This window comes from Paenibacillus sp. TY11, from assembly GCF_059772165.1.
The window spans coordinates 1-57,671 of sequence record NZ_JCBAIQ010000020.1 but is presented as its reverse complement, the minus strand read 5'-3'; the positions used below and the strand labels follow the sequence as shown (position 1 = coordinate 57,671).

The 57,671-nt window shown below is 44.9% G+C and carries 56 protein-coding genes (1 of these 56 running past the window's edge); 6 read left to right on the top strand and 50 right to left on the bottom strand.

The window, feature by feature from the left end:
* The 12 genes from AC6EJC_RS20495 to ftsE all read right to left on the bottom strand — a co-directional run.
* Nucleotides 1-756, bottom strand: partial view of a glycosyl hydrolase gene (locus AC6EJC_RS20495; RefSeq protein ID WP_444955550.1) — the beginning only. Its footprint begins 3,312 nt before the window's first position; only the first 756 of its 4,068 coding nucleotides appear in the window; it begins with the start codon at nucleotides 754-756; its stop codon lies off the left edge, out of view.
* Nucleotides 757-884: 128 nt separating this feature from the next.
* Nucleotides 885-1,076 carry a cellulose binding domain-containing protein gene (locus tag AC6EJC_RS20490; protein WP_498475312.1) on the bottom strand — a complete coding sequence of 64 codons (192 nt, stop codon included), beginning with the start codon at nucleotides 1,074-1,076 and terminating at the stop codon, nucleotides 885-887.
* Between the two features lie 17 nt (nucleotides 1,077-1,093).
* Complete coding sequence (locus AC6EJC_RS20485) at nucleotides 1,094-1,177, bottom strand: hypothetical protein (RefSeq protein ID WP_237171640.1); 84 nt, start codon at nucleotides 1,175-1,177, stop codon at nucleotides 1,094-1,096.
* Nucleotides 1,178-1,606: 429 nt separating this feature from the next.
* Nucleotides 1,607-1,990 carry a hypothetical protein gene (locus tag AC6EJC_RS20480; RefSeq protein WP_444955548.1) on the bottom strand — a complete coding sequence of 128 codons (384 nt, stop codon included), beginning with the start codon at nucleotides 1,988-1,990 and terminating at the stop codon, nucleotides 1,607-1,609.
* 211 nt (nucleotides 1,991-2,201) lie between these two features.
* A complete protein-coding gene (locus AC6EJC_RS20475) occupies nucleotides 2,202-3,407 on the bottom strand; it encodes a DUF4179 domain-containing protein (RefSeq protein ID WP_444955547.1) in 1,206 nt (401 codons plus the stop codon).
* A complete protein-coding gene (locus AC6EJC_RS20470; RefSeq protein WP_444955546.1) occupies nucleotides 3,394-3,930 on the bottom strand; it encodes an RNA polymerase sigma factor in 537 nt (178 codons plus the stop codon). Before AC6EJC_RS20470 ends, AC6EJC_RS20475 begins: the two co-directional genes overlap by 14 nt.
* A gap of 187 nt (nucleotides 3,931-4,117) precedes the next feature.
* The gene (locus AC6EJC_RS20465) at nucleotides 4,118-4,675 is read right to left on the bottom strand and encodes a class I SAM-dependent methyltransferase (protein ID WP_444955545.1); all 558 of its coding nucleotides are present in this window, start codon (nucleotides 4,673-4,675) and stop codon (nucleotides 4,118-4,120) included.
* 178 nt (nucleotides 4,676-4,853) lie between these two features.
* On the bottom strand, nucleotides 4,854-6,170 hold the full coding sequence (locus tag AC6EJC_RS20460) for a serine protease (RefSeq protein ID WP_444955544.1): 1,317 nt from the start codon (nucleotides 6,168-6,170) through the stop codon (nucleotides 4,854-4,856).
* A 164-nt stretch (nucleotides 6,171-6,334) separates the two neighbouring features.
* The gene (locus AC6EJC_RS20455; RefSeq protein ID WP_444955543.1) at nucleotides 6,335-7,801 is read right to left on the bottom strand and encodes a S41 family peptidase; all 1,467 of its coding nucleotides are present in this window, start codon (nucleotides 7,799-7,801) and stop codon (nucleotides 6,335-6,337) included.
* A 206-nt stretch (nucleotides 7,802-8,007) separates the two neighbouring features.
* Nucleotides 8,008-9,291, bottom strand: a complete 1,284-nt coding sequence (locus AC6EJC_RS20450) for a murein hydrolase activator EnvC family protein (RefSeq protein ID WP_444955542.1) — start codon at nucleotides 9,289-9,291, stop codon at nucleotides 8,008-8,010.
* 86 nt (nucleotides 9,292-9,377) lie between these two features.
* The gene (ftsX, locus tag AC6EJC_RS20445; RefSeq protein ID WP_190298089.1) at nucleotides 9,378-10,295 is read right to left on the bottom strand and encodes a permease-like cell division protein FtsX; all 918 of its coding nucleotides are present in this window, start codon (nucleotides 10,293-10,295) and stop codon (nucleotides 9,378-9,380) included.
* Nucleotides 10,285-10,971, bottom strand: coding sequence for a cell division ATP-binding protein FtsE (gene ftsE / locus AC6EJC_RS20440; RefSeq protein WP_444955541.1), 687 nt, complete (start codon nucleotides 10,969-10,971; stop codon nucleotides 10,285-10,287). The genes ftsX and ftsE overlap by 11 nt, the downstream gene beginning before the upstream one ends.
* 224 nt (nucleotides 10,972-11,195) lie before the next feature.
* On the opposite strand from ftsE, the gene AC6EJC_RS20435 reads away from it, so the two are divergent.
* Nucleotides 11,196-12,614: a VanW family protein gene (locus tag AC6EJC_RS20435; protein WP_444955540.1), complete on the top strand. Its 1,419-nt coding sequence runs from the start codon at nucleotides 11,196-11,198 to the stop codon at nucleotides 12,612-12,614.
* 72 nt (nucleotides 12,615-12,686) lie between these two features.
* Here AC6EJC_RS20435 and AC6EJC_RS20430 read toward each other — a convergent pair whose 3' ends face one another.
* Nucleotides 12,687-13,847: an S-layer homology domain-containing protein gene (locus tag AC6EJC_RS20430; protein WP_444955539.1), complete on the bottom strand. Its 1,161-nt coding sequence runs from the start codon at nucleotides 13,845-13,847 to the stop codon at nucleotides 12,687-12,689.
* 266 nt (nucleotides 13,848-14,113) lie between these two features.
* On the opposite strand from AC6EJC_RS20430, the gene AC6EJC_RS20425 reads away from it, so the two are divergent.
* Nucleotides 14,114-14,902, top strand: coding sequence for an alpha/beta hydrolase (locus tag AC6EJC_RS20425; protein WP_444955538.1), 789 nt, complete (start codon nucleotides 14,114-14,116; stop codon nucleotides 14,900-14,902).
* A gap of 112 nt (nucleotides 14,903-15,014) precedes the next feature.
* Here the strand turns inward: AC6EJC_RS20425 and AC6EJC_RS20420 are convergent, their stop codons facing one another.
* The 13 genes from AC6EJC_RS20420 to argC all read right to left on the bottom strand — a co-directional run bounded on the left by AC6EJC_RS20420 (nucleotide 15,015) and on the right by argC (nucleotide 31,435).
* A complete protein-coding gene (locus AC6EJC_RS20420) occupies nucleotides 15,015-16,649 on the bottom strand; it encodes a glycosyltransferase family 39 protein (protein WP_444955537.1) in 1,635 nt (544 codons plus the stop codon).
* 108 nt (nucleotides 16,650-16,757) lie between these two features.
* Nucleotides 16,758-18,356, bottom strand: coding sequence for an ArnT family glycosyltransferase (locus tag AC6EJC_RS20415; protein WP_444955536.1), 1,599 nt, complete (start codon nucleotides 18,354-18,356; stop codon nucleotides 16,758-16,760).
* Nucleotides 18,353-18,772, bottom strand: coding sequence for a GtrA family protein (locus tag AC6EJC_RS20410; RefSeq protein WP_444955535.1), 420 nt, complete (start codon nucleotides 18,770-18,772; stop codon nucleotides 18,353-18,355). The genes AC6EJC_RS20415 and AC6EJC_RS20410 overlap by 4 nt, the downstream gene beginning before the upstream one ends.
* A complete protein-coding gene (locus AC6EJC_RS20405) occupies nucleotides 18,735-19,742 on the bottom strand; it encodes a glycosyltransferase family 2 protein (RefSeq protein WP_444955534.1) in 1,008 nt (335 codons plus the stop codon). Before AC6EJC_RS20405 ends, AC6EJC_RS20410 begins: the two co-directional genes overlap by 38 nt.
* 23 nt (nucleotides 19,743-19,765) lie before the next feature.
* Nucleotides 19,766-22,225, bottom strand: a complete 2,460-nt coding sequence (locus tag AC6EJC_RS20400) for a cyclic di-GMP-binding domain-containing protein, MshE-related (protein WP_444955585.1) — start codon at nucleotides 22,223-22,225, stop codon at nucleotides 19,766-19,768.
* Nucleotides 22,218-22,469 (bottom strand): hypothetical protein, encoded by a 252-nt coding sequence (locus AC6EJC_RS20395; RefSeq protein WP_444955533.1) that lies wholly within the window; start codon nucleotides 22,467-22,469, stop codon nucleotides 22,218-22,220. Before AC6EJC_RS20395 ends, AC6EJC_RS20400 begins: the two co-directional genes overlap by 8 nt.
* Before the next feature lie 516 nt (nucleotides 22,470-22,985).
* A complete protein-coding gene (gene argH, locus AC6EJC_RS20390; protein WP_444955532.1) occupies nucleotides 22,986-24,398 on the bottom strand; it encodes an argininosuccinate lyase in 1,413 nt (470 codons plus the stop codon).
* Between the two features lie 85 nt (nucleotides 24,399-24,483).
* The gene (locus tag AC6EJC_RS20385) at nucleotides 24,484-25,719 is read right to left on the bottom strand and encodes an argininosuccinate synthase (RefSeq protein WP_103047455.1); all 1,236 of its coding nucleotides are present in this window, start codon (nucleotides 25,717-25,719) and stop codon (nucleotides 24,484-24,486) included.
* Between the two features lie 53 nt (nucleotides 25,720-25,772).
* On the bottom strand, nucleotides 25,773-26,729 hold the full coding sequence (gene argF, locus AC6EJC_RS20380; RefSeq protein WP_444955531.1) for an ornithine carbamoyltransferase: 957 nt from the start codon (nucleotides 26,727-26,729) through the stop codon (nucleotides 25,773-25,775).
* Nucleotides 26,730-26,777: 48 nt separating this feature from the next.
* Complete coding sequence (argD, locus tag AC6EJC_RS20375; RefSeq protein ID WP_444955530.1) at nucleotides 26,778-28,040, bottom strand: acetylornithine transaminase; 1,263 nt, start codon at nucleotides 28,038-28,040, stop codon at nucleotides 26,778-26,780.
* Nucleotides 28,041-28,093: 53 nt separating this feature from the next.
* Entirely contained in the window at nucleotides 28,094-28,933 is an 840-nt protein-coding gene (gene argB / locus AC6EJC_RS20370; protein ID WP_444955529.1) for an acetylglutamate kinase, read from the bottom strand.
* Between the two features lie 119 nt (nucleotides 28,934-29,052).
* Nucleotides 29,053-30,279, bottom strand: coding sequence for a bifunctional glutamate N-acetyltransferase/amino-acid acetyltransferase ArgJ (gene argJ, locus AC6EJC_RS20365; protein WP_444955528.1), 1,227 nt, complete (start codon nucleotides 30,277-30,279; stop codon nucleotides 29,053-29,055).
* A gap of 106 nt (nucleotides 30,280-30,385) precedes the next feature.
* A complete protein-coding gene (gene argC, locus AC6EJC_RS20360) occupies nucleotides 30,386-31,435 on the bottom strand; it encodes an N-acetyl-gamma-glutamyl-phosphate reductase (protein ID WP_444955527.1) in 1,050 nt (349 codons plus the stop codon).
* Between the two features lie 472 nt (nucleotides 31,436-31,907).
* On the opposite strand from argC, the gene AC6EJC_RS20355 reads away from it, so the two are divergent.
* Nucleotides 31,908-32,837, top strand: a complete 930-nt coding sequence (locus AC6EJC_RS20355) for an SMP-30/gluconolactonase/LRE family protein (RefSeq protein WP_444955526.1) — start codon at nucleotides 31,908-31,910, stop codon at nucleotides 32,835-32,837.
* A 94-nt stretch (nucleotides 32,838-32,931) separates the two neighbouring features.
* Here AC6EJC_RS20355 and AC6EJC_RS20350 read toward each other — a convergent pair whose 3' ends face one another.
* From AC6EJC_RS20350 to hpf, 4 genes are all read right to left on the bottom strand, one after another.
* Nucleotides 32,932-33,831, bottom strand: a complete 900-nt coding sequence (locus AC6EJC_RS20350) for a YitT family protein (protein WP_444955584.1) — start codon at nucleotides 33,829-33,831, stop codon at nucleotides 32,932-32,934.
* Nucleotides 33,832-33,929: 98 nt separating this feature from the next.
* Nucleotides 33,930-35,043 (bottom strand): peptide chain release factor 2 gene (gene prfB, locus AC6EJC_RS20345; RefSeq protein WP_444955525.1). Its coding sequence is split into 2 segments (ribosomal slippage): nucleotides 33,930-34,970 and nucleotides 34,972-35,043, totalling 1,113 coding nucleotides; the frame shifts between segments, so codons are not numbered across the junction.
* Between the two features lie 513 nt (nucleotides 35,044-35,556).
* Complete coding sequence (gene secA / locus AC6EJC_RS20340) at nucleotides 35,557-38,007, bottom strand: preprotein translocase subunit SecA (RefSeq protein WP_444955524.1); 2,451 nt, start codon at nucleotides 38,005-38,007, stop codon at nucleotides 35,557-35,559.
* A 411-nt stretch (nucleotides 38,008-38,418) separates the two neighbouring features.
* Nucleotides 38,419-38,979 carry a ribosome hibernation-promoting factor, HPF/YfiA family gene (hpf, locus tag AC6EJC_RS20335; protein WP_444955523.1) on the bottom strand — a complete coding sequence of 187 codons (561 nt, stop codon included), beginning with the start codon at nucleotides 38,977-38,979 and terminating at the stop codon, nucleotides 38,419-38,421.
* Between the two features lie 293 nt (nucleotides 38,980-39,272).
* Between hpf and AC6EJC_RS20330 the strand changes: the two genes are divergently transcribed.
* Complete coding sequence (locus AC6EJC_RS20330; RefSeq protein ID WP_444955522.1) at nucleotides 39,273-39,557, top strand: hypothetical protein; 285 nt, start codon at nucleotides 39,273-39,275, stop codon at nucleotides 39,555-39,557.
* On the opposite strand, the gene AC6EJC_RS20325 is transcribed toward AC6EJC_RS20330, so the two are convergent.
* The gene (locus tag AC6EJC_RS20325; protein WP_444955521.1) at nucleotides 39,554-39,733 is read right to left on the bottom strand and encodes a hypothetical protein; all 180 of its coding nucleotides are present in this window, start codon (nucleotides 39,731-39,733) and stop codon (nucleotides 39,554-39,556) included. The two genes, AC6EJC_RS20330 and AC6EJC_RS20325, sit on opposite strands and share 4 nt — an antisense overlap.
* 63 nt (nucleotides 39,734-39,796) lie before the next feature.
* On the opposite strand from AC6EJC_RS20325, the gene AC6EJC_RS20320 reads away from it, so the two are divergent.
* The gene (locus AC6EJC_RS20320) at nucleotides 39,797-40,048 is read left to right on the top strand and encodes a hypothetical protein (RefSeq protein ID WP_444955520.1); all 252 of its coding nucleotides are present in this window, start codon (nucleotides 39,797-39,799) and stop codon (nucleotides 40,046-40,048) included.
* Nucleotides 40,049-40,205: 157 nt separating this feature from the next.
* Here AC6EJC_RS20320 and AC6EJC_RS20315 read toward each other — a convergent pair whose 3' ends face one another.
* The 7 genes from AC6EJC_RS20315 to AC6EJC_RS20285 form a co-directional block, all read right to left on the bottom strand.
* A complete protein-coding gene (locus tag AC6EJC_RS20315) occupies nucleotides 40,206-40,403 on the bottom strand; it encodes a cold shock domain-containing protein (protein WP_013373372.1) in 198 nt (65 codons plus the stop codon).
* 352 nt (nucleotides 40,404-40,755) lie between these two features.
* Nucleotides 40,756-41,094 (bottom strand): flagellar protein FliT, encoded by a 339-nt coding sequence (gene fliT, locus AC6EJC_RS20310; RefSeq protein ID WP_444955519.1) that lies wholly within the window; start codon nucleotides 41,092-41,094, stop codon nucleotides 40,756-40,758.
* 3 nt (nucleotides 41,095-41,097) lie between these two features.
* Nucleotides 41,098-41,490: a flagellar export chaperone FliS gene (gene fliS / locus AC6EJC_RS20305; RefSeq protein ID WP_348620772.1), complete on the bottom strand. Its 393-nt coding sequence runs from the start codon at nucleotides 41,488-41,490 to the stop codon at nucleotides 41,098-41,100.
* 20 nt (nucleotides 41,491-41,510) lie between these two features.
* Nucleotides 41,511-43,010: a flagellar filament capping protein FliD gene (gene fliD / locus AC6EJC_RS20300; RefSeq protein WP_444955518.1), complete on the bottom strand. Its 1,500-nt coding sequence runs from the start codon at nucleotides 43,008-43,010 to the stop codon at nucleotides 41,511-41,513.
* 12 nt (nucleotides 43,011-43,022) lie between these two features.
* Nucleotides 43,023-43,412, bottom strand: a complete 390-nt coding sequence (locus AC6EJC_RS20295) for a flagellar protein FlaG (RefSeq protein ID WP_340886575.1) — start codon at nucleotides 43,410-43,412, stop codon at nucleotides 43,023-43,025.
* Between the two features lie 136 nt (nucleotides 43,413-43,548).
* Nucleotides 43,549-45,048: an SGNH/GDSL hydrolase family protein gene (locus tag AC6EJC_RS20290; protein ID WP_444955517.1), complete on the bottom strand. Its 1,500-nt coding sequence runs from the start codon at nucleotides 45,046-45,048 to the stop codon at nucleotides 43,549-43,551.
* A gap of 33 nt (nucleotides 45,049-45,081) precedes the next feature.
* Complete coding sequence (locus AC6EJC_RS20285; protein ID WP_444955516.1) at nucleotides 45,082-46,959, bottom strand: glycosyltransferase; 1,878 nt, start codon at nucleotides 46,957-46,959, stop codon at nucleotides 45,082-45,084.
* Nucleotides 46,960-47,401: 442 nt separating this feature from the next.
* Here AC6EJC_RS20285 and AC6EJC_RS20280 point away from each other — a divergent pair, with 442 nt between their 5' ends.
* On the top strand, nucleotides 47,402-47,530 hold the full coding sequence (locus AC6EJC_RS20280) for a hypothetical protein (RefSeq protein WP_444955515.1): 129 nt from the start codon (nucleotides 47,402-47,404) through the stop codon (nucleotides 47,528-47,530).
* 140 nt (nucleotides 47,531-47,670) lie between these two features.
* Here AC6EJC_RS20280 and AC6EJC_RS20275 read toward each other — a convergent pair whose 3' ends face one another.
* The 12 genes from AC6EJC_RS20275 to AC6EJC_RS20220 all read right to left on the bottom strand — a co-directional run.
* Entirely contained in the window at nucleotides 47,671-48,486 is an 816-nt protein-coding gene (locus tag AC6EJC_RS20275; RefSeq protein WP_444955514.1) for a flagellin N-terminal helical domain-containing protein, read from the bottom strand.
* 151 nt (nucleotides 48,487-48,637) lie between these two features.
* Nucleotides 48,638-48,877 carry a carbon storage regulator CsrA gene (csrA, locus tag AC6EJC_RS20270; protein ID WP_029514583.1) on the bottom strand — a complete coding sequence of 80 codons (240 nt, stop codon included), beginning with the start codon at nucleotides 48,875-48,877 and terminating at the stop codon, nucleotides 48,638-48,640.
* A 2-nt stretch (nucleotides 48,878-48,879) separates the two neighbouring features.
* Entirely contained in the window at nucleotides 48,880-49,332 is a 453-nt protein-coding gene (fliW, locus tag AC6EJC_RS20265) for a flagellar assembly protein FliW (protein ID WP_444955513.1), read from the bottom strand.
* A gap of 95 nt (nucleotides 49,333-49,427) precedes the next feature.
* Nucleotides 49,428-49,997, bottom strand: coding sequence for a DUF6470 family protein (locus AC6EJC_RS20260; RefSeq protein WP_444955512.1), 570 nt, complete (start codon nucleotides 49,995-49,997; stop codon nucleotides 49,428-49,430).
* Nucleotides 49,998-50,014: 17 nt separating this feature from the next.
* Nucleotides 50,015-50,935 (bottom strand): flagellar hook-associated protein FlgL, encoded by a 921-nt coding sequence (gene flgL / locus AC6EJC_RS20255; protein ID WP_444955511.1) that lies wholly within the window; start codon nucleotides 50,933-50,935, stop codon nucleotides 50,015-50,017.
* A gap of 64 nt (nucleotides 50,936-50,999) precedes the next feature.
* The gene (gene flgK / locus AC6EJC_RS20250) at nucleotides 51,000-52,568 is read right to left on the bottom strand and encodes a flagellar hook-associated protein FlgK (protein ID WP_444955510.1); all 1,569 of its coding nucleotides are present in this window, start codon (nucleotides 52,566-52,568) and stop codon (nucleotides 51,000-51,002) included.
* 18 nt (nucleotides 52,569-52,586) lie between these two features.
* Entirely contained in the window at nucleotides 52,587-53,087 is a 501-nt protein-coding gene (locus AC6EJC_RS20245; RefSeq protein ID WP_190298111.1) for a flagellar protein FlgN, read from the bottom strand.
* Between the two features lie 10 nt (nucleotides 53,088-53,097).
* Nucleotides 53,098-53,373, bottom strand: a complete 276-nt coding sequence (flgM, locus tag AC6EJC_RS20240) for a flagellar biosynthesis anti-sigma factor FlgM (RefSeq protein WP_013312286.1) — start codon at nucleotides 53,371-53,373, stop codon at nucleotides 53,098-53,100.
* Between the two features lie 197 nt (nucleotides 53,374-53,570).
* On the bottom strand, nucleotides 53,571-53,981 hold the full coding sequence (locus AC6EJC_RS20235; protein ID WP_444955509.1) for a TIGR03826 family flagellar region protein: 411 nt from the start codon (nucleotides 53,979-53,981) through the stop codon (nucleotides 53,571-53,573).
* Nucleotides 53,982-54,729: 748 nt separating this feature from the next.
* Nucleotides 54,730-55,188, bottom strand: a complete 459-nt coding sequence (locus AC6EJC_RS20230; protein ID WP_444955508.1) for a LysM peptidoglycan-binding domain-containing protein — start codon at nucleotides 55,186-55,188, stop codon at nucleotides 54,730-54,732.
* Between the two features lie 381 nt (nucleotides 55,189-55,569).
* Entirely contained in the window at nucleotides 55,570-56,064 is a 495-nt protein-coding gene (locus AC6EJC_RS20225; protein ID WP_444955507.1) for a ComF family protein, read from the bottom strand.
* 419 nt (nucleotides 56,065-56,483) lie between these two features.
* Nucleotides 56,484-57,671 (bottom strand): helicase-related protein (locus AC6EJC_RS20220; protein ID WP_444955506.1); only part of this gene is annotated, 1,188 nt, incomplete at its 5' end.

Genomic DNA, 57,671 nt, shown 5'->3' with positions numbered 1-57,671 from the left:
GGATAAACTTACTGACCGGTCTACCAACTCTTTCGCTCCGACCTTTTCACCATGAATGCGCGGATGCGTATGCGACCAGAGAGCGGGTTCATTGTCGAGCGAGTATCCTTTCACACCCGACTTTGTTGAAGCAGTGCCGTACTTTTTCACCAAAAAGTTGACGAATTCATCCGCATAAACCTGATTGTCATTCAGATCAGGCTGCAGTTGGAACGGAGCATTTTTGGCGTTTACGACCTGATTCCAACGAGCGGAAGGGGCCTTTTCGCTTTCCTGCACACTTCCGTTTCCATCCTTGGCCACATAACCGGCCATCGGCAGCGTGACTAAAGAATAAGCGCCAAGCTTCAGCGATTGATCATGAAACGAAGTCGTCACCGCTCCCGGCTTTTCGCATTCAGCTTTTGTCAGGCCGCCATTATTGCATAAATAGTTATCGCTGGATTGCTGCCAATCGCTTCCTGCATTGGACATATTGTTTTCCCAGTTATATCCGGTCATTCGATTGCCACCAAGTCGCCTGGCAGCCAAATTTTCATCGCCTGCCAACTCCTGATTCGTACCGTATATATAAGGGCTAATAGGCTTACGATCCTTGGATGTATCGACTTTAATGGTAACGGTCTTTGCCGTTTGACCGTGAACTACAGTTGGAGCCGGTAGAGCCCCCCCTACTATAATCGTGCATGCCATGACGACAGGCAGCCATTTGGAACGTTTGGACAAAATACTACTGCTACTATTTTTCACCTTCATGCCGCTTTCCTCCTTTACATTTGAAAAGAGCGGCACCCATACGAGTGCCGCTCCGTCAGGCTTTAAGGCTCCTGACCCCAAACGATTTTATCGTTCTAGTACAGCGTCACCTTACTCTAATCTGCAAATTAATTTTTTGTAGGATCGTAGGAGTATTCATCTGCCACATTGTAGTTCGTCCACTCGTTTTTGTTGATACGCGCTTGAATTTCGCCAGTCGAAGCTCCAAGTATCCGGTTGACTACACTCTCCTCTCCGTCCGAAATCCAGAATTGGCCCGGATCTTCAAGTGTTGCAACAGCCCTATTCACATCGCACATGATGGGTTTGCCGTTTGTCAAGGTAGTACCGTTACCGGCTTCTTGTTGACAAATGTGTAATAGTACAGCTCTGCTATACGTTCTACCGACCAAGCCTGCATATCGAACCATTTGTTGGACGGAAGGTCCATATACATAGATTATTCCATATAGCCATATAGTAGAACATGAATTCGCCGCAAAGTTGTTCTAGCTATTTTATCAGCAGCAGCTATTTACTGGAGAAAAATGGAACGAAGGGTATGGAGAACGGGGATTCATATCAAACTAATTCTAGAGAAATTACAGAATAAAGAGTCCCCAGCATTTAAATCATGGTAGTGTAAGAATGCTGCATTGCCTTCCAACGCTTTTACGAATACTTAAAAGTCATATTGTTTTATGTAGCTTTTATCATCTCAAAATAAGAAAAGAATGGTTGAGTAAACACAGAGCCTGCTAAACCATTCCTCAGACGCAACAGTTTTTCAATATTTAATCATTCTTCTTCAATCTATTAAGTAGCTCTTGTTGATCCACACTCATTTCCCCTACCGTACTTTATCCTTTTGAATAAGCTTATAATAGATGCGTGCAGGCTCTGACTCTCCAGTGGATAAAATGTATTCTGCTAAAGGTGCGCACAGCTTTTGGAGGTAAAAGGAATAGAGTAGCTCGGCCGTGTCAAAATGAATTTTTAACACTTGCTTCATCAGTCCTTCAAATTTGGAGTAATCCAGTTCTTCCGGGGTAATATCAAACGGGTATTCAGGAAAGGTTTTTTTCTGAATCTCGATGAATTGCTCCCTAAGTTTCGGTTGAGTGCCTGAACGGGCAGCCGAGAAATTCATCATAAAAAAAGATATAAAATCCGTCTCACGGTCACTTAACCCGTAATACTCACACCAACGCATGAACATCAGCGGTTTTACCATACATAAATCCCCTTTAACAAAAACTCAGATTTATTATGAATCACACAAAATCTAACAGGTTCCAGCATATGTAATATATAGGTTAAGCCTCATTTTAAAATATGATTCCTTAAATGAATTTTGCCTTTTAACATATCCCCTTATTTTCACAAAGAAACTCTCAGATCTATTTCATCCGAAGAGTTTCACTGTTTTTACTCAATGTCTGACCTTATTTGGGCTTATTTTCTCCGATTGGAATTTCCATTTCTAATTCATGCAAGTATGTTCTTTCCCATCTCCCCTCTTTATCATATACAGGTTCGCCTCTCGAATCGGTTACATCAAAATAGGGTTTAATGGTGATGAATTTCGGCGTTTTTTTGAAGGGAGCTACAAATATCTTGTGAATTCCCGGCCTTGTTTTGGTACCAGGGTGTCCTGAATCTCCAGTGACCCATTGCTGTTCATGCCCCTCATCATCAAAAATGGCGTAGTTCACTTTATTCATAGCCAGCCCATACCCGTATGTCTCACGCCCGAGCGTTGTCGGCCCCGGGCTTATGTAATGCGTCTTGGTTACGATCATGGTGGACATGGGCGTCATTTCCAATTTTTCTACAACCAAACGGGTAAAATCATTTGATTTTTCAACCCGGGGCGTGAGTACCCTGTTCTTCGAGGAAATTTTATGCACAGGTAATTCAAACTTAAACGGTTCTTTTATTCCTTGAATTTGTATGTCTGCCTTTAGTTTAAATTGGTCAGGAAGCTCTTTTCCTGAAGAGTACATTTTCTCTAAATCACTATAATGAATGATGACGGAACCAGGTGTGCCTCCAGAATTAGTAATCAGCGAAGGACCATCAAATTGAAATGGTTTGCCATTGTACCATAATGTGATATCCTCAATTCGGTCTTGCAGCGTTGTGCCTAATGCCTCCCCGCTACTTTCCAGCGTTAGAGCCAGACGGACACCGTCATAAGCAACCTGAGATATGCGAAGGCGGGTTCCGTTATGAGTGCTGCTAACCGCTGTCTTTGTCACAAGACCTGCTTTCTCGACTTCCTGAAGTCCCAGGTCACCAGCCCGCATAAATGCATTACCACCTGCTGTTGGAAACCCTTGATTAGCTGCCAACTGCAAAGCATTGTTGACTATCGGTACTTGCCACAACAATTTCGCCATGTTAGGAGAAACGAATGCAGAGGCTACAATTCCAACACTCAACACAGCAGTTGTTATGAGCGAAGTCCCTATAAACCTGCGACGACGTGAGGTTGGTTCCGTACGACTTGGACTTTGATAGATAAAACCTGTCTCAATCTGGCTATATACAGCCTCCAGCCGTTGCCGTACAAATGGAGTAATGGTATGCTCATTGCGAGCTCTTGCTTTGGCTGTGTCCCACTCATTATCCAACTTAATATCTCCCATGGATCGGTGTTCCCCTTTCTCCTGAATTTGATAACATGCGAAGCAGAGACTTCCGTGCGCGATACAGCCGTGTTTTGACCAGACTCTCTGAAATACCCAGCGTTTTTGAAATCTCCTTAATATTCAGATCATAAAAATATCTCAAAATGATAACGAGCCGCATCGGCTCTTCCAATTGATCCACTGCTTCATGTAGTTCAATATTTTCATACTCGCCATAAAAACCCACTTGGTATGAAAACTCAGATACAGCAACGGAGCGAGAGCGCTTTTTAGCAATTTTTTTGGATTCGTTGATGATGATCCTATACATCCAGGTTTTGAAGAGACTCCCGTCCCGCAATGTCCCCAAAGACTTGTAAGCCTTGAGTATTGCTTCTTGAAGAGCGTCTGCACTATCTTGTTCGTTTCTCAGGATAGAGCGTGCCATTCCGTATAGTTCATTCTCTACTTTTCTAATGATGTTCACAAAAGCTTGTCTATCTCCGTGTTGCGCCTTTTTGACCTCACTCTCGATATTCAAAGGGGACCTCCTTTCAAAATTTTCCTATCTATTAGATCATCTGACAGAGCAATCCGTTACAATTAACTTCCAACTTACACAACAAAAAAAGACCGTTTCAACATCTTAATGATGCTGACCAAGTCTTCTCATAGTAATCCGTATATTCACATTCGTATTTATTCTAATCCACTACATAGCTGAAAGGTTACAGGCTGCAAGTGAACACATAGGCGGGTGGGACATTGTAGTTTACCTTTTTAATCTGGATATCTCCAAAAAAGGTACGGAAGAAATTTTGCTTAACCTTGCTATACTGGAATGTAATAAACTTGCCCTCTTGGCCCAAAACTTCAGCCGTTTGTCCCAAAATGAGGCTGGATAACGCAGCGGGTAAACTGGTGAAAGGGAGTCCCGATACGATATAATCCACTTTCGAAACATGATATTGTTTCATATACCGCGCTACATGCTCGGCCGATCCGTGAATAATGTGTACCCTCTCTAAGTGTCCGTACTTGCTTTGTAATGTTTTGTAAAACGATTCATTGGCTTCAATGACTAAAAGTAGCGTTTCTGGACGCTTGTTCAAAATCAACTCTTGCGTAAACACACCGGTCCCTGCACCATATTCAATAATGCACGATGCTTTGTCAAAATAAATCGGTGTGGCAATTTGTTTGGCCAACTGTCTTGAGCTGGGTATAACAGCGCCTACGCTGCGTGGATGCCTGATGTACTCTCGAATAAAGTGAATCGCGTTCATCTTTTCCTCTCCCTGCTTGAAACACATGATAGGCATTCGGTTCATTAATGGTTCCCATTACATATTCATTGTATACCGATCAGAATATTGATTTCAAGCGGACTACTGTCAGCATATAAAAAAGAGCGTAGCCTTATTCGACTCCAATCAAATAATGACTACCCTCTTGTTGTAATATCTATTTTTCCATGGTGTCCAAATGTGCACCCTCTGCCTTCGATGCCTGTCCAGCTTTACGTCGCCGTGCGCCTATGTGCATAGCAACAATCCGGTAGATGGAGGCCGGCTGTATGGACACGGCCCAGCCTGCGTCTGCATCCGGTGCAAGCACGACCCCTAGCTGGTGGTGATCGCCATCGTACATGCCTCGCTGCACAAACTTGCTCTCGCCTTGCAGATTGCGTACCTCCAGCTTGCAAAAAGCAGAGTTGATCCGCAAGGCCTGGTGCATCTCGGCACGGCTGTTCACAACAATGCCATTCACACGGTAAATGGCCTCGCCCGGCAAAATGCCCATGGCTGTCGCCGGACTGTCTGGCAGCACAGCAAGAACACGCATCCCTTGCTCCGGATGAACAAACATTGGGCTAAGACGGCTTTCCTCTATGTTACCATACCAGATCAGCGCCTCATGAGCCAGAAAAGAGAATAACGCTGCCAACAATAGCAACGGACTCCACCAGGCCGCCAGCAGGCTTAGTAGAAGCAAAACCACACTGTACAGGAGCAAGCGGTTCGAAGTGAGTACCGCCTTCTGTCGTGGTAGCTGGCCTAGCGTGACGCTACTGAAGCCCATCAGGACTGGCAAGGCTGCCAGCATATATCCAGTTCCGGCATCGCTGCCGAACAAAGGTGTCCAGGGAAGCGTGAATCCTCCCTGAGCAGGTACCAGCAACAGCAACGGAATGGGCCAGAGGTCTTCCATACGGTAGCCGCCAACCAATCTTCCCCGTTTGCCCTCGACAAACAGCGGAGTGGCCGCCTTCCCCCCTTGCCAGCGAACCAACAGCGCCTCAGCCACATGCAGCACAGCGACCAGCACCAACAGTGCTGGAATATCCAATCCACGGATGGATGCTACCGATGTTCCGAGCGCTCCCCCGGGCTGCCAGCCACTGGCCACGTTTAAGAAAAATTGAACCACACCTAGCAGACCTACCGAATAAGCGAGACACAGGTAACGGACGCGTACCAGCATGAGCAGCAATGTGGTCACCCACAGGCACACGATGGAAGCCGGGTTCAGATGCACGCTGACGAACATTCCCAGAGCGGATAGTGCCATCCCAGCAAGCAAACCACTCCATACGACACGCCAGGTCTCTGCTGCCCAGCTATGCATTCTGGTATGAAATAGCTTGCGCTCCAGCAGCATTTGCCGACGATAGCCAAGTGCGACAATGAGTATCGAGATATAATAAAACGGCTGCAAAAGCAGGTACAAGCAAGCATTCAAGACGCTCCATCCCCATTGTAATGCCCATTCCAAGTCCATTCACACTCCTTATGTCCCTGTCCCGCTATATAGCGGATCACGTACATTTCATATCCATTCATTCTATATGAAATTGCCAACGTAGGGAAGACAATCCGGCAGACTGCAAATAAATCCCAACAACAAAGGAGGCTGTTTCCAGCCCCCTTGTTGTAGCCTTACTACTATTTCGCTACGCTTGTCTTCATTTCCTTCCGAATCTCTTCAATCCCCTGCTTGAGTTGATCATCATTTTTCGGATCGCGAATTTTTTCAATCAGCTTGGCTTCCATCGCTGCTGCTGTCTTCGCATCAATGATCCCGCTAGCCGTCAGCTTCGCCTGTTTTTGAAAAGCAATAACAGAGCTTTCGGTCACTTTGTCAAAATAACCGTCTTCGCGGCCTGGTTTGTAACCCAAGCCTTGCAGAATGATTTGCGCATTTTTCACATCACTGCTATTCATATTGTATTTCAAAGACTTTTCCTTGTTCAGTGGTGCTGCTGTGAAGTATTCAGGTTGTTCCACCGCAATATCTGGCTTAATCCCTTTTTTATGAATCCACGTTCCATTTGGCGTTAACCATTTGGCAATCGTGATTTTGAGCAGGCTACCATCACCCATTTGCTTGTCATAGCTGGTTTGTACAGTACCTTTACCAAAGGAATTTTCCCCGATCAACACTGCCCCCGCTGATTGCTGGAGAGCACCTGCCAGAATTTCAGACGCACTTGCGCTACCTTTATTCATTAGCAAAGTGACCGGATAATTTTTGCGTGAACCTTTGGATTTCTCTTCTTCACGCTTCTGGTTCTTGTCTTCCACTTGTACAATCGTTTTGCCAGAAGGTACAAATTGCTGCGCAATCTCAATGACGACGGAAAGCACGCCGCCCGGGTTATTACGCACGTCAATGACGAGCCCTTTAAGCCCTTGCTTTTCGAGCTTCGCCAACTCTTCCTTGAAACGTTCTGCTGTATTCAAGGAGAACTGGGTGATCGTGATGACACCTACACCGCCGCTTTCCATATGAGCCGTTACAGTTTCCATATCGATGTTGTCACGGGTAATCGTATATTCCAACGGATCCGGAGAGCCGCTGCGCTGAATTTTGACTTTCGCCTGACTGCCTTTAGGTCCACGAATTTTGGAAACGGCCTTGTTTAGATCCAATCCGTCCAGTGTTTCACCATTAACAGACAAAATAATATCCTTAGAGCGTAATCCTGCCTTCTCGGCCGGGGAGCCTTTAATTGGCGTTACTACGACTACTTTCCCGTTTTCTGCCGCTACCTCGGCTCCAATCCCGGTAAAGGAGCCTTCTATGGATTGCTCGAACTGTTGTGCAGTTTCTTTACCCATATAAGAGGAATACGGGTCGCCGAGCGACTCCATCATACCATTGATGGCGCCATCCACCAGCTTGGTGCGATCAACGTCCTGATAATATTGTCCCTGGATCAGATCCATCGCTGTCTCGATTTTGCGGATATCACTTCTGGAGGTGGAGCTGCTACCTGTCACACTCGCCAGCAGTCCTTCTCCCAGAGCGCTATTCCCTACTGTAGTCGTTCCAGTATAGGCAAAAGTAAGCAGACTGCCTCCAAGCAGCCCGATCACCATCAAGAGTACCGCTGTACTTTTTTTCAACATCTAATCGTCCACCGCCTTCTCATTATCTTGTAGCCTATTGCCTTACAACGCATATCCATCCACGAAGTATACGTCTAGCTTGTACGGAATATGTTAATTGTATCCTACTCCGTGTCTCAATGCACATGTTCTTCATCGGATATTAACCATTACAGCAAAGCCCTATCTACAACCGCATTGGTTACAAATAGGGCTTACCTTGTCTACTATAAATAGTTCATTGGATTTACGGGTTTGTTATTCTCGCGCACCTCAAAATGACAGTGAGGTCCTGTGGAATTGCCCGTCGAACCAACTTCTGCAATTTTTTGACCGCGTTTCACAGTCTGCCCCGTATGAACCACCGTACCGCCATTGCGAATATGTCCATATAGGGTCCATAGCCCGTCTCCGTGGTCAATCACAACCGTGTTTCCATAGCCACTCCACCATTCCGCAACAATGACAACACCGTCTTCTGCTGCATGAATATCGGTTCCCTGCGGAGCCGCCATATCAATACCGGTGTGGCCTCTAAGCTTGCCGGTAATCGGATGTACCCGCATGCCAAAAGTAGATGAGAGTCGGTAATGGGATACCGGCGAAGCCAGCGTGCCTGATCCGCCCGTATACGTACTGGCTGCCGCATGGCTGGATTTCGAGCCAGCGCCTGAGGATGAAGAAGCATATCGCTTGGCCTCAGCAGCACGCGCAGCCGCTCTAGCGCGTGCTGCTTTAGCGGCCTGCTCCGCTCTGAGCTTGTTTTTCTCCTGCACCAGACCCACACGTTTGTTAGCGAGGGCTACCAGCATATCATTTTGCTCTTCGCTGATTTCATCTGACTCGGCAATATCATGATCGTAATTGGCAATCAGTCTTTGCTTCTCTTTCTCCTTCGAATCCAGTTCTGCTTTGGCGTCCTGCTTGAGCGCATACAGCCTCTTGGCATTTTTATATTCCGTGTCCAGCTGCTTCTTCTTGCTTACGACAAGAGCCTTGTCCTTTTTATGCTCGTCCAACAGGATTTGATCCTGCTCCACGATCGTTTTCAGGGAATCTACCCGACTGAGAAAGTCACTAAAACTGGTCGAAGACATAAGCACGTCCATATATGAGACGGTTCCATCCGTATACATCAGACGCACGCGAGTTTCCAGCATTTTTTCCCGTGACTGGATACGATCAATTGCCTCGGCTAAATCTTTTTTAGTCGCACGCAGATTATCTTCCGTTTGATCAATTTGAACCGCTACACGAGTCAGCTGATCACTGACGCTGTTAATCTGGGCAAGTACAATTTTCAAGTTTTGCACGGTTTTATTTTTGTAATGTTGGGCATACTGTTTATCTTGAGCAGCCTTTTTCTGTTGTTGCTTGGCAGATTGGGCCTGCTTTTCCAATTGGTTCAGCTGCGAATTGATTTCACTCATGCTTTTGGCATATCCGTCAGAAGGCTGGATTAGCAATGCGGCTACCAAGGTAGCGGCCAACACAGATCCTGTTTTTTTCAACTTGCACTCCCCATCCTTTATCGCAAAATAACACCGGGCTTCCCCGTTCTAATTGATATCGACCACGACGTTCAGACAACGCCTCTTTATACTTTTAAGAACTTGCGCATGGACAGGGTACTGCCAATAATTCCGACCAGCATCCCCAAAATAATCAGCAAAGCACTCAACTGAATCCAAATGCCTTCAAGTGGCATAAGCTTCAACATATTCAGAGCTATATCGCCCTGAACGGCTGTGAGCAAACGCTGATAACCAGTAAATAAAATACCTACGGTAATAATAGAACCAATGAGACCAATAAGCGCGCCTTCGATAAAAAACGGCCATCGTATAAAAAAGTTGGTCGCACCGACCAGCTTCATAATGCCAATCTCTCTGCGTCGTGCCAATATGGTCACGCGAATTGTATTCGAGATGAGGAACATGGACATGATCGCCAATCCGGCTACGAATATAAAGCCAACATTACGGATCAGCTTGGTAATCGTAAAGAGCGTCTCTACGGTGCCTTTTCCATAACGAACCTTTAAAATCGGTTTCTCTGGGTGCAACGTATTCAGCTTCTCAATCTTCTCGGCCACAAATGGAACTGTTGTTGGTTCAATAACCTCTACCACAATTTTGTCCGGCAGTGGATTGCTGTCCTTGTCAAAACCCTCCAGCAGCTCCTTACCACTTTCTCCCAAATCTTTGCGCAGCTCCTCCAAACCTTGAGCTTTAGTCACAAAGGTGGCTTTACTGATTTCCGGCATCGCCGCGATTTCCTTTTGCAGCGTTTCACGCATGTTCTGCTCTACATTTAGCTCTAGAAATACGTTAACCTCCACCTGACTATCTGCCTGATCAGCCAAGGAATTAACGTTGAGCACCAGCATGATAAATACACCCAATATAAGTAGTGACACAATAATCGAGGTGACGGATGCCACGGACATCCAGCCATTGCGGAATATGTTTTTGAAACCTTCCCGCACATGACGTAAGAAGGTGTTAAAAGTCATATCCGTACTCCCCTCTTACCTGATCTCTTACGATGTTGCCGTTCTCGATGGCAATAACGCGTTTACGCATGGAGTTCACGATGTCCTTATTGTGTGTCGCCATCACAATGGTCGTACCCCGAAAATTAATTTCGTCCAGTAACTGCATGATCTCCCACGATGTTTCGGGGTCCAGATTACCCGTAGGTTCATCAGCAATGATCACGGAAGGATTGTTCACAATGGCCCGTGCAATCGCTACGCGCTGTTGCTCCCCACCGGAAAGCTGGGCAGGCTCACGATTCATTTTTGTTTTCAAGCCAACCAGTTCAAGCACTTCTGGTACCCGTTTGCGAATCAGCTTGTTGGGAGCCTCAATGACTTCCATAGCAAAAGCCACATTCTCATAGGCCGTCAAACGCGGCAAAAGTCGGAAATCCTGAAAAATGACTCCGATGTTACGACGAACATAGGGAATTTTACGCTGCTTGAGCTTCCCGATATTAAATCCATTGACTGAAATTTGCCCCTTGGTCGGTACTTCTTCTCTATAAATAAGTTTCATAAAAGTCGATTTCCCCGCCCCTGACGGGCCGACTACGTATACGAATTCATTACGGTCAATTCTCACCGATACTCCTTGAAGTGCGTGGGTTCCGTTAGTATAGGTCTTCCACACATCCTGCATTTCAATCACTCGATCACTTCCCGCTGCTTAATCATGTTACGTATAACCTAATATCCATTCGACATATTCTATGCATTTCCTTTAAAATCTTCTGTATTTCATCATACCGTTTATCATTGTAACAAATTTGTTACCTAAATAGTACCGAAAGTTTTCTGCTTTTGGCACATATATATGAATATTATGGCACACGAATACGCTATTAAGCTTATCAGACAGGAGACATCTGCATTATGAAAAAAATTCATTTATCTTTCATTTGGATATGGTCTGGTATTCTGGCGCTGGCCATATTGTGGGGAGGACTTCATCTGTACGCCGACAGACAAACGCTACCGGAGGGAGTGAGAGTCGGAGGAGTCAACGTAGGAAGCATGGATAAAACAGCTGCTCTCCGGCTGGTGGAGAAAAAGCTGGATGCATTGAAGCAACGCCCTCTGCTCCTAACAGACAGTGACAGCAGTGCACAGGATATAAAACTTACACTCGGGAAAGCAGGGATTAGTTATAAAGCGGAGGCATTCCGAAATGCCGTGAAGGCGCTCGACTCGCAGCATCTATGGACCCGTGTGCAAGCACGTTTTACCTTCGAGAAGGAATGGTCTATCACATCTTTCCGGCAGGAGAAGATCTTAAAAGCCCAATTTGGAGCCGACTGGGAGGAGCAACGATACGGCATACCTATCAATGCCGTGCGTCAGATTGACGCGAACGATCAGGTTCGTTATATCCCGGGGCGCTCTGCCCGGCGCTTGGATTGGCCCAAACTGGACGCCGCACTGGATAAGGCGCTACCCAAAGACTTTACCGCTTCCGGGGAGCCGATACGAGTGGAATTACCGTTCCTTCAGCTGGAGCCGAAAATTTCGGTGGACGGTCTGCGTAGCGAAGGTATTGAGCGCAAAATCGCCCAGTTTTCTACCAGTCTCGGTAGCAGCTCGGAAGGACGCGTGTATAACGTCAATTCAGCGGCAAGCACCGTTGATGGCTTAATTCTCAAGCCGGGCGACATATTCGACTACGGCCAATTGATTGCCAAGGCTGAGCGCACGCATGGCTTTCGTGAAGCTCCAGTGATCGTGAACGGACAGTTGGAGTCCGGCATTGGCGGTGGGATTTGTCAGGTATCCAGCACTGTCTATAATGCAGCGCTGCGAGTCGGTTTGGACATTGTTGAACGCCGCAACCATTCCTTGCCGGTCAGCTACCTGCCCAAAGGTCAGGATGCGACTTTTGCTACAGGGTCCATTAATTTTCGTTTTAGAAACAATACAGGCAAGCATTTGCTCCTTCGTGCCGCTGTCCAAGACCGAACGCTTACCGTTAAATTTTTTGGTACATTTCCGTCCAATGTTTCGTATGAACTGGAATCCCATACGGTTCGCGTACTCCCCATACCGGAGAAGAGGATTCGTAATGACTCACTTTCCCCCGGCTTCTATCAAGTAATTCGGCAGGGCAAAGAAGGGTATGTAGTAGAAACATTCCGGGTAAAAAAGGTTGACGGAAAAACCGTGGAGCGCACCCGAATCAGCCGCGATACGTACCGAGCGCAGCAACGCATTGTAGCTAGTTATGGCGGGAGCACATCATCTAAGCCACAAATACGTGAACCGGAGAAGCCTATTGTCGAGGACGGCATAAGCGAATAAAACGAAAAATCCCCCTTCCACTGTCGGCTGGATTTGTCCCAGACAGAGTGAAAGGGGGATTTTAGCTATAAATTACTCGCTGCGTTTACCCAAAACAGAGATTTCTACAGGCTCACTTTCGTTACCGTCTGCATCTTCAGCTTGGATAACCAGCCTAACCGTTGCTTTTTGAGTAAGCACACTGATACTAAATGTGCCATCATCTTTGGCTACTGCACTACCGATAGGCAGATCGTTGGAATAGGCGGTTACTGTGGAACCAGCTTTAGCTGTCCCCGTAATTGTACCTTCACCGTCATACACATCGTTGACTTTCAGTGCATTCGTAGTTGCAACCGCGTCAGTGGCTGTAGTCGTATCCGTAGTGGTGTCTATAGCTGTGCTGGTATCCGTTGTTGTAGAGTTGTCCGTAGTATCCGTAGTCGTGCTATCTGTGCTGGTACTTGTGCTACTATCTTCTGTTTCACTGCCAGAAGTAGTGGACGTGTTACCGTTACCATAAGTAGAATCTGTCACGTTGCTGTATGTGGAATCCGTCACCGTTCCACCAGGAGTCGTCGTCAGATTATCAACAGAGCTCAGGTTGTAACCCGAAGCGGCATCCAGAATAGCAATCGCCTCTGCACGAGTCAGCGACTTCAGTGGCTGGAATTTACCATCCGGATAACCGTTGATGATTTTTTGTTCTGCAGCAGCCGCTACACTTTTCTTCGCCCAAGATCCGATTTTGTCGGAGTCAATGAATTTAGTAACATCTGCTGCGTTATTCGCAGTCAGTCCAATGGCTTTAGCTACGATAGCCGCAGCTTCCTGACGTGTTACCTTTCCATTTGGTTTGAGCTTGTTACCTGCATAGCCGCTTATGTAACCTGCATTCACGGCACTTGTCAGCTCGTTGTATGCCCAGTGCGACGCTGGTACATCTGTGAACGTTCTGCTTCCACTACCGTTTACTTTTACACTGTCCGCATACGTTACGTCTGTCACAGCTGGAGTATCCAGCGTGAACGTACCCAAGCTGCGGTTCAGAAGAACAATAAATTCTGCACGTGTGATCGCCGCATCCGGTTTCACCGCTCCGCCCAATTGTCCTGTGGCTGACCAGCGTTGCACCTGATCTCCTGCCCAATGGCCACTTGTAGTTTGAGGAGCAGCTGCTGCTGCGCTGAATGCGCTAAGAATAAGACCCGTACTCAATATACCTGTAACTGTGTTTCTTAACTTTTTTCCCATGCTATTAATTCCTCCTCTGATTGGATTCATCATTCTTTTTTAAACACTTTACCAGAAATCAAACCCAAATGACCCCCAAATTAAAAAAATCGTCCCATATAACCATACCCCCTCCTAATGTAGGATAAATAAGAAACAGGACTTAATACCTAGTTATTCGCTTGGATATGTATATTTAGACAGGCTAAGGTATACTGAATGAATAATCAGTCGTATGCTGGAACTCGGCAATGAGGTCACAAAACCCTAGGAAAAGAGGTTTTCTTATGGCTCTTATTCAATGTCAGTTTTATTCGGAAGTTCTTGGTCTGAGCACATCTATGAATGTTATTCTTCCTCAGGCAACCCGTTCGCAGATTGGACTGGAGGGCAAGCAAGGAACCGGGCCACATCCGACGCTGTATTTGCTGCATGGCCTGTCGGACGATGATTCAACCTGGTTGCGTCGAACCTCCATTGAGCGCTACGTCGCCTCACTGGGCCTAGCTGTCGTAATGCCCCAGGTACATCGGAGTTTCTATACGAATATGGAGCAAGGAGCGGCTTATTGGACCTTTATCAGTGAAGAATTGCCGACTTTGGCACGTTCATTCTTTCCTCTGTCCGACAAACGTGAAGACAATTTTGTAGCCGGGCTTTCTATGGGTGGATATGGTGCCTTCAAACTGGCACTCCAGCATCCAGACCGTTTTGCAGCCGCTGCCAGCCTTTCGGGGGTCATGGATTTACACGCATCACGCACCGATCCTATGCAAAATGCGATGAGTCCAGCGGAATGGCTTAACATTTTTGGTCCAGATGAAATACGCGGAACAGATCACGACTTGCTGGAACTGTTACAACGTCATGCTGCCTTGGGGACTTCACTCCCCCGGCTCTACCAATGCTGCGGCACGGAGGATTTTCTATATAAGGGAAATCAGGCTTTTCGTGAAGCATGTCATACTGCCGGAGTTCCGCTGACCTACGAAGAAGGTCCTGGAGCTCATGAATGGGGATACTGGGATGCGAAAATTCAGGATGTACTGGCGTGGCTACCGCTCAAAGGGCACTAAACAGGTAAAAAAATCCCCGTTCCTTCCCTCATCGCACCATGGCGAAGGGATTAGGCTCCGGGGATTTGTTATGATCCGATATGCAAATCCATATTCATCTTCCTGACGCACATCAGGGATTTGTCGTTGTCTCCGTCGATGGAGATACTTTAGTTAGTGACTTAGGTAGCACTTTGTACAAGCGCCACTCACCGTTAAACTCACGTTCAAGCTGGACCCATGGGGCACCTTTTTCATATAAATTCGGATATACCATATTGATTTTACTTAGTGGCATGCCTGACATGGTGTTAGGTACAAGGATATAATCCACATGGTTGTCCTGTGGATAACTTAATGCCTTATTGAACGAATAATCACTGGTAATCAGGAAACGTTTTGGATATTGGCTGTAGACGATCATTGTGTAGGCTGAAGCCGAATCGGTCATAATGGTAGACTTCGGCAGATGCTCATCCAGCCAGACGGCAATCTTACGATCTGACTCCTGTCTCACATAGTTCACATTACCCGTTCGTGTAAGAAAGCTGTTCTCATCCGGTGCAATATCCGGGCGAGTCAACGCATAGGAAAGTAATCCAGCGGTAAGCAGCAGACTGACGGACACCAGGCCAAAGGCCGCCCTCCGCCATCGTCCCTGAAGCTGACTCAGCTCATAGGGCAACCAAGCTACGGTAATTGGGAACACGTACATAAAATAACGAAACCACCCGTACGAAGATTGCTTCATCATGAGTAAAAATTGCAACCCCGGCACAGACAGGAACAGTAGCAAAATAATCAGAGTTCCCCACCGGAACAAGCGTCCCCTCAACAGACGAATGAACAGAATAGCAAACAACGGTACCGAATACCAGAGTGTTTTGGAAGCAATAAATTTCAAGGCTACCAGCGGATTGGAGAAAATCTCCACGAATTTATCATCATTCAGCAGTTCTGCCGATTGAGCCGTGTTCGAATACTCCGAATTGAGGAAATAAAAAGCATTCCCCATAATGAGATAGTTAAAGAAAATCCACAACAGCCCGGAAAAGACCACGGGGAGCAGAAGAAGTAACCAGGTTGCCTCGACCTTGTGCAGTTTTTCTCGCAAGGCCAGCTCGCGTCTGCCCATGTTTCGATGAAGAAACAGGATCGCCAAGACCACGCCACCCGCCATCGCCACGCCCAGAGGAACCGCTTCATAGCGAGTCCAGAACGCCATGGCAAGCGCTAAGCCAGAAACAATCAGACTTGCCGTCATACGATCCTTAAGCCACAAAGCAAATTCAATCACCGTCATCATAATGAAATATATGTATAGAGAATCGCTCAGCCCGTTGGCACCGAACAGTAAAATAAACGGATTCAGTGCATACAACAATGCCAGCATCAAGCTCATCCCTGAGCTAAGCCCTGTTCTGACACCCGCCCGATACAGTAGCATAGCGGTCAAAGCGGCAAAGGTAGCACTAAGAATGACAGCGGCTAATCCATAGGTGGCTAATGCCGGAAAGATTGGATACAGCAGTAGAATCACCATTTCCAGAAGACTGGGCAGTGGATTCCAGATAAATCCGATTGCGCCCAGATGCGGGTCACGGCTGTACAATACATAAAATGCGTTAGCTACGCGACTGAGCGCGTCTGTATGCATATATCCCAGCACATAGCTGAAATAGATGCCCGCAGACAGCTCCAACGCAAGTATAAATACAAACAGACCTATAGCCATCCATCTGCTTGCAGACCATTTGCGAAAGGACATTCCTCTCGTTCCCCCTCAAACTTCTTGCGGTGATGCAACTGTAGCCTGCTTACGCCTTACAGCTGTATCCTTCCCTCCGCTACGATGCATTAAAATACAAAAAAATTATTACGGTTCTTCATGCTCTATTTTGTACAATCGCCACTGCCCGTCAAAGTCATGTACCAGCGAGGCCCACGGCGCCCCTTTTTCAAACAAATCAGGATAGCTCCGGTTCACCTGATCCAGCGGTACCCCCTCCACCAAGCGCGTGACCAAAACATAATCCACCTTGGAAGCAGGCAGATCCGTTAAGGATTTTCCGAAATCATAATCACTTGTAATCATAAACTTCTTCGGAATTTTGCTACTCAAAATGATCGGATATGCCGCATAGGAATCTGTCAATATGAGAGATGAACCATAATGCTCATCGAGCCATGGTGCTATTTTCCGCTCAATAATTTGCCGCTCATAGCTTTCATTGCCACTATGCGTCAGATAGCTGTGTTCATCAGCCGCAATCGCGGGATTCGTCAGTGCGTAAGATAACAAGCCTGCTGTTGCCAACATTCCAGCTGTTACCAGCGAGATTCCGATCCCCCGCATTTTTCCCTTCAATAAACTTAGCTCATACGGCAACCAGGCAACTGTAATCGGGAATACATACATAAAATATCGGAACCAGCCAAAAGAAGACTGCTTGAGCATCAGCAAAAGCTGAAGCCCGGGCACAGATAAGAAGATTGCCAGTAGCGTTAACGTGCTCCAACTCAACAGACGCTTGTCCAATAGTCGTATGAGCAAAATGGCAATCAACGGAGCAGCATACCATAAGGTTCGTTGCCCGATAAATTTCAGCATCAGCACAGGGTTGGCAAACATTGCTGCAAAGCGCTGATCCTCCAACAAAGCGGCTGATTGTGTGGCATTGGAATATTGCGAGCGTAAAAAGTAAAGCGGGTCGCCCATGATAATCCAGTTAAAAAAGAGCCACAGCAGACCGGAAAAGACAAGTGGCAGTAACAATAGAAGCCATGTCGCTTCTACCTTGTACAGGCGCTCTTTTAAAGATAATTCCGTTCTACCCATCTCTCTGCTTGTACGCCACCGATGTAGAAAAAAGATAGTCAGCAGTACACCCAAAGCCATCGCAACGCCCAGTGGGACCGCTTCATAGCGTACCCAAAAAGCCAATGCAAGCGCAAAACCGGATACGATCAAATTCGCCGCCTTGCGATCCTTTAGCCACATACAGAATCGACTCACCGTCAACAGGATAAAAAAGATATATGGCGAATCACTCAAGCCATTGAAGCCGAACAGAAACATAAACGGATTCAGTGAAAATAACAGCGCAATGAGCAGACTGATTGCACCGTGAAGCCCCAGTTGTTTTCCCGTCCCGTACAATAATGCCGCGCTCGCTCCTGCAAACAGACTGCTCACAATCACGGCTGCCAGCCCGTGGGAAGCGAGTGCCGGGAATAACGGATAAAACAACAGCACAATCAGTTCCATCAAACTGGGCAACGGATTCCATACAAACCCGATAGCACCCAAATGCGGGTCACGACTGTATAGCACATAAAATGCATTAGCTACTCGACTGAGCGCATCGGTATGCATATAGCCAAGATGCCATGCAAAATAAACGCCGACGGCCAGTTCAAGAGCAGCAATACAAACAAATAATGACAGCAACTTTCCATGTTTTCTTAATATCATGAAGCCTCTTTCTGACGCTTTTGCGGAACAGAGAAGATCCAATAGCGGTTCCAGAAATAATTATGAACTGGCACGATGATGGTAGTTAGTACTTCACCGATCAGATACGACCAACCGATCCAGTGAATGGTCACGTACATCAGAGCGGCATTCAAGAGCAAGCCACAGGTACAGACCAATAAATATTTAAGAAACTGGGTGCGGCTTCCTTCGCCAGTAGGCTCGAACGTCCAGTTTCGGTTCAGCACGTACGAAACGAGCAGCGTAACCACAAATCCTATTGTAGTAGCCGTTACTGCAGGCACCGTAAACAGCTCCACCAGCAGCACAAGCACACCCACATGGATACCTGTACCGAGCAGTCCCACAATACTATATTTAATGATTGGATACTTTAGATATGAACGTCTGATCATGTTGATTAAACTCCCTGTCCACCCACAATCGGTCAGCATTCGCCCGTTTATCTGCTATCAGATAACGAGGTCTAGCTTTGACTTCGTGATATATGGCGGCAATATATTCTCCTACCACTCCAATTGATAGCATGAGTACACTGCCAATAATCAAGAGCAGCAAAATGACAGTGGTAAAACCGGTCACAGCGTCACCCGTTAATTTGTGCATTAAGGTCTGAATCCCCAATACGACTGAAATCAGCATAAAAATGAGGCCCATCAGACTTACTACCCGCAACGGTACCGTCGAAAACGAAACGATCGCTTCCGCTGCCAGTTGAATCAGCCCTAACGGACTCCAGCGGCTTGGGCCCTCTTCCCGTGGAGCCACCCGGAATGAAATCTGGGTTTTACGGAAACCGAGCCAGGCCGTCATCCCGCGAAAAAATGGCATACGCTCTGGCATCGTCATCCAGGCATCCACCACTCGTCGATCCAGTAGCTTATAATCGGAGGCATCCTTGAGATTAAAGCCAGTCAAACGATTCAGGGTCGCGTAGAACAAAGAAGCCCCAAGCTTTTTGCCCACCGATTCTTCTCCCCGGAATTCTTTCACACATTCGACCAAATCATAACCTTCATTCTGCCATAAACGCACCATTTCTCCAATCATCTCAGGAGGATGCTGCAAATCACCGTCCATGACAATGATCGCATCGCCAGAAGCATTTTCCAGACCTGCGCACAGCGCCAGCTCCTTACCGAAATTCCGACTCAGCCGGAGCGCGAGCAAAGAGGGCATACGACGGGACAATTCGGACAGTTTGAGCCACGTATCGTCTTTGGAACCATCATCTACAATGATTAGCTCATAGCGTGAAGTGACAACAGACAGTACCCCATCAATCACTGTAAGTGAACGTTCGAGATGCGAGCTTTCATTGTACATGGGAATGACGACAGATAAAAAAGGTGTTTTTGTCTCCATTCTTGCTCCTTCTTTCTTCATATTCAGGAGGACTGTGCCGGGGCATCATCCAAGTCGTGCATATCGGTCAGACCATGCGTCGTCTTCTCCCAATAGAACGGCTTGGTAATGAGCTGCCAAGCCGCTTTCACCGCAGCTATACTCATAAGTACCCAATATAACGGCGAGAGTAGCCCATATTTGACCATCGCGTATGAAAATGTCCGTTCACCACGCTCTTCCAGTTCCCCGATGACCCAATACATTCCGGCCACATTACTGAATACGAACAGAAAGTTACCGATATAAAATTCCGCGCTGGCCAGGTAATACACATAACCCGGGAAGAGCTTGGGAATAAAGGACAATTCCCAGCCAAACCATAAAATAAGCAAACCCCAAAAAATCGGATTCAGCAACGGCAACATCGGAGTCGCCAGAATCATCACCTGAAAGCCGAAAAAACCTTTCCAGCCCACTTCACGCACCAATTTAACCGGATTGCGCATATGAACCAACCATGTCTGCATATACCCCTTGATCCAGCGTGACCGCTGACGAATCCAGTTGCCCACGCGGCTGTTAGCTTCCTCCCATGTGCGGGAATCGACAATGGCGGTTTTGTAGCCGCCTTTATACAGACGTATGCCCAGATCGGCATCCTCGGTTACATTATAGGGGTCCCACGCATTGATATCTTTCAATACAGATACCCGAAAATGATTGGACGTACCGCCTAACGGAATTGGGGTATCTAACTGCATAATACCCGGCAGCAGCAACTCAAACCACATACTGTATTCTTGAGTGAACCAGCGGGTCAGCAAATTTTGTGTACTGTTAAAATAGTTGAGCTTCGCCTGAATACAGGCATAATGCTCAGGGAGTGAATCAAACGCCGCAATGACCTTTTTAAGCTGATCAGCGTCGGGACGATCCTCAGCATCGTAAATCACGACAAACTCGCCGCGTGCCCGAATAAGTCCATAATTACATGCCTTCGGCTTAGTTTTCGGCAAACCGTCAGGAACGACCAGTGTCGTGTAATAGGCCGGCAGCTTCATTTCCCGAAGTAGCTCAATCGTCTCAATGTCGTCCTCTTCAATTAACAGCCGCACATCCAGCTTGGACTTTGGATAATCCAGCTGCTCCAAATTCCGCAACAACATCGGAAGCACGCCCGCTTCCTTATACATAGGTACAAGAATCGTATAGATCGGCAGTTTTTTTTCATCCATGGCGTCAACCTCTTCCTTCGTGAAACGAAGCTGCGCCCCACGTCGGGAACCGAGATAAATAATGACAAATTTGAAAAGCGTCATAGCAAAATAAAACAGCTGAATCATCATATTGATGATCAACACCGTTTTCCAACTGTTCCAGAAGAGACCGAGCAGTGTAATCATACCCATGGCCGCGAACACCCAGAGCTGTCCCTTTGTAAAGGTCGTACGCGCCGAATTGTGCGGCTCTTTTTCCAACAGTCCGGTCGTGCTCTCCTGCATCATTTCTTCACCGTAGATTTTACCCCAGAGCTGCTCCATCTCTTCCTTCGTCGCCAGCACCTGCTCTACCGGCATACCCAGAATTTCCTCCAGCTTCAAGCGTCGCTCTTCTGGCAGCGGATCGCTGACCGCTACAATATAGCGGTTCATATATTGATGGATAACGACCACGCCATAAGCCATTGCCACTTGCTCGGGTAGTTTGTACGCCGCATCCAGCGCCAGTTCCTCACCAATACGCCCAATTCGGTTCTGTGTAGCAATCGCGCGGTACAAATCCGCAGGTTCCAGCATTTGCAATGAGAGCAAGATGTCGCCGAGCAGCCCGCCGCTCTTCGCCTGGAACTCCAGTGCGCGCTCCAGCTGCTCCGGTAATATATAACCGGAACGAACCAGCATATCGCCTAAGCGCTCCTTGGACTCGTCGCCGTCAACCTGTTCCTGTAGCTGCTCGGTTGTAATGAAACCCATCTCTACAAGAATATCGCCCAGCCTGCCACCGTAACGCTTCTGGTTGCGGATGGCGTCTGCCAGCTGATCGCGGGTGATCATCCCGTTCTCCACCAGTTGATCCCCCAGACGGGCCTTGCCGTTTCGTCCGCTCTGCGTTCCTGCTGCGGCCTCTCCGCTTTCCGTACCAGAGATACTGGAAGCAACCCCCATAGCGGCTCCTGTCGCTGCCTGCTCCTGCTGCCCGGATGCATATTGGATTTTCGCCTCCTGCACCTGTCCATCCTGCATCCCTTTATCCAGCAATTGCTCCACGGCTGCTGTATCACTGGCGTTCTGTATAGCCTGGATACGAAGTTCTGTATCTTGAAGTCGCCGTTCCAACTCTTCGATATGAAAATCAAGCTTGTACAGCATCGGGGCCTGCTCTGACCGCTGAGCCTCTAGCTGTTGTTGCAGTTGTTCGATTCGCTGACGTTCTTCTTTTATTCTTCTCTTGGTTTGGCGAATTGAAACTCCTCCAACCTGCCACCTAAGCTTGTCACCCATGGATTCCCGCCCTTTCAATCCAGCGCCGCTCTTCCGCAAGCGCATCCGCAAGCAGCTGCTTTAACTCCGCATCCCGCTGCTTTTTCCGTTCCAGCGCCGCATGGAAAAGTTCCCGCTCCTCACGCAGTAACTTCTCCGCTTGCACTCGTTCCTCATGCAATGAAGATACCAGTTGATCGGCGTCAGAAGCGCGATAACCGATCCAAGCGCTCTTTAACTGACGCGCCGTCCTTTTAGTTCTCATAATACCTCCCTGGACCGTCCCGACTCTGCCTTTTGCTATGTCGCTACTTCAATGTTCTTACTAGCCGTTTTCCCGAAACCAGGACATACCTATGTTCTCATTCAAGTCCTTCGTTTACACATTTATGCAGTTATCCTAATCATAAGAGCCCTAGGAACTTGACACTTATTCATTGAATATGGTTTCTGGCCTATTGAATTGGTAATTCAGCAAAAAAACTTAGTGCTATTCTACCATAATCATAGTAGGCGTAGTATACAAAAATGTAAATCCTAGAAACTTTCACACTAGTGCATTAATAGGTATATAGAACTATATATTAAGCGCTGTGGACAATACCTTTCCAAGAAATCTACGCATTCCATATATTCGGATCATTAATAAATCAAATACCTTAGAAAGCACAAAAGACACCGCGAACGGTGCCTTTGGAACCATAGATTGCTAATATCCTTAAAATCTGATTTTACACAGCATCCCGCTGCTGTGCAAGAGAATAATATCTTTCTTTACTGATTAATTTTTCGGCTTGTGCCCTTCAAACCATGTTGACGTGTTCGCCAGGAGCTGTTCACTGCGCCCAATGGCTGCCTGCACCTGGCCGGTAGCAGTTCCGCCATATACATTCCGGGCATTAACCACCGCTTCTGGTTGAAGCACCTCATAAATGCGGTCGTCGAACAGATCCGAAAACTGCTGGAATTCGTCCAGTGTCAGATCAAGCAGATATTTGCCCTGCTGGATGCAATACAGCACGGTTTTGCCAATGACCTCATGCGCCTGACGGAATGGAAGCCCTTTGCCGACCAGGAAGTCCGCAATATCCGTTGCGTTGGAGAAATCCTGATTGACCGCTTGACGCATACGATCCTTGTTCACCTTCATCGTGGCGATCATCGGTGCGAACAGTTGCAAGGCTCCTTCCAGCGTAGCAACGGTATCGAACATCCCTTCCTTGTCCTCCTGCATGTCCTTGTTGTATGCCAGCGGTAAGGATTTCAGTACAGTCAACAGACCCACGAGGTTTCCATAGACACGTCCGGTTTTACCACGTACCAGCTCCGGTACATCCGGGTTTTTCTTCTGCGGCATAATGCTGCTGCCTGTGCAAAAAGCATCATCCAGCTCGACAAAACCAAACTCCGTGCTACTCCATAGCACCAATTCTTCACTCAGACGAGACAAATGCGTCATAATCAGCGAGGCACCAGCCAGGAACTCTACGATAAAGTCCCGGTCACTGACGGCGTCCAGACTATTTTCATAGACCCCGTCAAAGCCCAATTGTTCTGCTACAAAATGACGGTCGATCGGGAAGGTGGTCCCGGCCAAAGCGCCAGCGCCGAGCGGCAATACGTTAATCCGCTTGTAGCTATCTTTGAGTCGGTCAATATCCCGCTCCAGCATAGACACATATGCCAGCAGATGATGTGCGAACAAAATAGGCTGCGCACGCTGCAAGTGTGTGTATCCAGGTACAATCGTGTCCAGATTGTCCTTCGCCTGCCCGATTAATGCGGCTTGCACATCATGCAGCATTCCAACCAGCGATACCACACGTCCGCGCAAATACAAGTGCATATCCGTTGCTACCTGATCGTTACGGCTGCGCCCAGTGTGCAGCTTACCGCCGACCGGACCAATGGCTTCGATCAGATTTTTTTCGATATTCATGTGAATATCCTCATCCGAAACGGAAAATTCAATTTCCCCACGGCGGATACGCTCCAGAACCGTGTGCAGTCCTTCCTTGATCGTGTCCGCATCCTCCTGCGGAATAATACCACATTTGCCCAGCATGGCCACATGGGCCAAACTGCCTTGAATATCTTCTTCCGCCAACGCCTGATCAAACCCGATAGAAGCCGTATATTCCTCTACCAGCTTGTTCGTTTGCTTCGTAAACCGTCCGCCCCATAGCTTACTCATTGCATAATCCCCTCTCTGCAATACAAGCCGCCCTCGTCGTTTGGACAAGAACGGCCCGCATCCCGTACATTTTTAGGTTACATCATTATTTATGATTTTGTGTTACGCCCGCATTGACCTTCAAACGCAGAGCATTCAAGCGGATAAAGCCTGTTGCATCGCCTTGATCGTAGGCTTGTGTCGGATCAGCTTCCATAGTCGCAATGTCCGGGTTGTACAAGCTAACCGGACTTTTGACGCCTGCGCCGATAATATTGCCTTTGTACAGCTTCACGCGTACGGTACCACTGACATTTTTCTGACTCTCATGAACCAGAGCCTGCAAAGCGACACGTTCTGGCGCGAACCAGAAACCGTTGTAAACCAAGGTAGCATAACGGGTAATCAGACTATCGCGCAGATTCATAACCTCGCGGTCCATCGTGATAGATTCCATTTTGCGGTGAGCTGTGAACAGGATCGTACCGCCCGGCGTCTCATAGACTCCACGACTCTTCATGCCAACAAAACGGTTTTCCACCATATCTACACGTCCGATACCATGCTTGCCGCCCAGTTCATTCAGTTTTTCCATCACTTGCAGCGGAGTTAGCTGTTCTCCGTTCAAAGCAACGCAGTTACCTGCTTCAAATTCCAACTCCAAATATTCTGCTTCATCAGGAGCGTCCTCAGGCGCGTTGCTGAGCAAGAACATTTCTTTATTTTCAGGAGCGCTCGGATCAAACCAAGGGTCCTCCAGCACGCCGCTTTCATAGCTGATATGCAGCAGATTACGGTCCATGGAGTATGGCTTGGCTGCAGAAGCGGTTACCGGAATGTCGTGCTTTTCCGCATAGGCAATCATTTCTGCCCGGCCCGGAAACTGATTGCGGAACTCTTCCAGCCGCCAAGGTGCGATCACCTTGATATCCGGCGTTAACGCCGCCGCGTTCAGCTCGAAGCGCACCTGATCGTTACCTTTGCCTGTTGCGCCGTGAGCGATTGCTGTTGCTCCCTCGGCAATCGCAATATCGACCATCCGCTTAGCGATCAATGGACGTGCAATACTCGTTCCGAGCAAATATTGTCCTTCATATAAAGCACCCGCCTGAAACATCGGATAGATAAAATCCTTGGCGAATTCATCACGCAGATCATCAATGTACACTTTGGAAGCGCCCGTAGCGAGTGCCTTTTCCTCCAAACCGTCCAGTTCTTCCTTTTGACCGATATCTGCGGTGAATGCGATGATTTCAGCATCATAAGTTTCTTTGAGCCATTTCAGAATGACCGACGTATCCAGACCGCCGGAATATGCGAGTACGATTTTTTCTTTTGCCATTGTTGAAGTCCTCCCCGAATGCTTCTAGCCTTTATCTTCTTTACCTATTAATCTTATCCCATTAAAGCAACTAACAGCGCTTTTTGCGCATGCAGACGATTCTCCGCTTCATCAAAAATGACCGAATTCGGACCGTCGATTACTCCTGCGCTCACTTCTTCCCCACGATGCGCAGGCAGACAGTGCAGGAATAAATAATCTGGCTTCGCCAGCTTGACCAGTTCCTCATTCACCTGGAAGTCGGCAAAAGCAAGCTCCCGTTCCTTCTGTTCTTCCTCAAAGCCCATGCTCGCCCACACATCTGTGTAGATCGCATCCGCATCTTTTACTGCTTCCTGCGGACTTTGGGTTATAACAATCTCACTACCTGTCTGTTTGGCAATCTCACGAGAAGCCGCGACCACACTAGGATCAGGCTCGTATCCAGCTGGACTTGCAATTGACACATGCACTCCGAGCTTCGCTCCACCAATCAAGAGGGAATGCGCCATATTGTTACCGTCTCCGATGTAAGCCAATTTGAGCCCTTTTAGCTTACCCTTTTGCTCATACAATGTTTGATAATCAGCTAGTACCTGACACGGATGCGCCAAATCACTCAAGCCATTAATCACAGGGACAGATGCATAACGTGCCAACTCTACGACATTATCGTGCCCAAAGGTACGAATCATAATGCCATCCAGATAACGTGACATCACTTGGGCCATGTCGCTAATCGGTTCGCCGCGTCCCAGTTGAATGTCATTTTTGCTGAGGAAAAGAGCATGCCCCCCCAATTGATACATACCGACTTCAAAAGATACCCGTGTACGTGTAGAGGATTTTTCGAAAATCAGTCCGAGCGTTTTCCCCTTTAGCGGCTGATAGGTTTCCCCGTTTTTATGCTTACGCTTAATTTCAATGGCGAGATCAATTAAATACTGGATTTCCTCTGGCGAGTAGTCGTCCAGCTCTAGGAAGTCCCGTCCTTTCAAATTCATCTGCTGCAGTGCGCCGCCCTGGCTCATGCTATCGTCTCCTTTACACTTTAATCTAGGAAGATTCTGACCTTTATACTAAGCCACATGCTCACGAATCAATTCAGCAATCAGTGCTACAGCCTGATCAATCTCATCCTTCGTTACATACAGGTTAGGCAACAGGCGAATCACGTTTGGTCCTGCTGTAATGAACAGAATGCCCTTCTTCTGTCCTGCCAAAACAAGCTCCGCTACCGGCTCCGCACACTCAATGCCGACCATCAAGCCTTTTCCACGGATATCCTTTACAAAAGGAATATCTCCAAGCTGCTTTTGCAGACTATGGAAAAGATAATCTCCCATCTCAGCTGCACGTTCTGGCAGTTGGTCATCAATAATTGTTTCAATGGTCGCCTGAACTGCTGCCATAGCAAGTGGCGTACCCCCAAAGGTAGAACCATGGCTGCCCGCTGTGAACGCTTCACGTAAATATTCTTTGCCTAACATCGCACCCACAGAGAAACCACTGCCCAGTCCTTTCGCCAATGTAAAGATATCGGGCTCTATACCATAATGCTCAAAGGAAAACAGCTTGCCCGTCCGTCCCATGCCTGTTTGTACCTCGTCAATGATCAGCAGCAAACCATGCTCGCGGCACAGCTTTGTAATCACGTCTACGAAAGCAGGGGCTACCGGATACATGCCGCCTTCGGCCTGCACCATTTCCAACATAATTGCCGCCGTATGTTCACTGATGGCTGCTTCAAGTGCAGCCTGATCGTGAAGCGGAACGCTTTTGAACCCGGCAGGAAGCGGTAAAAATCCCTCTTTTACTTTGTCCTGACCGGTAGCGGTCAAAGTTGCCAGCGTCCGTCCGTGGAAGGATTGCGTGAACGTAATGATTTCGTAGCGACCGGTCTGCTTCACCTTCTGGTGGTAACGACGCGCCAGCTTAATCGCAGCTTCGTTCGCTTCGGCCCCGCTGTTGCAGAAGAATACGGCATCTGCGCTGCTATTTGCTGTCAGCAAGGCAGCGGCCCGTTCCTGCCCTGGAATATGAAACAGATTGGATACATGCCACAGTTCATCAATCTGTTTTTTCAATCGCTCAGCTACAGCTTGAGGCGCATGGCCGAGATTGGTAACGGCAATGCCTGACATGAAATCCAGATAACGCTTGCCCTGATCATCCCACAGCCAGCTTCCTTGTCCTTTCACCAGTGTAAGCGGGTATCTTGCATAGGTTGGAAAAAGAGAGCTTTCTGTCTGCGCTTTTGCCGACACCTTTTCCGTTTGCACTCCGCTTCCATCCGTACTTGGCATTTCCTCGGTCACCAGCGTATTCGGTTCCTTACTCATTATGTTCACGCTCCTTTTTCGTTTGGTTATATAGGTTGAGCTGTATATTGCAATTACTGCATACGCACGATGCGTGTTCCAATTGATTCTCCGCCCAGCACACGACTTAATACCTGCGGTGCGCTACCGTTCACAATGACGACTTCCTTCACTTTGCCGTGGATACAGGCAATAGCCGCTCTCACTTTCGGGATCATACCACCGTATATTTCACCTGTGCTGATCATATCCTCAATCTCCTGTACGGTGATGGAGTCCAGCACTTTCTTTTCTCCGCCATGCTTTTTCAATATGCCCGGTACATCTGTAACGACGATCATCCGGCTGGCGCCCAGATGAGAGGCTACTGCACCCGCCGCTGTATCCGCATTAATGTTATAACGCTGACCGGATCGATCAATCCCGATCGGTGCAATAACAGGCATATAGTTCATATCCAGTACACCTGTAATAATCGAAGCCTGAACGGATGTTACCTCTCCGACCCAACCGACCTCTGCGGCATTCGACACAGGCTTAGCTTCGATTAAATAGCCATCACTGCCTGACAACCCCAACGCTCGGCCTCCATGCATCCCTATTCTACGTACAATCTGCTTGTTAATGCTGCCTGCCAGCACCATTTCCACGACATCCAGCACGGGTTCGGTCGTTTTGCGTAATCCATGAATGAACTCTGTTTCGATTCCCAGCTTCGCCAAGTTGTCGGAGATCGCAGGGCCGCCGCCATGTACAATGACAGGTTGAAGATCTTCCGACTGCAAACGCGCCAAATCTTCAAAAAAGGAATCAGGTAACGCAGCCAGCGTACTTCCTCCGCATTTCATCACAAAATTACGACGCGCCACTCCCGCATGATTCGCTTGATCCGCGTGCTCCACTGCCGATTGCATATCATCTCTCCTTTTCTCCTCTGCACAGTCCGTGCGATTTTTAAATGATACTAGACTTACATCCGCTCGTTGCTTCTATCAACTACTATCCTAATTCAATTCGTATTTTATTCTGGTATCTATGTCCGGTAGGCTGCGTTAATCCGCACATAATCATAGGTTAGGTCACAGCCCCATGCTGTAGCGGTTCCGTTCCCGTGATGCAAATCAACAATAATTCGCACCGTATCTCCCCGCAAATAGGCTAGCGCCTCTTCTTCATCAAAAGCGACCGGGCTTGATTGGCTTAGCACAACAATATCACCCAAGCGGATATCTACCGTATCTGGATTAACCGGCTCTCCGGCACGCCCAACGGCTGCAATAATCCGCCCCCAATTCGCGTCTGCTCCGAAAACGGCTGACTTGACGAGACTGGACCCGATCACCGTCTTGGCTATCGCTTGGGCGGACGCATCGCTTACCGCTCCGCTTACAGACACCTCTACCAGCTTCGTAGCACCTTCTCCATCGCGAGCAATTGCCTTCGCCAGCTCTCGGCAGATATAGGTGAACGCCTCGGCAAAAGCCTCCCAATTGGGATGCCCTACGTGCAACTCACCGTTGCCCGCCAGCCCGCTTGCCATGGCGATCAGCATATCGTTCGTGCTCGTATCCCCATCCACCGTAATCATATTAAAGCTGGTATCCGTTGCCTGCTTTAATAGTTGATGAAGCGCCGTCTGTTCGATCACTGCATCACAAGTCATAAAAGCGAGCATCGTTGCCATATTCGGATGAATCATGCCCGAGCCCTTTGCCGCCCCAGCGATGTGCACGGTCACACCGTCCACTTCAACCGCCACACACGCTTCTTTTTTAACCAAATCCGTTGTCAGAATGGCTTGGGTAAATTGCTCCGCTCCATCGCTTGCCCCGTTCACACGGTCAGGTAATGAGGATATACCGCCAAGCACACGATCCATTTTCAAGTGCTCGCCAATCACACCAGTCGAAGCAACGGCTACATTATTCTCGGCAACACCCAGTTCACGAGCCGCAGCCGAACGCATAGCGTAGGCGTCCTGCTCTCCTTGCTGTCCCGTGCAGGCATTGGCGTTCCCGCTGTTCACCACTACCGCCTGCAATCGACCATCTGCCAAGCTCTCGCGGGTCACCTTCAGCGGTGCAGCCTGAAACACATTGGTAGTGTACACCGCAGCAGCTGTCGCCTCTACCTCGCAACGAATCGCTCCAATATCGTTGCGGTTCGTATTTTTCAGTCCGCAGTGCAATCCCCCGGCTGTAAAGCCACGCGGGGTTACGATGTTGCCCCCGTTTACTACTGTAAACCCTACTTTGCCCATAATTATGTGCCCTCGTTCGCAACATATTCGATGAGTGACAGCTGCGCTTGCATTCCAAATTCCGCCCGCTGACGTTTCCCGTATCCATGTTGCGGTTACTTCCTACTTACGGATATACCGGTATGAAGCCCAGCCCGAGGTTCTCCTCCCATCCCATCATCAAATTTAAATTCTGAATCGCCTGTCCAGCGGCACCCTTCACAACATTATCAATGACAGAAATAATCGTAAGACGCCCGGTTCGCGCATCTGCTGCAAAACCGATGTCGCAGTAATTCGAACCAAATACTTCCTTCGTTGCTGGCCATATACCTTCGCCACGTACACGGACAAAAGGATGGCCTTTATAATAATCCCGGTATAACCCGATAAGATCCTGATCTGTATGGTCACCCTTCAGCGTGACATAAATTGTACTCATAATTCCTCGGGTCATGGGAACAAGTTGTGTCGTAAACGTAATCGTAACGTCCTCGCCCGCAACATCACCCAGTACCTGTTCGATCTCAGGGATATGCTGGTGCTTATTGACCTTATAAGCCTTAAAATTCTCGTTCATTTCCGCATAATGCGAAACGAGACTTGTTCCCCGACCGGAGCCAGATACCCCGGATTTGGCATCCACAATCAGCGACTGATGGTCAATCCACTCCGCTTTCAGGGCAGGAATAATCCCCAGCAATGTCGCCGTCGGATAGCAGCCCGGATTGGAAATAAAAGAAACGCCCGCAAGCTTTTCTGTATACACCTCGCTGAGTCCGTATACCGCTTGCTTGAGATATTCGGGTGAAGCCGCAGGCTTTTTATACCATGCTTCATACGTTTCCCCACTTCGGAGCCTGAAGTCCCCGGAAAGGTCAATGACCTTCAGTCCAGCATCAAGAAGCTGCGGCACTAACTTGGTACTTACGCCCGATGGCGTAGCTGTGAAAACCAGATCGGCCTTGGCAGCAATTTCGTGGACATCGACACCGTCCAAATCCTGCACCACAATGTCCGTCAGATGTGGAAACCCGTCACTGATCGGGACACCCGCGCTGGACGAAGAAATAACAGATACGATCTCTACCTGCGGATGATGAACCAAAAATCGAATCAGCTCCACCCCGCCATATCCGGTGGAACCGACAATTGCCACTTTTAGCTTGCTGCTCACAGACCTTCCTCCATTCCGTTCCTATGAAATATGTATTATTATACGACTCTATTCATATAAATACAACACCTCATGTAATGTTATTCCTCCAAATATAAAATATGCGCTCTTGCCTATTCTTTTGACGGACAAGCTGTACAGGCTATAATAAAGGAAATAAAAAAGAGACAGAGGGCCTCTTGAATATGGTCTTCCGTTTTGCATAAAGAAAAGGAGGGGGGAGATTCCCTTTAAATTATCTCCTACATTGGTATTCATCTTGATTGGCCATTTGCTGCACTTTATGAACTCGTTGAACATGGATGGGGTACGCGTAGTCTATATACAAGAGGAAATCACACTGACTGCATTTAGTGAGTTTGCGCAGGAGGCGCCGCTGGAGCGTATGATTGGGGGTTCATTCATATGTATGTCCGTATAGAGGCAACTTCACTATTGGATAGTTGGGATCATAATTTCGAAAATAAACTAAATGTTAGGGGTGTTATACATCGAAACATATACAGCAAATATCGTTATAGATGCTAAAGCGAAGTTAGGCGAGGGTCCTAGTTGGGATCAACAGTTCCAACGTTTATTTTGGGTCGATATTGAAGGCTTTCAATTGCATATCTACGATCCTTCTACACGCACAGATCGTACAATAGATGTTGGTGAACATATTAGTGCAGTTGTACCTTATCTCAAAAATAAAGTAATCGTAGCCCTGATCAGCGGTCTATACTGTTTGAATATTGAGACAGGGACCAAAGTATTGATCCATGATCCTGAAGAAGGTAGACTAGGTAATCGATTTAATGATGGTAAATGCGATCCTGCAGGACGTTTTTTGGCAGGAACAATGAGCCTAAATGGTGAACTCGCACAAGGAGCATTGTATAGTCTGAGCACAGAAGGTAATGTCTCCTTACTGGTTGATGAAGCTTCTATATCTAATGGATTAGCCTGGAGCGCAGATCATCGTACAATGTATTATATTGATACTCCAACATTGGAAGTCGTCTCCTTCGATTACGATGTGACACAAGGCACTATTATGAATAAGCAACTGGTGGCTAGATTGGATGAAAGTGAAGGGTATCCAGATGGCATGACAATCGATGCAGAGGGCATGTTGTGGATTGCTCGCTGGGGCGGTAAACGTGTCTCCCGTATCCATCCTGCCCATGGAGAAGTGATTGCTGAGGTGTCACTCCCAGTCAATCGTGTGACTTCGTGCGCTTTTGGCGGTGAACATCTGGATGAGTTATATATTACGACTGCTCAAGATGACGATAGTGCCAATCAACCCCTAGCAGGCGGTTTATTTATGGTCAAAACAGGGGTAAAAGGGATGCCAACCTCGTTTTTTAATCAAGGACAAACGGCAAATTGGCTTGAACGATTAGCAAAAAGAACCTAGTGAAGCTATTCTGAAGAGAGAGGAGCCTACTACATCAGTGGGCTCTCCGGCATTGATTCAGTTAAGAGCAAGCCTCCAGACAGGCCACTTTGTTTCAGCTTTCCTTCTTAAAACCTTCACCCCATACCTCACGTGTATTACTAATAATCACAAAAGCTTCCGGGTCTACCAAGCGGACGAGCGTTTTGAGGCGAGTCACCTCGTTTTGCCCGACTACAACCATAAGTACAGGGCGTTCTTCGTTCGTGTAACCGCCCCGTCCTGCCAGCTCTGTCAATCCTCGATCCAAATCCTGCAAAATGGCTTGCATGATCGTTTCTTTCTGATTGGATATGATGTAGGCCACTTTGGAATAGCTCAGTCCCATTTCCACAGCATCAATGACCTTGCCAGTTACAAACAAGCCAATCAATGCATACAGCGCCCGTTCCGGCGACAGGGCGAAACCAGCCAGTGTAATCACCGTGCCATCCATCAGCATGACACAGAGAGAAAGACTAAAACCGGTATACTTTTGAATAATTTGCGCCAAAATAGCCAGTCCACCCGTCGAGCCCCTGCCCCGAAATACGGTGCCCAAACCCAACCCTACCCCGATTCCACCATACAACGAAGCCAGCAGCGGATTTGTTGTCGGAACTGCCCAATCCTTCGTCACATAAACGAATAGCGGCAGCATAATACTTCCCAGCAGGGAACGCAAACCATACTTTTTCCCTAACAACAGTACCCCTGCTATAAATAACGGAATATTCATTCCCCACTGCGTATAGGCCGGTTCCAGGCCAAACAGGTCCTCGCCCAAGATAGACAAGCCAGATACCCCCCCGGATGCAATCTGGTTTGGAAGCAAGAACATGTTAAAGGTCACCGCTGTAATGAAGGAGCCGAGTATAATCAGCAGAACATCGGTCACGTTACGTACTGGTCCGCTGGCGGCAATCAGAGGCTTGCGGCGTCTTCGGCGGGCAGCGGGAGGATTCAATTGAGACATCATTCGTGTTCTCCTTTAATTAAAAAATACCGTTACACAAAAATTCCTACAGCCCGCAGGCACATGGTCTGCGGTTCTGTAGGAAAACGTACAGGCTATTATTCTGCGTCCAGCTTAATTTGGCTGCGCAGGTATCCGTCGATGAACGGATCGAGATCGCCATCCATGACAGCTCCTACGTTGCCAGTTTCCACACTAGTACGATGATCCTTAACCATGCTGTATGGATGGAACACGTAGGAGCGAATTTGGCTGCCCCATGCAATATCAGACTGTTCTCCGCGGATTTCGTCCAATTGCTGACGTTGCTCTTCGATCTTACGCTCGTAGAGCTTGGAACGGAGCATCGTCATAGCACGCTCACGGTTCTTGATCTGGGAGCGTTCATTTTGACAAGTTACGACAATACCGGAAGGTAGATGCGTAATCCGAACGGCAGAGTCGGTTGTATTAATATGCTGACCGCCCGCGCCGCTGGCCCGGTACGTATCAATTTTCAGATCTTCCGTACGGATTTCAACGTCCACATCATCCGCAATTTCCGGTACCACATCACAGGAGACGAACGATGTATGCCGACGACCGGACGAATCAAATGGTGAGATGCGAACGAGTCGATGCACACCTTTCTCCGCTTTCAGATAACCGTAGGCATTATAACCTTTGATCAATAGTGTTACGCTCTTAATCCCTGCTTCATCACCCGCTAGATAGTCCAGGGTTTCTACTTTAAAGCCCCGTTTTTCTGCCCAGCGCGTATACATCCGCAGCAACATTTGTCCCCAATCCTGGGACTCAGTTCCGCCTGCCCCCGGGTGCAACTCCAAGATGGCATTAAGCTTGTCATACGGCTGATTCAAAAGCAATTGCAGCTCAAACTCCTGAAGCTTGCTCAGTAGAGAAGCGACACTGTTCTCGATCTCTCCAGCCAGTGTTTCATCGCCTTCCTCATCAGCCAGTTCAGCCATCATACCGGCGTCTTCGTATTCCTGACGAAGCTGTTCATAGCTGTCCACTGAAGACTTAACAGCGTTCATTTCTGCGATTACACCTTGAGCCTTGTCATTATCATCCCAAAAATCAGGCGCAGCCATCTTTTCTTCAAAGTTTGCGATCATTTCCTGCTTGAGATCTAAGTCAAAGAGACCCCCTAAGGTTTGTTAGTTTCTTGCCTATTTCTCGTAAATCATGCTTTACACTTGGATCTATCATGATGTCATTCTCCTTTTAATATATGGTTAGGGGGAGTAAAAGCGTTGTGAGTTACGGCTGGTGGGTAGGCGCTGCGCGAATGATTTGATCTTACGATCGCTGTTGCAGCGAGATGCCCTTGATTGGAATAACACATTCAAAGGTGGGCATCTCACTGCAAAGGCGAACGCTGGCGCTTCTCCAGATTCAAATCCTCCGCTTCGCTACCGACCGCCGTAAAGTCAAACAGCTTTTAAATAACTGGCTCTGGTTATGTGAGCCGGATCAACTGCTGAATTAACTGACAAGCAAGCAGGGACCTGCTTGCTTGTCATAATTATAGAAACAGGGACAATCTTCTCAAGAAAAAAATATTCAAACTGATCCTCCAACAGAAGAACTATAGTTGAAAACATCGGCGTCGCCCCCTGTATGGCACAAAATGGCCGACGGTCAGTGGTTGAACTGCCGCCTGCCATTATATGCACTGCAGGGAATAGTGTATCTCAAGATCTATCCCTTAATTTCAATCCGTTATTTTCTACGCGGACGCGAAGGGGCGGATTTCTTTTTAGGAGCCGCAGGTTCGCCACTCGTCGAGATTTTGTCTTCGTCAATGACAGCCTGACGCTCTTGGTTAGATTCAATTTGTGCCTTCATGATGTATGTCGCTACTTCCTCTTGGATGCTAGCAATCATAGCATGGAACATTTCGAAGCCTTCAAATTGATATTCGCGCAGCGGATCGGTACCGCCGTAAGCACGCAAGTGAATACCTTGACGCAATTGATCCATAGCATCAATATGATCCATCCATTTGCTATCGACTGCACGCAGTACGATAACTTTCTCGAACTCGCGTACCATATCTTCGCCAATCATCTCTTCACGGCTGTGGTATCTGTTGGAAACTTTCTCGAAGATCATATCGACCATTTCTTCTTTTTCCTTGCCCCACAGATCATCACGTGTAAGTGAGTTTTCCTCAAGCAGGTTGTTGTTCACATACTCTGCTACTTCTTCAAGCTCCCAGTTTTCAGGAATGTCATCACCACAATGAGCTTCCACCACACGCTCAATAACAGGCTTGATCATATCGAACACAATTTCCTTGATGTTCTCTGATTCCAGCACTTCACGGCGTTGTTTGTAAATGATAGCACGCTGCTGGTTCATCACATCATCATACTGGAGAACGACTTTACGCTGATCAAAGTTGTTGCCTTCGACGCGCTTTTGAGCTGATTCGATAGCACGTGTAATCATGCGGCTCTCGATAGGTTGGTCTTCCTCGAAGCCCAAACGCTCCATCATATTCAGTACGTTGTCCGCACCAAAACGCTTCATTAACTCATCGCCCAGCGATAAGTAAAACTGCGTGGAGCCTGGATCACCCTGACGTCCTGCACGTCCGCGAAGCTGATTATCAATACGACGGGATTCATGACGTTCTGTACCGATGATGTGCAAACCACCGAGTTCTGATACGCCTTCGCCCAGTACGATGTCAGTACCACGTCCAGCCATGTTGGTAGCGATGGTAACTGCGCCAGCTTCACCTGCACGGGAAATAATCTCAGCTTCCTCGGCATGATACTTGGCGTTAAGCACTTTGTGACGAACGCCTTTGCGTTTCAGCATTTCAGAAAGAAGCTCTGAGTTTTCAATAGAGACCGTACCTACCAATATCGGCTGGTTCTTTTTGTTACGCTCCAGAATTTCATCTACCACTGCATGGAATTTGCCTTTCACGCTCTTGTACACTACGTCAGGCATATCCACACGCTGGTTGGCGCGGTTCGTCGGAATTTGGAGCACTTCCAGACCATATATTTTTTTGAATTCTTCTTCTTCTGTTTTAGCTGTACCCGTCATACCCGCCAATTTGCGGTACATACGGAAATAGTTTTGGAATGTAATCGTGGCTAGCGTCATACTTTCATTTTGTACAATGATGTTTTCCTTCGCTTCAATGGCTTGATGCAAACCATCACTGTAACGACGTCCAGCCATCAAACGACCTGTAAACTCATCGACAATCAGAACTTCACCGTCAGCTACGACATAGTCCACATCCAAACGCATAATAGCATTAGCCTTCAATGCCTGTACAATATGGTGATTGATTGTAACACTTTCCTGATCGTACAGGTTTTCGAGACCAAAGAAATTTTCAGCTTTGGATACGCCGTTTTCGGTCAAAGCAACCGACTTCACCTTAATATCCAGGGTGTAGTCTTCTTCAACATTCAGGCTCTTCACAAAACGGTCAGCCGCAAAATACAGCTCTGTCGATTTCTGAGCTTGTCCTGAAATAATCAATGGTGTACGGGCTTCATCGACGAGAATGGAATCCACTTCATCAATGATACAGAAGTACAACGGACGTTGTACCATCTGCTCTTTGTAAAGCACCATATTATCCCGCAGATAATCGAACCCAAACTCGTTGTTTGTACCGTACGTGATGTCACAAGCATAAGCTTCCTGCTTGGCGGCATGATCCATATTCGCCAAATTCAGCCCTACAGTCATCCCCAGGAAGTTGTAGATTTGTCCCATTTCTCCGCTGTCACGCTGCGCCAAATAGTCATTGACCGTAACCACGTGCACGCCTTTGCCCAACAGAGCATTCAAATAAACCGGCAGTGTTCCTACCAGTGTTTTACCTTCACCGGTTTTCATCTCGGCAATTTTACCTTCATGCAGCGCAATACCGCCGAGCATCTGTACGTCATAATGACGTTTGCCCAGCACCCGCTTGGACGCTTCACGAACAGTTGCAAAAGCTTCCGGCAAAATTTCTTCAGCCGTAGTTCCCTGTTCGACCCGAGCCTTAAATTCCGCCGTCTTCGCTTGCAACTCCTCATCCGAGAGCTTTTCAAAATCCGGCTCTATCTTATTGATCAGTTCAACCGTCTTCATTAAACGCTTGACGTCACGTTCGTTGGTATCTCCGAAGATTTTCTTAACAATTCCTAGCATGGTTTACCCCTTTCGCGCAAAACAATTAATAGAATCAATTTCACAATTAGAAAGGGTCCATGATGAAATTGATTCCCGATATGTTTGACAGGCCCGGCTGTACCAGCCCATCGTGCGATGTTCTTTGCATAAATTGTAACAGTTTGTAGGACATGCCGCAACACAAGCAGCCTCCAGATTTGCATCCGGTTAAAGATACCAAATCAATTGACGCACGAAATACACAATTGGTTACACTTATCCAAGTTGAAATTTCCATTATATTTACAAAAAACATATAAAAGAGCCCTATCCCGCCAGGTTCGCAAGGATAAGGCTCGTGTTATTATCATTTTCCCTAATATCCATGAAGCATGCTTCAATCGAAACGTTCTATTCATTTTAAAATGTGATAAGTTCCTACTTCACAGGCTATTCCCGTTCGATCAGACCGTATTTACCATCATTGCGCTTGTAAACTACGTTGACTTCTTCGTTGTCAATATTGGAAAATACAAAGAAATTATGTCCAACCATGTTCATTTGAAGAATAGCTTCTTCCACATCCATAGGTTTCAATAAGAAACGCTTGGTGCGAACGACTTCCAGCTCATCCAATTCTGCATCCTCATCTTCAGCAACAGCCACGCCACCTGCCGGATCTTCCACAAAAAGAGTTTTCAAACTGCCTTCCTGACGGAATTTTCGGTTTAGCTTGGTTTTATGCTTGCGAATTTGCCGTTCAAGCTTGTCTACCACGGCATCAATGGACGCATACATGTCATCGCTTTCGTCTTCGGCACGGAGTACAAGCCCCGGCAAAGGAATGGTTACTTCTACAGTGTGTAAATCTCTGGTTGTGCTTAACGTTACACTTCCATCAGATGTCGGGGGTGCATCGAAATACTTTTCAAGTCTGCTGAATTTCTTATCAACGTAGTCCTTCAAAGCGTCGGTAACCTCGATCTGTTGACCTCGTACTGTTAAGTTCATAGGGCACGCCTCCTTTGCCCCTTCATTATAGCACATATGTTAACGCCAAGTAAAAAAGAGCCCAACATTTCGAAGCTATTTTACAAAGTTCTTCTTTTTTCGATAAAACGCTTCCGATAACGTCATTCTTTGAAAAGGTCATGTTTAAAATTAGCTCATGGAACCTGGACAGTCATTGACACTGGCTTACACCAAGTGACCGTATCGGAGACGCCTCCATCCGGCTACATCGGAAATCAAGCTGCCTTGCCTACTCGTTTACGTTTTCTGGAGGAAGAGCCGTATCAGGCACATTGACTACGAATACCGTTACGATCCCAGTTGTATTCCCACTGCTCGAATTAGTGAAAAAGGTGAACACCACCGATGCCTCTGTAGGTGACACACTCACATTCACCATACAGATTACAAACAAAGGAGCGATCCCAGCGCAGTATCCGTTGCCGCAAGGAATGATTTATGTACCCAACAGCCTTACTATCCAAGAGAAAGCACAGCCAGGCGCTAATCCCGGCACAGGTACCACGCTCCCGGATATTGCACCAGGTGAGACGCTCACCCTTACGTTACAGGCTTAAAACCGTGAAGCACCTGCAGATGGAACATTCAGCAACCAGACTACCATCGCATATACCTTACGTCGTAGTGGAGGAGAGACCATCCAGGAAACCGCCCAATCCAATACGGCCGGCGTGACCGTCATTGCAGCCATCCCTAATCTTACACTTAACTCCAGCGCTCTGGTGTCGGACAAGAAGATACCCTGTCCTTCATCGTCCATGTAGAAAACATTGGCAGCACTCCCCTAGAGGAGCTTTTGCTCACTGTACCATTCGCAGCCGAAGATTTCATTTTGCTGCGAACTGTCACCGTGAATCCTGTGTCACTTCCGCATCCTAAGCTACTCCAAGGTATCCCGTTAGGCCAGCTTGATCCAGACCACAAAGCCGTCATCGTCTTTTCCTTCGACATCAATTCCGCTATACCAGACGGAAGCATAGAGAAACAATCTGCCTCCTCCAATACCATTTTTGTGGAGATGGCTCACTTTGACGGTTCTGTAGAGTAAATGTTCTATTGTTTTGAGCTCCTTACCACCAGGTAAGGGGCTCTTTTTATGTATTTACACATAAAAAAGCCCTGGAATATATTCCAGGGCAGTTGCTAGCGCGTTATCCATTGCTAACCATCTTACCAATTATGTAGGTCGGCTATGCCGGGGATGATTATAATTTGGTTACGTTAGCGGCTTGTGGTCCACGTGCGCCTTCGACAATGTCGAACTCCACGTCTTGTCCTTCTTCAAGTGTTTTGAAGCCTTCTGTTTGAATTGCGGAAAAATGTACAAATACGTCGCCGCCGTCAGCCGTTTCAATGAAACCATAACCTTTTTCTGCGTTAAACCATTTTACTTTACCTTGCATGCACTAACATTCCCTTCGTCATCAAATGAAGTGAAGCTCTCGCCCACATTTCCGACTATACCACCCAAAGTTATCCATTGTCAATTGGAATTGATAATGTTTTCATGTATAGTTATTCCATATATAATACAATGGGTAAATAGTCAACAACTTTGTTCATTGAAACATCAGAACTTGAACTAAAGTAGACTTACTAATCATATTTTAAACTACATTTTAGTGCCTGAAACGATAAATTGATAGATTTTTTTGTATGTGTCCTTTCTTTTCGTTTAAACTCAATTAAGGCTTTACAAATGTTAAAAAGCTCTCGTCCACACAATAAAACGTGTTGGGCGAGAGCTTTTTAAATTTATTTCCTACGATCCATCAGAAAGCTATCAGGCGTATAGTTAGATTCATAAGCACTGCGTTGCGATTTGGCCATATTTCTTTGGACAAGCCAATTTTGGGCTTCCTGTTTTAGCGATTGCATGTGCTGATCAATTAATGCATCATGACTTAGAATAGACTCTAATTTCTGTTTTTGCTCTTCTGTCATGGGCGAATTTTCCAAGGCATTCAGCAATTTATCCACCTTCATTTGACGAACTTCGACAAAAATCTCAACTTCCTCGTAATTTGTCTCATTCAGTCGAATGATAAATTGTTGGGTTAGTTGCTCCAATTGGGATAAAGCTTCATTAATCATAGCTTACTGTTCCGAAGATAATGACATACCTGCTGTCAGCTTGTTCACTGCAATCCAAGTTTCACGCAGTTCTTGCAGATAACCCAAAACTTCTTCACCTGACTCAATCTTTTTCTTGATATTCGTTTGAATCAATAAATAGTTCATATACTCATATAAAGCATATAAATTTTTGGAAATGTCATACGAGTAGTTTAACGTAGACATTAACTCACTAATAATGGTTTGTGCTTTGCCCAGGTTGATGTTTGCTTTAGCAATATCATTGGACGATATTCCTTCAAGACCTGCCTTTATGAACCGGATAGCACCATCATACAACATTATAACAAGCTGCCCCGGCGTTGAGGTCTGCACCGAAGACTGTTTATATTTTTCATAAGGAGATGAGATCAAACGAATCACCCTTTTCTAGACTATTGTAAAAAGCTTGTCAAACTGGACGACTGTGACTGGTACTTATTCATAGCCGATTCCATAGCTGAGAACTGCTTGTAATAACGAGTTTCAGCATCTTTAAGCCTGCTTGATAGATCTGTAATACGGCTATTATAGCTTTTTAATTGATCTCCCATTATGCTTTCTGTTTTAAAGGTCATGCTGCCATTTGTATCAAATTTTGATGTACCTGCTTTTTTTACAATCATGTCTAACGTAGTATCAAGCTTACTTCTTAGTTCACTATAGATTGGCTTGCTGTTTACATCCGCAGCCGACCCTTTGAATATATTCATAACCTTATCCGGATTTGTCGTCAAAGCAGCCTTCAGCTTCTCTTCATTAATTTGTAATTTACCATTTTCGAAATATTGACCTGTAGTAATACCAACCGAACTTAAATCGCCTAATTTACTGGAAATAACCATACGCATAGAAGACACAGCAGAACTTAAAATGGAGTCATTTTTAAGAAGGCCACTTTTCGCCTTTTCTTCCCACTGCTTAATTTCATCTTCTTTCATATCTTTCCTCTGATCGGCTGTCAATGGAGGAAAATCGCGATACTTTTGTTCACTTAGTTTCTTATTAAATGTACTTAATAAGTCATTATAAGTATCTACAAAAGATTTAATGGTCTCCATAGCTTTTGTTGGATCTGATTGGGTTGTTATTTTAGCTGGTCCAGTGGTTCCCGTGGTCTCTAACAGAGTCAGTGTCACTCCATTAACGATAAGGGAATTCTTATCAGGATTATAAGTTTTAGAACTCGAATCCGCAGTATTCGTTACTATAACTTCTCCTTTTTCAGCCGCCTTTACATCTGTAGAACTAATTTGGAATAAATCCATAAGCGTACTGCTTTTAACCTGCTTATCCGCACCTGTTAATTTAATATTATTGCTATCCCCATAGTCTTTAGCTGTAATGGAGAACTTGCCACTTATTTCATCAAAGGTCGCTGTTACGTTCGCCCCTTCTGAATTGATACGGGCCATCACTGTAGATATTGTATCGGTTTTAAGAAAAGTGATTGTTTTGTCATTGATATTTAACTCATAAGTATCTGACGCACTACCACCTGCAATTTGCTCCAATGTGGTACTTTTAGTAGCATCTGCCGTACTGCTGCCGGCAGTACGTAGGCCTGTAGAGGTTTGCATATTAGATTTTGTTGCTAACTTGTTAACGACTACAGACATAGGTGTAGAGCTAGCATCAGCATTAGCATCCGCTTTAATAGCCGTTGTATTACCAGTTATCGTTGATTTCTGAGTATTCATTTCACCTGAACCGCTCATATCGAACAATTTTTGTCTAAACTGAACGATTTTGGTGTTTAATTCGCGATAACTATCTCTCGTCCATTCCAATGTTTGTTTTTGCTGATTCAACTTGTTAAGTGGTACCCTTTTTGTAGTCATCAAGGACGTAACCATGCTATCTATATCCATTCCTGAGAAACCGTTTATACGCATCTCAATACCTCCTTATACTTTTTCATCTATAAGTATTCCAGCAATCTCCATCATCTTAGCCACTAAATCTAGGGTCTTTTCAGGAGGAATCTCCCGGATCAATTCCCCGGTATCCTTATTAAGGACTTTGACCAAGATTTGATGTGTTTTCTCATGCACACTCATTTCCAACGTGGTTGTAGGTCCCTGAAGAGCCTTAACCGCTCGATCTATCGCCTTAATGAGCTGTTCATCTCCCATGGAGAATGAAACTCCCTGCCTTTCAAGCTTGCTTAACTCTGAACCACTTTTCACGGCTTGTATTAGTTGGCTGTCCTGATGAGCTACAGAATCGCTATGTTGACTTATCCCGTTTGTATTGCCACTCACCGCATTCGTTGAAAGAGAAAACTGTAGATTCATCTTGCAACCTCCGATGGGATTATTTATTATATTTATCGGTTAGACTTTGTAGGTTATGAAGAGACATGAATAAAGTATAAACACAACTAATGAATAATTTTTCTTAAATACAACAAATTCCCCCTATATTAGGCTTCTACTCTTTACAGTCTGATGTCTTTCTATTTTTAGTTTCTCCATAGAACAAATTATCTAAATAACCTCTTAAAAATAAAGTTAACTTTTTGGCTCCTTCTTTATTCAAATGTGATGCATCATAAAAATCCGTGTCCATGAATTTATCAGATTCAAATAAATCTATTATATGAACATTGAACTCTTCTAAGATCATTTCTACATTTTTTTTGAATTCTTCCTTTATACGCGGAGGAAAAAATTGGTGATAATATTTACTGACTGGACACACCAACAAAATAGGTTTTATATTATTCTCTTGCAAAATATTGAGCATCCCCCTCAATATCCCTTTATTATAAACTACAGTAGTAGGGTAATCCTTTGCACCGTCTCTGTACGCAAGATATTTACCATTCTTCATATCATCTTCGCTCATTTGTCGCTTAACAAAGTTTTCCCACCTTGTTTCACTTACAACTTTAAGAATATTGTAAATATTTTCAATAAAATTGGGTTTAAAAATCTTATCAACGTTTTCTTGGAACTCGATTGCACTGTATTCATCCTCAAGATTATTCTCACTTTTGAATAATGAAGAATATACATTAACCCGATTTTTCAAGCTGCTTTTAGATAAATCATACTCAAAACTGTAATAACTAAGTCCTATAAATGCAAACTGAAATTCCATTTCTCCTACAATAGATTTAATCCACTGATGGTCATAGTACAAATCTTGACTTGAAACTGCTAAATTTACTACATTGTATGGCTGTATTTCATTCACATCTACACCAACTTCAGCGTAAGATAGTCCAGTAATAAAACCATTCATTTTGTTATTATCTATTTCATACAACTTCAAATCATCATAAGCTCTAAATATCTCAAAATCATAGTTAGTTTCTAAAAATCGCTTTAAATTAACAATTTCAGAAATACAGTCACAGGAATAATTGTCAGTTATAATTAAAAACTTAACACATATTTCTTTTACATCCTGTGAATTCAACACAGGGATATCATCAATAAATTTGCCTATATAACTTGGTTCATCAGAAATAAATGCCACTATTCTAACTTTCGAAAAATCAATTAAATCAATAATCTTCGAAGAAATGAGAGATATACCGCTAATAATAATACTCTTCAGCCCTGTAGAGTTATCAATTTCATTAGTAAGTTCATTTTTCAAGCCAATGAATTTAGGAATCAATTCCTGATTGTATAACGTTCTGATTATTTCTGAATTATCAGTCTCATATGCTAAAATAATTTTTTCAAACACTTCACTAATTTGTCTGAAAAAAGCATCTAAATTCCCATATATATTCATGTAAACATGGTTATTTAAGGTATCATTTAAAGTTACAAATCCATCAACTAAAGCATTTATATTATTTATAATCTGATCTTTGAATACACCTTTTTTCATCTGTCTTTGTGTTTGCAACATAAGAACCACAAGTTCCATCGCTAAATTTTCTAATTCATATAAAAGATTAGACTGTTCTGACACTGAGGATCTTTACCTCCTTTTCATACATAAAATCTATTCCAATACCCATAAAGCAAGAGGGAATTTCTGTTTAATCCTCTGTTTAATATTACTGGCACTTATGTGATCATCAATTTTTTCTGATAATATATAACATCTTTCATATGAACTATACTCGGGGCAAAGATCCAAAAGTTTGGTATAAAAGAGTTGTGTATCTTCGAAATAATTTAACTTAAAACATACATCTCCTAGCAATTGTATAACCTTTAGATTATTAGGATTAGTCTCAAATAATTTAACTAACAAATCAATGGCTACTTCATCAAATCCAAAATTGACCATCTTTTGTATCACATCGTATTTGAAATCCAGAGAACCTACCCATACATAATTCAGAACATGCTGAAAAATTTCATATTCTTGAAGTACAAGCAAATGCTCAATCATTTTCATTAAAATACTTTCCAAATGAGATGAAAATTTTTGATTTTTTATATCTTCACTTAAAATGATATTCTGAAGCAATTTCGCCTCTTTTATGCTTAAGTTTAGGAAAGGTTGGGCAAACCCGAATAACTTCATGTCTTTTAAGATCAAAGAAAGTAGTAAAATATCTTCGCTATTTTCCTCAGTATAACACCCCATTTTTATCCATAATAATTTCGCCTTCTCATATTGCTTAGCATATTGAACAGCTATTACGCTTACTTTTTCTTCAACCTTAATTTCATATTCATTTAGATATCTATTTAAAAGAGGATGTCGCAAAACATAAAGTACTTCGAGCAAACGCTCAAGCTCTTCAACTGTGGAAATTCCGTAGATTTGATTAAAATTCTCATAAACCTCTTCAAGGGGAATATTAGCCATAGTAACTATTTGGAAATATTTTGATACCCCTGCCATAAAGCTCTTTTTTGCACGTACCGTCTCTATAATTTGCTCATAGCTTTCTGACGCACGATAGGTCTTCTCATAGACTTCTGCTAACCGATAACGGGCCATATACCCACCATTACCTTCAGTAATAGTTATTCCTTGATCACCTATTTTTAGACAAGTTTCAAATGAATTGATCGCATCTTTAAAATAACCTAGCTCTAAAAAAAGAAGTGCTTGCATATGCCATAAATCAGTTTCGTTGGGAAACAAGATTATGGCATCATTAAGTATCTTTAATGCCTCTGGTTCTCGTTTTAAACTTGATAAACAATGAGCTAAATTTGTCAGAAGATCAGGCATGATCGTTAAATTTTTACTTAACGGATAAGCTCTTTGCAAATATTGGATAGCCTTTTCATATTCTTCATTCCATTTATAAGTTCTTCCCATGTTAAATAAATTATAAGCATTAGGATTTTCTTCTACTTCCTGTAGCATAAGAGGAAGATTTCTATTTTTTTTATCCCTTCCTTCCATGATTTCATCTGTGTACCCTGTATGATGTAATACAGATTCGCCCAAACCATTCGAGTAGGTTTTACCTTCAGCCAATATATTTAGATGCTCATGAAGACGGTTTTGAAAAGAGAGTCCTTTACCATTGGCAAAAAGTCGTACAGCAATATGAGCTATTTGACGTCCCTGAGATAGAACATTGTGGATTTTCAAAAAGTACCAATCTTTCTCTGTAGCAATATCTTTTTGCAAATTCGAATTCGTATCCAAGTACTCATCTGCATCCATAATTAAGATATAATCGGTGGTAGCATATTTAATAGATTCATTTCTCGCCGCTGAAAAATCGTTTATCCATTCAAAACTATATACTTCACTAGTATATTCTCTAGCGATATCGATAGTATTATCTGTAGAACCCGTATCAACGATTACGATTTGATTTACTATATCCTTAACGCTGTCCAAACACCGTCTTAAAAACTGTTCTTCATTTTTCACAATCATGCATAATGCAATTGTTTTAGACATAAGTTTTTCCCTTCACCTTAGAATAATACTATTACTCTTTATATCGGTTACATACCAAAGAGTAGTTAGTATTAAGGAAAAGCACGCCTGTTGATTAACCAATAAATGCAACAATAAAGGGCGCTCTTTTCGAGCAAATGGTAAGTATCACCCAACCATTTCGAAAAGAGGCACCTCATGAATAGGCCTATGCATTTCAAATGTTGGTACAATCCGTTTTTCAAAAATAGGAAATTGAGCAACTGGTGAGGAAATTGAACTACGAAGAAACAACTCGTCAGTTTTCGGCTTTTGAGTTGCTTCATTACTGGATGCAGGCTGCCTTTGAATAGTGGAAAGGCTACCGTCCTGGTGTCGATGGTGCATTACCAAGCGGAAAAAGGATCTCAGCTGCCAACTCGGGACGGCACAATATCATTCGACGCGTGGGAGATCTTTGACGATGGTCACGGTCATGAATCCGTGTCGTAACCAGCCTGATGATCCTGGCGGTCGAAGAAGTGGCAACGATGGACCCGTGAGAGAAGCGTTGGCTCAGGCGGACTATATTTTGGTGATGGATCGTGCTTGATCCAATGAATTATGCTACTTATTTTGGTTATTTAACAGGGTGAAGGAACACATAAAAATAAAACCCCTTCGCCTAAAAAGGCGAGGGGGTTTATGAAACCAAGGGATGTATTAAATCCCTGTTTAGTTGCATTATTAATCTTAACGAAGCAATTGAAGCACAGCTTGCGGTTGTTGGTTTGCTTGAGCCAACATTGCTTGGGAAGCTTGAGCAAGGATGTTGTTCTTTGTTTGATTCATCATTTCTTTTGCCATGTCTACGTCACGAACGCGGGATTCAGCAGCAGACAAGTTCTCGGAAGTAGTTCCCAGGTTGTTGATTGTGTGCTCCAAACGGTTTTGGTTTGCACCAAGTTTAGCACGCTCAGAGGAAACTGTTGCAATAGCTGTATCCAAGGATGCAATCGCAGCATTCGCACCTGTTTGAGTAGAAATATCAACCGCATCAATTGCCAAGGATGTAGCACCCATGTTACCAATTGACAATGTAATTGCTTGGCCTGTGTTAGCACCAATGTGGAACACTGCGCTACTGATTCCAGCACCATCCAGCAATTTTTTAGTGTTGAATTCAGTATCAGTGGAAATACGATTTACTTCTTTTCTCAATTCTGCCACTTCTTTTTGAAGCTCTTGACGGTCAGCATCAGTATTCGTATCATTTGCAGACTGTACGGACAATTCACGAACACGTTGCAGAATGCTGTGTGTTTCGTTCAGTGCGCCTTCAGCTGTTTGGATCAAAGAAATGCCATCTTGTGCATTTTTGGAAGCCATATCCAAACCACGGATTTGACCACGCATTTTTTCGGAAATTGCCAAACCAGCAGCATCGTCACCAGCACGGTTAATACGAAGACCAGAAGACAGTTTTTCGATTGCTTTGTTTGTGTTAGAAGTATTTGTGTTCAATTGACGGTGAGTGTTCATTGCAGCGATATTGTGATTGATAATCATTTTAAATTTCCTCCCTGAAGGTAAATGTCCCACATCCATGTGGTTTATTGTTGTTACAGCTATCCGTTGAAGTCGGCCGCCCCTCCGCAATAGCTTGTACTATATATATCGACATTCTCGTCGATCTTTTAATAGCATTTTAGGATTTTTTTTATTTTTCGTTATTTTTATTTATCATCTTGCGCAAAGCATCCAAATTTGACTGCGTATGGGCAGCAGATTCACGGTTGGACTCCTGAATGGATAAATATATTTCCTTACGAAAGATGTCCATCTGTTTGGGCGCTGAAATCCCTATACGCACTGTATCTCCCTCTACTCCGAGCACCGTGACTTCAATGTGATCCTGAATGATAATAGACTCGCCTTTCTTACGTGAAAGTACCAGCATGATTATTCACCTTTCTTTGAACGGATGGTTTGGTCTTCCTTAATGGGTCGCAGTGAATGCTTGGTCTGATACGGAGACTGGTGCAAAACAACCTGCTTGGCTTGCCTATTATCGGGATTGAATACCAAAGGTGCCAATAGATTGATCGTTGAGTTCTCTACCTGCTCATGTAATGTTAGTATGCTGCGAACGACTAAATTAGATTCAATCCCCAGTTCTTCCGCTTCACTATCAGGGAGTTCGAACTCGTATTCAGGATAAAAAATAAAAGGGTCCACTAAGACAAAAGATAGTTCTTTCTGCTGAAGGGACTGGAGATAGTAAAAGGGTGCCTCATTTGGGTCAAGTACCACAAATTCAGTCGTCTCCTCAAATCCCGGAATTCCTTTTTCAAAACGATATATTTCTTTTTCATTAACTTCAATGTCACCCCAAATAGATGTGGATATAATCACTAATATTCCTCCAATATTTAATCAGATATATACATTTCATTACAAAAAAAAGGCTATAGACGGCTTGAACAACTCCTCTATAACCTTAACTTATTTTACATCGCTACATCAATTTCAGGCGGAATATAGGCCACTGATGGATACTGCTGCATATAAATCTCCAGTTTCCCCCGAGTATACTCAATCTCAGGACGATTAACGGTCACATGCATTTCCGATACAGCAGGTGTATATGTAATATCAGGTGCACGTGTTTCAACATGAATATCGACATTATCCATAGACGCTGGACCCCTAAATTCGGGAAGCACATGCGTTTCAGTATCCTCTCCAAAAACATTGGCTACAGTATTCCCAGGAATATGAATCGCCGCCATTCGGTTACCTTGCTCCACTTTATGCGCAAGAGCCTGTAAAAATATCTGTGGCATTCCTGAATAAATTCGATTATTCATCTCAAGGTAATTACCACCGTTATAGGCAGAGAAGGCTGCACTTTGATCTATGGTCAGTTGTGGCTTATACTGGTGAATTTCCAGTTGAGCACGTCGTGTCGTTAATTCCATATCTGCCGAGGGCTGTCGAATCGAATACTGCCCTGGGTCTGCATCAATGTGCAGGATAGCCGGAGTTTGCCGGATCTGAAGCGTCGGAATGATGGACATCTCTCCCCCTCCTTAGACTATCTTAAGAAATCAACTAATGATGCGGATATTATTTTTGCCCCTGCTGACAAAGAAGCATTGTAAATATTCTCTTGGATCTTGGAATTCATTAAAAGCTCGGCGTAATCCGCATCTTCCGTTTTAGACTGCAAATCCGTTAAGTTTACTTCCAGATCGCTCAAACGGCTTTGCATTAGCTCCACACGGTTGGATTTAGCTCCCATTTCCGACCGGACTTTCAGCATTTTATCCACACGTGAATCAATATTAGCTAATTGATCCCCACTCGCTTTAATATCACCACTTGCCAAAGCTGCAGATAGCTGATTAAAAATAGTAAATAAATTATCGGCATCCGTGCTTGTTCCTACGACTTCATTACCGGTAACGTTAATGGGCAAAGCCACATTTTCACCCACTATAAAATTAACATTTCCTGTATCTGTAGCAATGGATGCTGCTCCAGACGTATCATGCGTATTATCGGCATTTAAAGGGAGGTCATAAGGCTTCTTGTCATAGGTCTGACCATTGAATATATATTTTCCGTTCAATTGACTGTTCACAACATCAATCATTTGTTCCTTAAGCTGACCAATTTCTTTGTTAATGCTGTCCAGCGCAGATTGTGGATTAGTTCCCGTAGAGGCCTGTACTGTCAGTTCACGTACTCTTTGCATAATTTGGCCTGCCTGATCCATGACCGTATCATTAAAATCAAGCCAAGACACTGCGCTATCCACATTCCGTTGGTATTGTTCATTTGAAGACAATTCAGATCGGTACCTTAAGGAATACGTAATGCCTACAGGATCATCAGAGGGCTTGTTCAGCTTACGTCCAGTCGACATCTGGTTCTGCGTATTATTCATACGCTCAGAATTTCGATTCAAATTCAGCAAAAGCTGTGAGCTTAGCATATTGTTAGTAACTCGCATAATCATATCCCTCCGTAATTAAATATCCTTGTATATAAAAGCACAAGATATTTAATCCCCATTCTTATCTTCCCACTACACCTGTGGAATTAATTAATTTATCCAATAATTGATCGAATGTGGTCATAAACCGAGCTGCGGCGCTGTAGGCATGCTGAAACTTGATCATATTGGACATTTCTTCATCCAGTGAAACACCACTCACGGATTGGCGCATAGTTTCCACCTGAGATACGAGGGCTGTCGAGTTTTGTGTCTGTCTTGTTGCCTCTTGAGCCTCTATACCCAACTGACCAACCATAGAACTGAAAAAGCTATCAATAGTAGCCGTATTCCCCGTAGAAACAGAAGTGAAATTGTTTAATTTCAAATTGGACATCAGAGATGCCAATGTATTATTACCTTTAACCAATTCCTCAGTAGGAGCAGTGCCTGTTACACGAAGGGATGCTGCAATGGCGTTAGGATTATCTGCTATAGCAGTATTTAACGTGATGTTGCCTGCCGTGATCGTCCCGCCATTATTTGATGCTACAAAAAAAGGTTTGCCTGCGACCATATTACCGTTAGCATCTTTATCCTCTTGGGTATAACCCAGTTGATGCAAACCATTAAGACCTTTAACCGTAACTGTTAAATCCGATTGAAGTGTGCGGTTGGTCCCTGTATAAGTCACTCCGTTCAGTACAGTGCCTTCTGGCAATACCGAGCCTTTAGGTAGCGTTACAGAAATATTACCGGTTGCCAATGTGTTGGCGAGGTTATCCATTTGGGCAGTATAGTCTGCTACAAATTGATCTCTGGAGAGAATCATTCCATGCACTTCGCCACCTTGCAAATCATTGGAGGCAAAAGCAGCTTGTAAAAAAGCGCCGTTAATTCCAGTAGTCGGTGTAAATCCAGCTACTAACGCTTGACCACCCATGTTGACATTGTAGCCTTGATCGGTATCAGTCACCGTTACATTAACGATTTTTGAAATTTTATCGACGATCAAATCACGCTGGTCACGAAGATCGTTAGCGTTATCCCCCAAGCCTTCAATTTTAGTAATTGATTGGTTCAGGTCGGCTATGGAGTTTACATAGCTTTGTAGCTCACTAGACTTAGCCTCCACATTCGAGGTTAAATCCGCAGATAAATTGCTTAACTGTTTACTCATATGATTCATTGCATCAGTCAATGCAAGTGCATTTTCTTTAACAATAGTTCGTGCGGTTACACTTTCTGGGTCTTTGCTTAAATCAGACCAAGATTTATAAAAATTATCTAAAACCTTTCGAATCCCTGTATCGGACGGCTCATTCATAATCTGTTGTAGCTTATCAAGGGTGTTACTTCGAATCGTCCAACTGCCCAGTTCAGTATTTTCTCCACGATACTGACTGTCCAAGAACTTCTCACGAATGCGTTCAATAGCATCAAATTCAACACCTGTTCCCAACTGACCAGGCACATTAGAACGGTTAATACCATATGCTTCCATGGGTATAGAAGCTCTCATCTTAACCGTTTGCCGTGTATAACCTTCTGTGTTGGCATTAGCTATGTTGTGTCCTGTTGTATTTAAAGCTGCCGTTTGTGTAAAAAGGCTTCTTTTAGCTGTTTCTATGGAATGAAATGTGGATGGCACTCTATTTTCCTCCTCGGCTCAAGCCTTAGTGTCGAACAATCCAGGTCGTGCGAGTTGATTACTTTTCTGATCCGGATGCATATAAGTCATCTCCTGATTAGGACGACCTACAAGTAGATCTAACGAGTAATCAATAAACACCAACGATTGTTCGATGAGCTTTTGATTGATTGCATTAATTTCCTTTAATTCTGAAAGAGTGTGGGATAAGCGGCTCTGGACACTGAGGAGTTTGTTCTTATCTTCAGGATCAAAGACAAGGCGTGCCAGCTCGGTTATAGTCAAATTAAGCTGAGACTTAATACCACGTTCACGAAGAAGCTCATACGAAACCTCCATACGAGCTTCCTCCAGCTGCTCCACCATTTTAAGGAGTCTGGATTCCTGGTTCAAATGCTGAACCAGGCTATCCATATCATTTTCCATGACAATCTTTTTTTTGCTTTTTGCTAGTTCTAACAAAATAAGATGCTTTTGATCTAGCTGCTCCAGCACATCAATCAAACGCTCTAAAGGCATATTCCTTCACCTAGCTTTCGGAAGACTGCTTGAAGTAAGGTAACAGCTTCTCTGCAATTTTATCGGCATCCACACGGTAGGTTCCAGAAGCTACTTGCTGCTTAAGCTCCTGAATCTTCTTAACGCGGTCGGCATCACTGCTGCGGTTCAGCATTTCCATTGCTTCCGGAGAAATGGAAACCTCATCCTTGCGACGGGATTTCTTTTGCTCCTCTTGGCGCCCTGTTTCAATATTTCGCTGATAGGGATTAATAGCTCCGATGCGGTTGGTCTCGTTAATTTTCATAACTTCCACCTTCCTTAGTTAATTTGATATGGTCAGAATGTATCAGACGACATAGCGTCGAACATGGTTCGTATTATGCCTTACTTCTTTATTTTGTGCATGGTCGCTAAAAATAAAAAAACCGATAAGCTCTATAAAGATTATCGGCGGTATTTGAAACTTTTTGAATAGCTGAATGCGTTTTTAATTCCCCTGTACTACTTTCCACGAAGTTTATCAATCGCGCTGTAGGTACCTGAGCCCATATCATTACTTTGATCCTGATTACTACTTTCGCGTACAGCCTGATTCAGGTCTTTAGTCAGACGTGTTCGACAAGAATCGCACATATGCCCATCACGAATCGGTATCCCGCATACCTCGCAAGGATAAGTCATATTGGGCGCATTAGCAATGGAAATACGTCCCTCACGTATAAATGTCGTGATTTGTTTAACGGATACACCAGTAGCTTCCGAAAGCTCATGCATATGAATACCCTTATTTTCACGTATATGTTTGACGCAGCGTTCGTATTCAATCTCAATTTCTTTAATACAGTTCTGACAGATACCCCTGACATTCTTAATAAACAGCTTTCCACAGCGAGGACAGTTATCCAAATTCATCCTCCGGAGCGCCCCTTTCCAATTTCCGGTCTTTAATTACTTTTATCCTTACATTACCTTATACCGAAGAGTCTCGTCTATCAAATATTTCAAAAAAAGATTTTTAGATTTTACACAATTGCACATTTTGTACGTTATCATATTAAAAGTATAAGAGGGAATGATCCATCAGCAAAAGTTTCTCTACCTCTATGTGCATTAATATGCAACGACATCAAAATGTAGGAAGCAAATGAATCCTTATAGTTCAGCCTATTGCATGTTGTCTATTTATCGTCAAACATCGCTCCGTATTTTAGATGAAAAATAAAATAAGCGCCATTCCAGTTATTTTCGGGAACAGCGCTTCATTATACAATTAAAATAACTATATATGAATATGAGTAAATGTAGAAATAAAGATCAAGATGAGGGAAAAACCGGGCGAAACAATCCTCTGAAGAATTCATGTTCACCTGTGCCCCGAATGCCATCAAGCATATGCTGTAAATCCGGGGGATCGGCGCCCATACGAATGCTCCGCACATGGAGTGTGGGTATTCATAAATCTCATGCACCTAACATCATCTCAACTTATAAGCTATCTGAAATCAAGCTAGATGCACCATTGGAAATTTGCAGCCCAAAAAAACAAGCTATTTCACAAATAATTATTCAAAAAAGCATTGTTTTAATAGAGGCCTTCCCGTATACTATAGTCAAACGCTTGGTTTAATAAACACATTTTATTATGCATTTATAATGATAATTATTTATTTGTGTTTGTTTGCGGTACTTGCAGTTCTTGACCTACTTTAATCAGGTTGTTGATTTTAACCAATTCTTCAACAGTCACACCATATTTTCCAGCAATAGAAGTCAGTGTATCGCCATCTTGAACATTTACTGTGATTGTATTTACAGTAGCTGGTGTTGTAGTAGTAGCTGGTGTAGTTGTAGCTTGATTGTTGTTCTCAGTAGCTGGTTGAGTTGGTGTTGTAGCTGCTGCATTTTCAGTTGTTTTTGTTCCGTAAACTTTTGCTTCAAATGCTTTTTGTGCTGCTTCTTGTTGTTCTCTCATGATTTGATCTTCCAATTGTTGCTTTTCGTCATCGGAGTGGGATTTAGCCAATACTTGACCTGTTGCTAGCGGACTCAACAAAGATACCGCACCTAAACTAACTGCCAACATGCTAGATATTGCTACTTTTTTCATTACGTTTTTCATGATTTTTCTCTCCTCTTTTTAGCTTTAAATTTTAATTAACTGCTTTACTACTGAGCGAGACACTCCCAATGTCCGCTCTTTTGTCATTAGCTAATCACTTATTACCAATCATGTTAGCTATCAACAGATAGAAATTGTACTCCTCTTTTCCAAAAAAATCAACCTCTAAATTAAAATATTCTATTTTCATCCCTCACTTCCTTACTTTTTGTTTGTCTCTATATTTTTATTATATACCTCTCTCTAGCTCGTTGTCAAATTCTGCTGATTGTACGGTTTAAAAGATTTCTGCTCTATCATCTAATCCTTCTTTTAAGGAAATTATAACCTCATTTTCATAGTTTCAAGCAAAATATCATGAGAAATACTGGAGATTTAGACTTATGATCTTGCTAAAGTCAGGCAAAAAATAGTCAAATGTATTCCTTGCTCTGATGCCTTTTCTCTCAAAACACGTGCACACGCCTGCAAAGTGCTCCCCGTTGTATAAATATCATCTACAAGCAAAACTGTAACGGACTGCTTACTCCCCGTTACACATTGAGATTCAGCTTTTAAAATAAAAGACTTCATCAAATTCGCCATATTAGGGTTGACAGAAAACGCATTATTCATTGTGTTCATGCGTTCCTTTTTTGATTTAAAGCTTTGTTTACCTGTATCTTGTGGACGAGCAAGTAAAGATAAGAAAGGGAGCTTATTCCGTCTAGCAATCTCTTCTGCCAAAATCCGAGCCTGATTGAAGCCTCGCTCTGTCAGCCTCTTCTCACTTACCGGGACACAGGTCACTACATCCACACTCCACAAAGATCGCTTGAAATGAGAATGTTTATGGCCTGCAAACTCATACCTCATCGCCTGATAGGCTCGATTCATGATCTCGCCCAGCAGGGAACCATACTTTTCATTTCCACGATATTTGAACTGTCCAATCCATTCTCTGATCATCGGTGTATAGCTGGTTGCACTCCGATTGCACACATAGTAACGTACTAATCGGTCAAGCCTTACGCAATCCGGGCAAGACGTCGGACGTCCGCAATGAACACAACGAATGTTGTAAACCCAAGGAATTTGAAGCGAACAAGAAGTACAAATCCCGGGGAATTCGGAAAAACGCCCTGTGAGAGTGCCGCAAGCCATACATGTTTGGGACTGGCGATGGAATAACCAATTCAAAAATAGGCGGGTTCTTGGAATCATTCCCATACCAGAATGCACCTTTCTTGGTAGTTTACGTACCGACATTGTTTCAGGTTTCACATTTCCAAAAAAACTTTTTTTATTTAATGCATTTAGTGCTTCACTTCCTTCAGATATCCTTTTTTCCGAGCCAGTGCATTCATGCGTTTAATCTGTCTAATTGCTCTCTTTTGACCACGAGTCCATTGGGGGGATATAAAAATAACACCTCCACACGGGTCATCCTTAGACCTTCCCGCGCGACCGGCCATTTGAACAAGAGAGGCTTCATCAAAAAGGCTACTGTTGGCGTCCAGTATGTACACATCGCTCCGTGGAACAGTCACCCCTCGCTCCAAAATAGTGGTTGTGACCAGCACACGTATTTCAGTAGCTCGAAATAAACGCACCTTAGCGGTTCGTTCTTCATCCTGCGATGAGGTCCCCGCAATAGGTATATCAGGTAATTGTTTAATCAGCAGCTCCACAAGACCCTGAATATGTGAGATTCGTGTCACAAACAGGAAAACCTGTGCTCCACGTTGTATGGATACGCGTAGGCGTTGAATAAAGGATGCGGGAATCCGATCTTTTTGCAGCCAATGTTGCACTGGAGCAGTCCCCAGACGAAATGGGACAGGTAGGGGATGACGATGAAAACGAACGGGAACCTTGGCATGTGGCAGTATGCCGCGTGCAGCCTCTTTCTGTAAGGCATGCGATGGTGTAGCAGACAAATAAATAAACTTGCCTTCTCGCTTACATACTGCTCGTGCAGCAAAGGCAAGCATAGGATCATTGTGATAAGGGAACGCGTCAATCTCGTCAATCACAACCAAATCAAAGGCCTGACGATAACGCAATAGCTGATGTGTCGTTGCCAGTGTCAGCTGTCCCCTTTGCCACCGTTCTGCGCTCCCACCATAGAGCGTCACTATGCTCACATCGGGAAAAGCAATGGCCAAACGAGGGGCTAACTCCAGTACCACATCGCGACGTGGTGTTGCCACAAGCGCCGTTCCTCCGTGGTCCAGCACATATTGCAAGAGCGGAAACATCATTTCCGTCTTGCCCGCGCCCGTCACGGCCCAGAGCAGAAAACGTTCTGCCACGGTAGCGGACCCTTGCCGATCAGCGATATGCTTAGCACCTTCGCCAGGTTTTGGCGAAGGTTGCCCGCTGCGGGCAAGGGTGCTGCCATGCGAAGCGGCAGCACCTGATCCCCGGCGCACAACCATGCCGCGCCGGAAAAACGCCCGTAGCCAACGGCCTTCCGGGCGAGAGCGTCCCCGCACCCCGCC

Bases quoted from the DNA above. Each gene is read 5' to 3' on its own strand.
- AC6EJC_RS20490 (WP_498475312.1), bottom strand. From the start codon at position 1,076: ATGTGCGATGTGAATAGGGCTGTTGCAACACTTGAAGATCCGGGCCAA.
- AC6EJC_RS20485 (WP_237171640.1), bottom strand. From the start codon at position 1,177: ATGCAGGCTTGGTCGGTAGAACGTATAGCAGAGCTGTACTATTACACA.
- AC6EJC_RS20480 (WP_444955548.1), bottom strand. From the start codon at position 1,990: ATGGTAAAACCGCTGATGTTCATGCGTTGGTGTGAGTATTACGGGTTA.
- AC6EJC_RS20475 (WP_444955547.1), bottom strand. From the start codon at position 3,407: ATGGGAGATATTAAGTTGGATAATGAGTGGGACACAGCCAAAGCAAGA.
- AC6EJC_RS20465 (WP_444955545.1), bottom strand. From the start codon at position 4,675: ATGAACGCGATTCACTTTATTCGAGAGTACATCAGGCATCCACGCAGC.
- AC6EJC_RS20460 (WP_444955544.1), bottom strand. From the start codon at position 6,170: ATGGACTTGGAATGGGCATTACAATGGGGATGGAGCGTCTTGAATGCT.
- AC6EJC_RS20455 (WP_444955543.1), bottom strand. From the start codon at position 7,801: ATGTTGAAAAAAAGTACAGCGGTACTCTTGATGGTGATCGGGCTGCTT.
- ftsX (WP_190298089.1), bottom strand. From the start codon at position 10,295: ATGACTTTTAACACCTTCTTACGTCATGTGCGGGAAGGTTTCAAAAAC.
- AC6EJC_RS20435 (WP_444955540.1), top strand. From the start codon at position 11,196: ATGAAAAAAATTCATTTATCTTTCATTTGGATATGGTCTGGTATTCTG.
- AC6EJC_RS20430 (WP_444955539.1), bottom strand. From the start codon at position 13,847: ATGGGAAAAAAGTTAAGAAACACAGTTACAGGTATATTGAGTACGGGT.
- AC6EJC_RS20425 (WP_444955538.1), top strand. From the start codon at position 14,114: ATGGCTCTTATTCAATGTCAGTTTTATTCGGAAGTTCTTGGTCTGAGC.
- AC6EJC_RS20420 (WP_444955537.1), bottom strand. From the start codon at position 16,649: ATGTCCTTTCGCAAATGGTCTGCAAGCAGATGGATGGCTATAGGTCTG.
- AC6EJC_RS20415 (WP_444955536.1), bottom strand. From the start codon at position 18,356: ATGATATTAAGAAAACATGGAAAGTTGCTGTCATTATTTGTTTGTATT.
- AC6EJC_RS20410 (WP_444955535.1), bottom strand. From the start codon at position 18,772: ATGATCAGACGTTCATATCTAAAGTATCCAATCATTAAATATAGTATT.
- AC6EJC_RS20405 (WP_444955534.1), bottom strand. From the start codon at position 19,742: ATGGAGACAAAAACACCTTTTTTATCTGTCGTCATTCCCATGTACAAT.
- AC6EJC_RS20400 (WP_444955585.1), bottom strand. From the start codon at position 22,225: ATGGGTGACAAGCTTAGGTGGCAGGTTGGAGGAGTTTCAATTCGCCAA.
- AC6EJC_RS20395 (WP_444955533.1), bottom strand. From the start codon at position 22,469: ATGAGAACTAAAAGGACGGCGCGTCAGTTAAAGAGCGCTTGGATCGGT.
- argH (WP_444955532.1), bottom strand. From the start codon at position 24,398: ATGAGTAAGCTATGGGGCGGACGGTTTACGAAGCAAACGAACAAGCTG.
- AC6EJC_RS20385 (WP_103047455.1), bottom strand. From the start codon at position 25,719: ATGGCAAAAGAAAAAATCGTACTCGCATATTCCGGCGGTCTGGATACG.
- argF (WP_444955531.1), bottom strand. From the start codon at position 26,729: ATGAGCCAGGGCGGCGCACTGCAGCAGATGAATTTGAAAGGACGGGAC.
- argD (WP_444955530.1), bottom strand. From the start codon at position 28,040: ATGAGTAAGGAACCGAATACGCTGGTGACCGAGGAAATGCCAAGTACG.
- argB (WP_444955529.1), bottom strand. From the start codon at position 28,933: ATGCAATCGGCAGTGGAGCACGCGGATCAAGCGAATCATGCGGGAGTG.
- argJ (WP_444955528.1), bottom strand. From the start codon at position 30,279: ATGGGCAAAGTAGGGTTTACAGTAGTAAACGGGGGCAACATCGTAACC.
- AC6EJC_RS20355 (WP_444955526.1), top strand. From the start codon at position 31,908: ATGTTAGGGGTGTTATACATCGAAACATATACAGCAAATATCGTTATA.
- AC6EJC_RS20350 (WP_444955584.1), bottom strand. From the start codon at position 33,831: ATGTCTCAATTGAATCCTCCCGCTGCCCGCCGAAGACGCCGCAAGCCT.
- secA (WP_444955524.1), bottom strand. From the start codon at position 38,007: ATGCTAGGAATTGTTAAGAAAATCTTCGGAGATACCAACGAACGTGAC.
- hpf (WP_444955523.1), bottom strand. From the start codon at position 38,979: ATGAACTTAACAGTACGAGGTCAACAGATCGAGGTTACCGACGCTTTG.
- AC6EJC_RS20315 (WP_013373372.1), bottom strand. From the start codon at position 40,403: ATGCAAGGTAAAGTAAAATGGTTTAACGCAGAAAAAGGTTATGGTTTC.
- fliT (WP_444955519.1), bottom strand. From the start codon at position 41,094: ATGATTAATGAAGCTTTATCCCAATTGGAGCAACTAACCCAACAATTT.
- fliD (WP_444955518.1), bottom strand. From the start codon at position 43,010: ATGCGTATAAACGGTTTCTCAGGAATGGATATAGATAGCATGGTTACG.
- AC6EJC_RS20295 (WP_340886575.1), bottom strand. From the start codon at position 43,412: ATGAATCTACAGTTTTCTCTTTCAACGAATGCGGTGAGTGGCAATACA.
- AC6EJC_RS20285 (WP_444955516.1), bottom strand. From the start codon at position 46,959: ATGTCTAAAACAATTGCATTATGCATGATTGTGAAAAATGAAGAACAG.
- AC6EJC_RS20280 (WP_444955515.1), top strand. From the start codon at position 47,402: ATGGTCACGGTCATGAATCCGTGTCGTAACCAGCCTGATGATCCTGGC.
- AC6EJC_RS20275 (WP_444955514.1), bottom strand. From the start codon at position 48,486: ATGATTATCAATCACAATATCGCTGCAATGAACACTCACCGTCAATTG.
- csrA (WP_029514583.1), bottom strand. From the start codon at position 48,877: ATGCTGGTACTTTCACGTAAGAAAGGCGAGTCTATTATCATTCAGGAT.
- AC6EJC_RS20260 (WP_444955512.1), bottom strand. From the start codon at position 49,997: ATGTCCATCATTCCGACGCTTCAGATCCGGCAAACTCCGGCTATCCTG.
- flgL (WP_444955511.1), bottom strand. From the start codon at position 50,935: ATGCGAGTTACTAACAATATGCTAAGCTCACAGCTTTTGCTGAATTTG.
- AC6EJC_RS20245 (WP_190298111.1), bottom strand. From the start codon at position 53,087: ATGCCTTTAGAGCGTTTGATTGATGTGCTGGAGCAGCTAGATCAAAAG.
- flgM (WP_013312286.1), bottom strand. From the start codon at position 53,373: ATGAAAATTAACGAGACCAACCGCATCGGAGCTATTAATCCCTATCAG.
- AC6EJC_RS20235 (WP_444955509.1), bottom strand. From the start codon at position 53,981: ATGAATTTGGATAACTGTCCTCGCTGTGGAAAGCTGTTTATTAAGAAT.
- AC6EJC_RS20230 (WP_444955508.1), bottom strand. From the start codon at position 55,188: ATGAAAAACGTAATGAAAAAAGTAGCAATATCTAGCATGTTGGCAGTT.
- AC6EJC_RS20225 (WP_444955507.1), bottom strand. From the start codon at position 56,064: ATGAATCGAGCCTATCAGGCGATGAGGTATGAGTTTGCAGGCCATAAA.